This is a genomic window from Marinobacter sp. BSs20148 (genome assembly GCF_000283275.1).
GTDB lineage: Bacteria > Pseudomonadota > Gammaproteobacteria > Pseudomonadales > Oleiphilaceae > Marinobacter > Marinobacter psychrophilus.
Genome location: NC_018268.1, coordinates 3,967,145 through 4,024,815 on the forward strand (window position 1 = coordinate 3,967,145; position 57,671 = coordinate 4,024,815).

The following is a 57,671-nucleotide window of genomic DNA, read 5'->3' on the forward strand; positions in this document are numbered from 1 at the left end:
CCGTACTGGTGTTTCAGTCTCTTTTTCAGTCGATGGACGTTCAGAACCACAAGCGGTAAGCAAGAAAACAAAAATTAATAAAGAAAAATGTATCAGCTTAGATTGTGTGGTTCTCATTTCGTTTCACCTGCTAATTCCACTGATTTAAGCTCATGATCGTAAGGTTACCAATTGTTGTAGCGCTAACGCCTCAAACACTGACTTGGCGAAGTTGGCGGTTTTTTTTGGTACAAAAAAGGTGACAGCTTTACCGAGTCTGCGTACTTTGACTTTTTAGATGCGACCTGCTCACAACCACCTGTTAATTGGATTATTTTGCGAATCATATACATTGCCATACCAAAAAGTCCGTTCTTCTAGTCGCCCACAGGCTTTTGTTACAGATGCCTCGATAGCCTTGAAGCATGATCCTACAGGGATAGTCCAAACAGCGACATGCTCAAGGTGTCCGTCACTGCGTGCATTTATCTGCGTTAATATGCCATCAATTTCTGGAAGTTTCTCACTTATTCGGGAAGTATAAGAAATTTTTACTGAAACATCACCACCATATTCAATTACTTAAAATTCACCCGTTACTTCATCGGTTACTCGGATTACATCGCCAGCGGCTACATCCTCTAAGAATCCTGGGGAAAACAAGATGCGATACACGTTGGGCGAAAGGAACTCGACTTTTGCGGGTTGAGTTCCACCTTCCGATCCTTCGACTATAAGATTAATGTGATTATTCATATGCATCTAACGCTGATGGTAACCGGCGTCGGAGCGCAGCTGAGGGAACCAAGAGCGACACGCTTTTGGTGTCCGGTTGACCGCTTGGTTATGCATTGTTCGGACCCTGCTCATGATATTGAGTTACCGCATCTGGCAAAACTTCCCACGCAGCCTTGGAGCCCACAAAAATGTGCATGCCAATCTCGATTTCCGGGTCACCATTCACGCACCCTAAAGTCACACCATGAATGACTCCATTAAAAATGCCACAAAGCGTAGACCCGCATTTGCTGCAAAACCGAAGCCCAAAGCCATGGCTGCCTACATAGGATGTAAGCAATTCCTCGCCAGATAACCAACTGAACTCAGATGGTTCAACCAATGCATATGCGGACGCCTGGGCACTGAATGCTTTACGACAGCGGGAGCAGTGGCAAGACCTCGCATCACGAAGCCAGCCATCGACTTGGTAGCTCACCTCACCACAGAAACACTCGCCGGTTATCGGCACGTCACTCTCCTTGGTGCATAACGCCTGCATAACTTGCCGGTTTTACACAGAGCAGAGCAATAGCGGCGTGGCGTGTAAAACCGGTCAATGTTGATGCACTTGTTATACGCAATTCGACTACACTCACGAAAACACATTATCTGAGCTCACCAGTGGCAAACCAATGTGCGCAGTCGGGGCCGAGCTCCGACTGCGCACGCTGTTCATAATTCATGGCCTGCTCAGCAGAAAGCACATCACGCCACCGGCCATTCGTGCCTTTGTGAATAAAGGTTTCTGCACCTCCTTCCCAAAACGCCCCACCAAGAGGAACACTCTTGGTGGCATTGGCCTTCATATAGTCAAAACTGCAATGCTTTAATATCTTCTCCCACTTCGACTCTTCGATGGGCGTGCCAATGAATTCTGCAATGCGGCGAATTTCTCTAGGCATGTCTGACTTCAAATTTGCAAAATGCACCATATGTACATTCGGTAAATTACGAATCGCCCACCAAGTGCGAGCATTGTCCCAGAGCGACCAAAATGGAAAGCCGTCTTGATCCAGCCAGTCATCAAAATACTGGGAGATCGGCGAGCATGGTGGTTCGATTTCCGGGCCAACTCTGCCTTGAGTATTGTTAAGGGCGTCGTACCAAGCCGCGTTCGCATTTAGATGGTGGTTGTAAAGACTCCAGACCACATCGCGTCCATCTCGACCGATGTAGATGTACTTTGCCCTTTCCGAAAAGGCCAAGGCATCCACAGGCAAATGAGTTTTTACGAATCGTCGATGCGTCTGTTCCTCGACTGCCGGCAACTTGACTTCTTTCGGAGGAACTCGCAAGTCCATCCACGGCGACATTTCGGCTACTTCCAAGCCCTCCTCGCCAGAAAACAGGAGCTGGGCCACAATTTGCTGCATCCAAGTCGTCCCGGATTTGGCATAGGTGGAAATAACAATATCGTCATCACGGAATACAAATTCATTCCAGATTGTCGAATCAAAATGGTGGCTGTGAAGCTCTCGTTTCTTCACGGGAAAAGTGATTTCATTCATTAGTGGTCATCTCCTTAGCCTACAAGTTGCGCATAACGTCGCGTTAACGGACTGGCGCTGCGCAGCAGCGACAGTCCAAGACCAGCGCAGCTGGGCTGAAAGTTGAACGCCTTGTTATACAACATTAAAAAAATATGTTCCGCTGGTGCTGTTTAATTTCTTTGCCAAACGGCTTGGTATTTCCAGTTTTTTTTCTGGATGGTTTGTGAAAGAAACAACGACTTTTTTAAATAGTATTCCTTTGATCGTTTTGTGCTGGATTTCTTCAAGAGGTATGAGCAAATCTTTGCTTCCAAAGTTGAAAGGAAAGCAAACACCGAGGAACAAACCATCACGCTCCAAGCCAATTATTAAGGTACTAAAAAAGTTACTCTTACCAAGTCTCCCTGACTTCATGTTTAGTTTTTTACCAAAGAAAACATGCTTGGCTTGGTAATCTTCTGCAAGCGCTCACCACCCTGATTATTTTGATATCACAAAGCTCATTGTTAGCCATAGAGCAAAAAATCCAAGGATGCTTATTGTTGGTATTAGATAGTCCACACTCCCTCGCTACCGAATGGTGTATAGCAGTAACTTGGTAGGCCCCTCCGCGAATGCAAAAATCTGGCCGCTTCATGACTACACTTTCGGGCTTCCACAAGCGTCCGCCCATAGATCTATAAAACAACAGCCTAGTCGAACACTTTCCGTCCTTCCACGTAATCATTTGACTTCTGTGATTTGTTCTCACACTAATACTGTATAAATATACAGCTATTACAGGAGTCAGCCCATGGACGGGAAGCCACTTCGATTGCGTGATCAGGTTCATGCCGTCATTCGTGTGAATCCCTACAGCATCCGCACAGAGAAAACCTACTGGTATTGGATTCGCTATTTCATCCGTTTCCACCAGATAAAGCATCCCCGGGATATGGGCCCACGAGACGTTAATGAGTTTCTGACCTGGCTGGCTGTTCATCGGAACGTGGCAGCAGCGACTCAGTCGCAGGCACTAAATGCCCTGGTGTTTTTATACGCCAATGTGCATTATCGGAAAGCTGCGCCACCCCGATCACATAATTGCTTCGCTGATGTACGGTTCGGGCCTTCGTGTCACTGAAGCCTGCAGGCTTCGCATTAAGGATCTGTATTTTAATCAGCAGGTTATAACAGTGCTCGATGGTAAAGGTGCTAAAGATCGTACAACGCTGTTGCCGGGGACATTTATTGCTGAACTGAAAAGTCACGCTGATAACATCTGTAAGGCCTTGAAACAGAAAGACCCCGAGTTTCAACACCCTGTTAGCTTGCCTCATGCACTCTCACGCAAATACCCTAACGCTGGGCTTTCGCTGGAATGGCAATGGCTGTTTTCTTCGCCTTCTCTGAGTTCTGACAACTTGGGTAATATCACGCGCCATCACCGCCATATTACGTCTGTGCAAAGATCTGTGCGTAATGCCGTAAAACAAGCTTGTATTGGCAAACCCGCAGGCTGTCACACCTTCCGGCACTCCTTTGCCACCGAGCTGCTAAAGCGCGGTAACGACATTCGCAAGGTTCAGAATTTGCTTGGCCATGCTGATTTACGTACCACCCAGATCTACACACATGTTCTTGGGCAGGGTTTTGCAGGCGTTCGTAGCCCGTTGGGTTGAGTGGTCAGTCGCCCTTTGGGTCTTCGCGGTTTTTGGCTATTCAATTGATAGGGGACAGATTTGAAATCTGTCCCCTTGTTCCTTGTTCTATTCTCTTAGTGCGCCTTCTTGGTACGCCTTACCACTCCAACTGGGCACCGGTCTGGTATTCAATCACTCGCGTTTCAAAGAAGTTCTTTTCTTTGCGCATGGTGGCTTGTTCTTCCAACCAGGGTGATACGTTTTTGGCACCCGGGAAGGGCTCGGGCAGGTTTACGGTGCGGGCACGGCGGTTGGCTACGAAGCGGAACTGTTCGATGTGGTATTCCGCGGAATAGCCCAGGATGGGGTCGCGCAGAATGTAGTTGGCGTAGGCCCTTTCGGCGGCTTCGGATTCGTCCCACATCTCGCGCACGGCTTTGGGGTCGAAGTTGATGTTTTCTTCTTCCAGGATCTGGTTAACCACTTTCAGGCCAAAGGAGAAGTGCATGGCTTCGTCGCGCAGGATGTACTGGAACTGTTCGCCGGTGCCACGCATCAGGCCGCGGCGTTGCAGGGCGAAGATGGGGCTGAAGCCGTTGTAGAACCAGCAGCCTTCAAACACGGCGGCAAAGAACAAATACGACATGATGAATTCTTGCAGGTCGTCTTTGTTGCGCAGGTTGATGTCGGAGCGCATGGCGGCGTTCAGGCGGCGGTTGGCCATCTGGATTTTGCCATTGATTTGCGGCACGACACGGTAGCGGTTGTAGATTTCGCCCTGGTCCAAGTTCAAGGTTTCAATGCAGTGCTGGTATGTCCAAGTGTGCACGGCTTCTTCGTAAACCTGCCGCGCTTGGTAAATCTGCAGCTCGGGCGCGGTCATTTTTTCCATCACCGCCAGGCCGATGTTGCGCATGGCCAGTATGTCGGAGGTGGTCAGGTAGGCCAGTACGTTTTCAAACACGTGCTTTTCTGCCGGGTTCAGGCGGTGGTGGTAGTCGTGAACGTCTTGCGACATGTTCACGTCTAACGGCGTCCAGTGGTTTTTGTTGGCGTTCATGAAGTATTCCCAGGCCCAGGGGTACTTAAATGGGGCTAGCTGGTTTACGTCGGTGTTGCCGTTGATCACGCGTTTATCGTCAACGTTTACCGGAGCCACGCTGCTGTTGAGAACAATCTTACTCTCGGGTTTTTTGTCTTCGTCCCAGTTCAACATGGTTTGTTCCTTTGAATACGGGAACAGACTTGAAGTCTGTTCCCTGGGTTTGGGAGTTGGTAGTAAATGGGCAGACTTGAAGTCTGCCCCCGGAGTTCGGGCGCTAGGCTTACTGGCACGCTTCGCAATCTGGTTCGTCAATGCTGCAAACCTGGGGCTGCGGCGCCGCGACTGTTGCGGCTTGTTCGTTGGCGCCGGTGGCGCCCAAGGACCGCAGGTAATAGGTGGTTTTCAGGCCTCGCTCCCAGGCCAGTTGGTAGAGTTCGTCGAGTTTTTTACCGCTGGGTTGGGCCATGTACAGGTTCAGGCTTTGGCCCTGGTCTAGCCACTTTTGACGGCGTGATGCGGCTTCTACCAGCCAGCGAGTGTCTATTTCAAACGCAGTGGCGTAGCGGGATTTCAGTTCGGTGGGTATGCGTTCGATTTGCTGCACGCTGCCGTCGTAGTATTTCAGGTCGTTCACCATCACGTTGTCCCACAGGCCTTCGGCCTTCAGGTCACGCACAAGCGAGGGGTTCACCACGGTGAATTCGCCCGACAGGTTCGATTTTACGAACAGGTTCTGGTACGCCGGCTCGATGGATTGCGACACGCCCACGATGTTGGAAATGGTGGCGGTAGGCGCAATAGCCATCACGTTGCTGTTGCGCATGCCGTGCTTGGCAATCAGGTCACGCACTGGCGCCCAGTCCAGGCGGCTGTCGGTGTTTACGCTCAGGTCGCCTTCAAGGCGGGCGGCTTTTAGCAGTTCGATGGAATCGATGGGCAGTATGTTCTGGCTCCACAAGGAGCCTTCGTAGCTTTCATAAGCACCGCGTTCGGCCGCCAGCCGGGCAGAGGCACGAATGGCGAAGTAGCTCAGCTGCTCCATGGCCACATCGGCAAATTCGACCGCTTGCGGGCTGGTGTATGACAAGCGCAAAGCGTAGAGCGCGTCTTGGAAGCCCATCAAACCCAGGCCTACCGGCCGATGTTTCAGGTTGGAATTACGCGCTTGGGGTACGGCGTAAAAGTTGATGTCTATAACGTTATCAAGCATCCGCACGGCGGTGTCGACGGTGCGTTCCAGGCGTTTTACATCCAGTTCGCCGTTGCTGATGTGGGCAACCAGGTTTACCGAGCCCAGGTTGCACACGGCGATTTCGTCGGCGCTGGTGTTCAAGGTGATTTCTGTGCACAGGTTAGAACTGTGTACCACGCCTTTGTGCTGCTGCGGCGAGCGCAGGTTGCAGGGGTCTTTGAAGGTTATCCACGGGTGGCCGGTTTCAAACAACACGGTCAGCATTTTGCGCCACAGCTGCTTGGCGGGGATGGTTTTGAACAGTTCGATTTTGCCTTCTGCGGCCAAGGTTTCGTAGTGCTGATAGCGTTCGCGGAAGGCGTTGCCGTATAAATCGTGCAAATCGGGCACGTCGTTGGGGCTGAACAGGGTCCAGTCGCGATCTTGACGCATGCGCTCGACCAGCAAATCTGGCACCCAGTTGGCGGTGTTCATGTCGTGGGTGCGGCGGCGTTCGTCACCGGTGTTTTTACGCAGTTCCAGAAACTCTTCGATGTCCAGGTGCCAGCTTTCCAGATAAGCACACACCGCGCCTTTGCGTTTGCCGCCCTGGTTCACGGCAACAGCGGTGTCGTTCACCACTTTCAGGAAAGGCACTATGCCCTGGCTTTGGCCGTTGGTGCCTTTGATGCGTGCACCCATGGCTCGCACCGGCGTCCAGTCGTTACCCAAACCGCCGGCCCATTTTGACAACATGGCATTATCACGAATCGACCCGTAGATGGCTTCCAGGTCATCGTCTACGGTGGTTAGGTAGCAGGACGACAGCTGGGAATGGCGGGTGCCACTGTTGAACAATGTGGGGGTAGACGACATATAGTCGAAGGACGACAGCAGGTCATAGAACTCGATGGCGCGGCTGTTGGGATCGTCTTCACGCAGGGACAGGCCCATGGCCACGCGCATGAAGAAGACCTGCGGCAATTCCAGGCGGTCTTCTTTCCAGTGCAGGAAGTACCGGTCATACAGGGTCTGCAGACCCAGAAAGCCAAATTGTAGGTCACGCTCGGGTTTCAATGCAGCGCCCAGGCGTTCCATGTCGAAAGCGGCCATGGCTTCGTCCAGCAATTCGTAACGAATACCGGCGTTGATGAAGGTGCCCAGGGCTTGCGGGTAGACGTCGACAAGGCTCAAAGAGGTGTCGAGTTTCAGCGCGGTTACGCTTTCCAGCCGCAGCTGTTCCAACAGCAAACGGGCGGTTACGGCGCTGTAGTCCGGTTCGCGCTCTATGCGGCCGCGGGCGGTCATAATCAGCGCCGACAGCACCTCGGCTTCGTCGATGCCGTTGTACAGGTTGCGTATGGATTCTTCCACCAGGGATTCGGCGTTAATGCCGTCCAGCCCGAAGGCTGCGTTATCGACCTGCTGTTTCATCAAGCCCAAGTCTAGCGGTACGGTGCGGCCGCCAGCTTGTTTTACGGTCAGGGTTGGGTGAGCTTCTACCGGCTCGTTCAGGGCGCGTTCGCGGGCGTGCTCTTCACGGTAGAGAACGTAAGCCCGCGCCACTTTCTGTTCCTCGGCGCGCATCAGAGCCAGTTCTACCTGGTCTTGAATGTCTTCAATGTGCACTTTACCGCCCGCTTTCAGGCGGCGGCTGATGGCCTGCACCACCTGGTCGGTTACCCTGTGAACGGCGTCATTTATGCGGGCAGAGCCCGCCGCCTGGTCACCTTCCACCGCCAGAAATGCCTTGGTGACGGCAACGCCGATTTTTGAAGGGGTAAAATTGACCAGGTTGCCGTTGCGCTTGATCACTTGCAGCGACGCCGCGGTGGCCGCGCTCGCAGCGGGGGTTTCGGCCTGTAGCTTGTTCGACAGATCGTTAGAGAGGGCAGACATAGCAGGTTATCCTGAATACGCGTTTATTCGTTGTCTTCGCGTACGCAGGCAGTCACAACCGAGGCAACTTTTGAAGGTGCCATCAGGCAGTAATACGCACCAAGCCATGCAGACTGGAGTGCTGTTACTGAAACTGTTGCTGCTCACCTGTGTCGCGAAGGTGCAGTGATGCGTTCTTGGCAGGTCTTCGGACTTAGGGGCGTGAACGGTGTGTCTGTTCGTTCGGCCTTGTGTGGCGACTTCCCGGCAACTGCCAGTGTCTTTGTGCCACACTTGTTCCCCAATACCGCTGCGCGTCAGTTCCGGAGTCTCACCGGATTCCCGTTACCAGCTATAGTGATTTAAGCCGTTAAAAATGATCGTAGCTCACTACATCTGGTATTTGACCAAGAACCTAAACACTATATACGGGAATAACCCAATGAACAAGATAGTCTCCATACTCTCGGCATTCTCAACAACACTCGCGATACTGGCGTTGTTCATGTTCAGTTCCGTTGCATTTTCTCAATCAGAAGAGACAGCGCCCCACCTGCCCCGTTTCTCTGAGATGACAAGCATCTCCGACGGCTGGGAGCCTCTGGAATTCCCCAACATAGATCAGCACTCCAACTATCAACTGTTGGTTGAAGACGGTGTTCAGGTGGTCAAAGCCGACACGGCTGGAAGCGCATCCGGGCTGATTGCGCGGGTAAACGTGCAGCCTCAGGATTCGCTGATTCTGCGCTGGCGCTGGAAGGTGTCGAATGTGTTTGCCAAGGGCGATGCCCGCAGTAAAAACGGTGATGACTATCCGGCGCGCATTTACGTGGCTTTTGAGTTTCAGCCCGACAACGCCGGTTTTTTTGAGCGCGCAAAGCGCAAAGCAGTGGAGGTGATGTTCGGAGAAGCGCTGCCGGGTAATGCTATTAACTACATTTGGGCAAACCAGCTGCCTATTGGCGAATGGGTGAATAACCCTTACACCGATAAAACCCGAATGTTAGCGGTGAGCAGCGGCGCGGAAAAAACCGGTGACTGGGTGAGCGTTGAGCGGGATATTACGGCGGACTACCGCAAGGCCTTTGGGGAAGAACCGCCAGCCATTATCGGCATTGCCATCATGTCGGATTCCGACAACACCGGCGAGCAAGCAAGCGCCTGGTATGGCGATATACAACTTGTTAAGGCGCCATAGCGCTTATAAATTCGGAAAGCCAATAATTTTATAGCCTAGCCCCAAACGCCTTTCCGTGATAACAGCTTGGTGGAATGGAGATTTTCGTCGCCAGGCGCCGACAGCAATGCCTGCACAGGCTTGTGATAATCCACCAAATAGTCACCACGATTGCGCTTAAGCATATCAATTGCGGCGCGACGGTTTGGCGCTTCGGTCAGGGCTATATCGCTCTGTTTCTCCATCCACGACATCAGCCCGCCATAGTTATAGCCGCTGATGACAATCACACGTTTGTGCTTGATCTGGTCAAAAGTTTTCAGTGTTTCTGTTGTGTTCAGGTGCGAGGCGTGCAATTCCAGATTCACCGGGCTTTCCCAGCTTTCCAGGGTTTCGTAAACCACCAACGGCGTGCCACTGAGACCCGGAGCCAAGTCTATTATACCGTCACGCAGGTGCTGCAGCAGGCGGCTGAGGGGTAAAAAGACGAATTTGGTGGTGTAGCCCACCTGCAAAGTCTGACGAGTTGGCGTTGGGTCTGCTAACGCCGGTGGCGACGCCAATGCAAAACCGAACAGGCAGGCCGTACATACAGCCATGAACGCCAAACTGTATGTGCGGTAGCCAGGTTTGAGAAGCAACACAAAAAGGCAATCCATCGCGCTCACCTTAATCCACTGAAACGTTTTTTAAGACTATCAGAGCGCCAAAAATCTGCACATAAAAGCCCGTTAATTTTCAGGTAAGGGCTTGAACTGGCCGAGTTACCCGGTCTACCAGATACACCAGGCTGTGGTAATCCACGCCACTGTGGCTGCTTAATCCAATTTCACAGGTACGGCTAGTTGATACACCCTCGGTGCAATGCTGTACCACCGGTTGCAAGGTTCGCAAAGCGTGGCCGTTCAGTTCAGGCGTGGTGAAGCCTTTGTCGCCAGCAAAGCCGCAGCAATGAATGTCTTCTGGCACCACAACATGGGTGCTGCACTTACGGGCGATATCGATCAGTGCCTGCCCTTCCCCCAGATGCTGGGTGCTGCAGGTAACGTGTACCGCCACGGATTCGCTCTGTGGCATAAACTCGAGCCGATCCAACAGATGGCTGCGAATAAACCGTACTGGATCGTAAATATCCAGACCGTGATCCTGCTGTTGCAGCAACCGCAGGGTGCAGGGGCTGGTGTCGCAGTAGATCGGGTCGCGGCCGTCGCGGCTGGCCCGTTTTACCGCTGCCAGCATTTCGCTGCGTTTGCGATCCGCCTGCTGGGGGTAGCCTTTGGACGCAAACGGCTGGCCGCAGCATAGCGAATCCATGGCCTCTGGGAACACAACCTCGTAGCCGGCTTTTTCCAACAGCTGTCGGGTTTTTTCCAGCAGCGGCGCCTGCTCGCTGTCAGAACGCGCCGGGCCCATGGCGTGGGATACGCACGCTGGCAAGTACACCACCCGCGGCTTTTCAGCGGCTACCGCTGGTTTCGCATGTTCAACCCAGCGCACCGGTTGCGGCGTAGCGGGATTCCAGGACGGAACACGACCACCACTGAGTTTTTTACTGGCTTCGGTCCAACGCTGCAGGCGGGGTGCGCCTAACAAACGGTTGGCGGTGTCGGCCGCTGCCAGCATCAGCCGGGTGCCCTTCAGGGCCGTCGCAAAGTGTGCGGCCAGCCAATCAGCACGGCTATTGTGATGCGCCTTGCCGGCGCGCAGTTCGCGCACCAGGTCCCCGGTGTTGATCCCCACGGGGCAACGCTGGGCGCAAAGACCCGTGGCGGCGCAGGTGTCTATTCCCTGATATTGATAGGCTTCTTCCAGCTCACGGGTATCTACACCCGCGCGTTTTTTGGCCTGAATGTCACGCCAGATCACAATGCGCTGGCGCGGGCTCAGGCTCAGACCGTTAGACGGACACACCGGCTCGCAGAAACCGCACTCAATGCACTTATCGATAATCTCGTTGGCCGCTGGCATGGGCTTGAGATTCTTCAGATGGATGCCGGGGTCTTCAGACAGAACCACGTCTGGATTCAATATTCCCTGTGGGTCCAGCAGGCGCTTTATTTTCCACATCAGCTGGTAGGCGTCGGCCCCCCACTCCAGCTCCACAAACGGCGCCATGTTACGGCCTGTGCCGTGTTCGGCTTTCAAGGAACCGCCAAACTCCACGGCCACCAGCTGAGCCACCTCACCCATAAACGCTGCATAACGCTCTACCTGGGCCGGGTCGTCAAAACTCTGGGTAAACACAAAGTGCAGGTTACCTTCCAAAGCGTGGCCGAACAGGATGGCTTCGTGGTAACTGTGTTTTTCAAACAGCTTGATCAGTCGGTTAACGCCTTCCGCCAACTGTGGGATGGGAAAGGTCACGTCTTCAATAATCACCGTGGTGCCCGTGGGGCGCACGGCGCCGACAGCTGGGAATGTGCCTTTGCGGATGGCCCACAGCTGGCCAGACAAGGTGGCGTCTTCGGTGAAATCGACCTGTTGTTCCACGTGGAACGGCGCCAGCACCGCGCGAATCTGCTCTATCTGTTCGTCCAGCAGCCACTGGCTAGCGGCACGGGTTTCAATCAGTAAGGCACAGGCATCGTCTGACAGAGCTTTTACCCAGGCTGGCAAGCCGGGTTGGTCTTCCACCGATCGTATGCTGCGTCGGTCGAGTAATTCGACCGCATCCACCGGCTGCGGCTTCAACAGCGGCACGGCGCGGCAGCAGTCTTCAACATTGCCGAACACCACCAGAGTGGTGGCTTTGTGCGGGTATTCGGGCACGGTGTTGTAAGTGACGGAACTGATGAAGCCCAGGGTGCCTTCAGAGCCCACCATCAGGTGGGTCAGAATATCCAGCGGATCGTCAAAATCCACCAGTGCGTTCAGCGACAGGCCGGTGGTGTTTTTCATTCGATATTTGTGACGGATTCGGTCCGCCAGCGGGCTGTTGGCGCGGGTGTCCCGGCCTAATTGCGCCAGCTTTTCCAGCAGTTCGCTGTGGCGACGGCTGAAGGCGGCTACACTGGCGGGGTCTTCGCTGTCTAACACCTCGCCATCTGCCAGCACCAGGCGCATGGCATTCAGGGTTTTATAGCTGTTTTGTGCGGTTCCGCAGCACATGCCGCTGGCGTTGTTGGCAACAATACCGCCGATTTTGCAGGCGTTAATAGACGCTGGATCTGGCCCGATTTTGCGCCCCAGAGGCGCCAGAACGGCGTTAGCTTGGGCGCCAATCACACCCGGTTGCAGGCGAATACGGGCACCGTTATCCAGAATATCCCGACGGCTCCAGCCATCGCCCAGCACAATCAGCAACGAATCACTGATGGCCTGGCCCGACAAGCTGGTACCGGCGGCCCGAAAGGTAACCGGTACTCGGTGCTTGCCCGCCAATTGCAGCAGCGCGACGACCTCGTGTTCGGCGTTTACCCGCACCACCAGCTTGGGAATCAAGCGGTAGAAGCTGGCGTCGGTGCCGAACGCCAGCGTTGACAGAGGATCGTCAAAACGACGCTGTTCGGGAATCAGCTGATTCACGGCACTCACAAAATCGGCGGGCAAACTCATAACAACTCTCTTATTACCAATAAGGGCCTACCGGGCCGCCTGTTTTAGTTCGCGGACCAGCAATTCAGGGCTGATGTCAGCAATGGTTCGCGCGCCGGTGAGCACCATCGCTACGCGCATTTCGCTTTCAATCAATTTCAGCAGGTTAGTAACGCCCGCTTCACCATCCGCCGCCAGTGCGTAAATGTAGGCGCGCCCGATCATTGTGCAGTCGGCGCCCAGGGCCAGCATGCGCAATACATCCAGACCGGTACGAATGCCTGAATCCACCAGAATTTTCATATCGCCTTTCACTGCGTCCGCAATGGCAGGCAAGGCGCGGCAAGTAGAAGGCACACCGTCGAGTTGGCGGCCACCGTGGTTCGATACAATAATGCCATCGGCGCCAAAGCTGCGGGCATCACGGGCGTCGTCGGGGTCTAATATGCCTTTGATGACCATCGGGCCATCCCAGAATTCGCGAATCCATTCCAGGTCTTTCCAGCAGATGGACGGGTCAAAATTATTGCCGAGCCAGCCAATGTAGTCGCCCAGGCCGGTGGCGCTGCCGCGGTAAGCAGAAATGTTGCCCAGGTCATGGGGCTTGCCCAGCACGCCTACATCCAGCGCCCAGCGCGGATGGGTTATTGCTTGTAATATGCGACGTGGCGCCGCGTAGGGCCCACTCATACCGGAGTGGGCATCGCGGTAGCGGGCGCCAGGCACTGGCATGTCTACAGTAAACACTAGGGTGGTTACGCCCGCCGCTTTGGCTCGCTCCAGCGCGTTGCGCATAAAACCACGGTCTTTCAACACGTACAGCTGAAACCACATAGGCCGGCTGATGACGGGGGCCACTTCTTCAATCGGGCACACCGACACAGTCGACATGGTAAACGGCACGCCCTGGTTAGCTGCGGCGCGGGCGGCCTGCACTTCACCGCGACGGGCGAACATGCCGGTCAAACCTACCGGCGACAGAGCTACCGGCATTGACAGGGTTTCGTCAAACAGCTCGGTGGTCAGGTCCAGCTGGGTCATGTCATTCAGTACCCGTTGGCGAAGGGCAACGTCTGACAGGTCTTCCACGTTGCGTTTAAGCGTGTGCTCGTTGTATGAGCCGCCGTCGATGTAATGAAACAAAAAAGGTGGAAGCCGACGTTTGGCCGCAGCGCGGTAATCGGTAGACGCAGAAATAATCATCAGGCATGTCCTGTTCCAGTTGCAGGATGTGCGCCCCGCAAGCACGGGGCGCCTTCAATACAATGTTCTAGAGCCTTCAGCTAACTTAAAGAGCCCTCAGCTGGTTAAAGAGCCATTAACGGGTCTGTAAAGTCCAACACATAGGCCGCAATCAAGGCAATTATGCCTGTCATCAGCACGTAATACAGCGTTGGCCATACCGTGCGGCGCAACGTTGCACCCTCGCGGCCATGGCGTGGCGAGCCGGCCGCCGCAGGCCGATCAGCAGAAGAGGAACAAAGGCAAATAAACCCGTCGACATCAAAGAGCTCCTGTACTTGTTATTAGCTAGATCTCTTATAATTGGTAATACCAATTTACAATCTAGTGCCGACAGGTTAAAAAAACATCAGGCCCAGTGTCAAACGAAATTTAATAGACATTAGTGTACGTAGTCGTACGAGGGTATTGATGGAGACGGCAAAACCTTGTTAGATTTAGGAATTGGTCTTACCAAAGGTGTCAAAGATGGAATTGCCACAGATTCGCCAACGCCGGCTATCTGACACGATTATGGATCGGCTGGAAAGCATGATTCTGGAAGGCGCCCTGAAGCCCGGCGAACGGCTGCCCGCAGAGCGGGCTCTGGCCGAACAGTTTGGGGTTTCACGGCCGTCACTGCGAGAAGCGGTGCAGAAGCTGGTGGCCAAAGGGCTGCTGGTCAGCCGTCAAGGCGGTGGAAATTACGTCACCGACAAGCTGGGGTCTAGTTTTAGCGACCCATTACTGGCGCTGCTGGAAAGCCACCCAGAGGCCCACCAGGATTTGCTGGAGTTCCGCCACACCCTGGAAGCAGATTGTGCCTACTACGCCGCCTTGCGCGCCACCGAAGTAGATCGCAAACACTTGCAGGCCGCTTTTGATGAACTTCAGGCCTGTTACAGCGATAGTACCCACACCCAAGAGGCTCGCTCCAAAGAAGGCGTTACCGACGCGCGCTTTCACATGGCTATTGCCGAGGCCAGCCACAACATGGTGTTACTGCACACCATGCGCGGCCTGTTTGACCTACTCAAACGCAACGTGGTGACGAACATTGGCGGCATGTACGAGCTGCGCGGCGAAACCCGTGAGCGCCTGGTGAACCAGCATAGCGAGCTGTTTCGGGCCATTATGGAAGCACGGCCAAACGACGCCCGGCGCAAAGCAAGCGAACACATCAGCTACGTGCAAGAAGTGTTGACGAACAATCGCGAAGCAGAGGTGCGCACAGCGCGCGCAGAGCGTTATCGGTTTCTAGAAAACTTCGACAAACACTAGTTGCAGCTCAAGGCTCGGCAACCCAGTGTTATGATCAGCGAGAAAAGGCGGGCACTAAACGCAAAGTTGGCTGTTGCGCTTGTTCTTATCCAGCCATACTGAAACAATCGCGGGCACTAATTTCTATCACCCCTTATCATTATGGCCAACCATGCAACTATTAGTTCGTAATCTCGCCCGCACCACAACCGAACAGGAAATCCGCGAGCTGTTTGAGGCACATGGCACCGTGACCGAATGCACTCTGGTTCTGGACAAAGAAACCGGCAAATCAAAAGGGTTTGGTTTCGTTGAGATGCCCGACGCAAAACAAGCAAAACTGGCCAGGGCAAAGTTGCACGAAACGCGTCTGGGCAGCAACAAAATACGGGTAAAAACGGCTCAAGAAAAATAACAAACCAAGGTTTTCTGGCCCGAGTTTTAAAGCCCGGCTAACTCTTGAGAGCAGCCAGAATCTCAAACGAACGCAAGCGGTCTTGCTGGTTGTAAAGATCGCAGGTGAACAGAAGCTCGTCCGCCTGGGTATGCTGCAAAAGCGTTTGCAGTTTCTGTTTGACGGTGTCGCCACTGCCAATCATCGCCAGGCCCAGAAAATCTCGCACAGTTTGCTCTTCCTGGGAATGCCACAGGTCATCCATACTCGCGACTGGTGGGCGCATCTTCAGGCTCTGACCACGGATTAACGACAATATGCGTTGATAGGTGGTGGTGGCCAACAACTCGGCTTGCTCATCGGTGTCTGCTGCAACCAAAGGCACACCCAGCATCACATAGGGCTTGTCCAGAAATTCCGACGGCTGAAACTGGCTGCGGTATAGTTCTATAGCCTGCATCATCATGCGCGGCGCAAAGTGCGACGCAAAGGCGTAAGGCAAACCCTTTTTTGCCGCCAGTTGTGCGCTGAACAAGCTGGAGCCTAACAACCAGATTGGCACATTGCTGTTCACACCCGGCATAGCCACAACTTTTTGGCCTGGCTGGCGCGGCCCCAGAAATGCCTGCAGCTCTTCCACGTCCGCAGGAAAATTATCCACACTTCCGCTCAGGTGTTTGCGCAAAGCGCGGGATGTAAGTGGGTCCGTGCCTGGCGCACGGCCCAAGCCCAGGTCAATACGGCCCGGGTAAAGCGCTTCCAGAGTGCCGAACTGTTCGGCGATCACGATGGGCGCGTGGTTTGGCAGCATAACGCCCCCAGCCCCCACGCGAATTTTCTGCGTACCCGCCGCCAGATAACCAACCACAACCGCGGTGGCGGAGCTGACAATGGCGTCCATATTGTGGTGTTCGGCCACCCAGTAACGGTTAAAGCCTAACTGTTCCACATGTTTAGCCAGCGTCAGTGAGCGCTGCAAAGCCGGCGCGGCGCCTTCATCGTTGTCTTTTGTGGAGGCTAAATCCAATACTGAAAACGCCACGTCGTTTATGTTCATTGCCAATCACCCCTTCACTTCATGCTGTCACGATTTGAATAGCTCGCGTACTAGTAGCTTTTCATCACGATAACACATTGATACCGACGCAGACGTTGGGGATTGCCTACGGGGCACTCACAACCCGGCGACGCAACCATCACTTCGGGGATCGGCTGCGCCTTCTATAACGCCGTCCGGCCTCAACACTAATGCGCCGGCATGGCCCATGGTATCGCTGAAGGCTTCATTCAGTGGCTCAACGACATGCCCTGCTGCTTTAAGTTCGTCGACCAGCCCCGGTGCGATCCTGCTTTCCAGTTTCAGTGTGGTGCTGGTGTCGCCCCAGGTGCGGCCAAGTAACCATCGCGGAGCGGTCACGGCTTGCTGCAAACCCTGATTGAACAGAGCATAGCGGCTGAACACCATGGCCTGGGTCTGAGGCTGGCCTTCACCGCCCATGGTGCCGTAACTCATCACCCGTCCATCATCAAAATGCGCAAGGGCCGGGTTCAGGGTGTGGAAAGGTTTACGGCCGGGCTCCAACGCCTGCAACGCGCCGGGTTTCAGGGAGAAACTGATGCCCCTGTTCTGCCAGTTTATGCCGGTGTCTTTCAGCACCACGCCAGAGCCAAACTCCCAATAGATGCTTTGTATAAAGCTGACGGCACGGCCCGCGTTATCGATACACCCCATCCAGATGGTGTCGCCCGGGCTGGCAGGATCGGGCCATGGCATCGCCTTGGCGGGATCAATGTCTGCAGCCATGGCTGCCAGTTTCTCCGGGGACAGATAATCTGACGGCACTCCCGGCAATCTGTCCGGGTCTGTTACCAAACGGTCGCGCACGCGGAACGCCTGTTTGGTGGCTTCAACCAGGCCGTGAATATAGTCAAAACCTTCCGCTTCTTTTACTCCCAAACGATCGAAGATACCCAGAATCATTAATGATGCCAGCCCTTGAGTCGGTGGCGGCAGGTTGAAAATTCGGGCGCCCCGCACCTTTACCTGCAGCGGCGACACCAGCATGGCCCGACAAGATGCCAGGTCTGCGGCGGTTAACGGGCTGCCCAGGCGCGACAGCTCATCACCCATGGCTTTACCAAGTTCACCTCGATAAAAATCGTCCAGTCCAGCCCGGGCCAGTTGCTCAAGAGTGTTCGCCAGAGCCGCCTGTTTCATCAGTGACCCCGGCTGTGGCACCTTGCCACCGGGCATAAAGGTTTCAAAAAACCCAGGCGCGTCGCTCATCTGATGACTTTTTGCAGCTGTCAGTGCAGCCTGGCTTTCGGTGACAACAATGCCTCGGGTTGCCTGGTCGATGGCCGGTGCTAACAACCGTGCCAGCGGCATTGGCTTACCCCAACCACCTGCAATAGCCAGTGCCTCCTGCCAGCCGGCGACCGTGCCAGCGCTGGTCAGTGCCGCAAGCGGGCCACGGGAAGGTATTGCCTCGTAACCTTGGTAAAACCCGCGGGTTGCTGCACCCGCTGCACGACCGCAGGCGTCAATAGCCACCGGCGCCTTACCGGGCTCGTGGATCAGCCAGAAGCCATCACCGCCGATAGAGTTCATATGAGGGTAGACCGTTGCAATAGAAGCCGCCGCGGCAACCATCGCCTCTACCGCATTACCACCCTCGCGAAGCACATCACGGCCTGCATGCGCCGCCTGGTGGTGGGGTGCTACAAACATACCGTTCGCTGAATAGACGGTTTTAAGCATGATGACTTTCTCCGGAATGCGCCACAACGTCAGTCTTATATTGAGGGTATTGGCGGCTCATCAGATTACCAATCCGTAGAACATCCGCAACGACGTGATAAACAGAAACAGCGCAAACAGCTGCTTGAGTACAGTGGCGTTGATCGAGTGTGCTAACCGCGCGCCCACCGGTGCCATGAGCATCGTGGCCGGCACAATCAGCGCCAGGCCGACAAGGTTGATATACCCCAGCGTGAACGGTGGCCGCGACTCAACGCCAATGCCGTTGATCAGAAAACCGATGGCGCCCGGCACGCTGATCACAAACCCCAGCGCAGCACCCGTCCCGACCGCCGTGATCATGGGTATTCGCATGGCGCTTAGAACCGGCACGCTTAGAGTGCCACCACCTATTCCCATCAGGGTCGAAATGCCGCCGATAAACATCCCCAACACACCGGAACCGGCAGGTCCTGGCAGACCGTCACGAACACTGAAACTGTCTTTTTTGAAAGCCATGTTCAAGGCCACCAACAATGCGATAGTGGCGAACACGGCCGTCAATACTTGGCCATCCACAAAACCAGAGACAACAGCGCCAATAACCACGCCCACAATGACACCCGGTATAAGCTTCCGAAGAATATCCGCATCCAGGCTTCCACGTTTTAAATGGGCGCGAGAAGACATAATGGAGGTCGGGATAATCGTCGCCAATGACGTGCCTACCGCCACATGCATGCGGACAGCTTCATCGATGCCCAGAAATGTGAACAGGTGATAAAGCACCGGCACGATCACAATGCCGCCACCAACGCCCAGTAGCCCGGCCATAAGGCCAGCTATAATGCCAGTGACCATCAGCGACAGCGCCAGACCCGCCAGCCAGCCAATGGAATAATCAGCAAAAAAATCCATACTAAATTCCAGTTTGAGAATTACCAGCCAATTGCTTCTGGTAGCCAGGTTACCAGAGACGGGAACTGAAAGAGCAACACCAAAGCCAGCAATTGTAGTGCAACGAACGGCAAGACACCGACATAAATGTCACGGGTGGTGATGCCTTTTGGCGCAACGCCCTTGAGAAAGAATAACGCCCAACCAAAGGGGGGTGTGAGAAATGACATCTGCAGATTCATGGCCACCATGATCGCCAGCCACACCATGTCTGTGCCGTAATTCATAAACACCGGTAAGAACATCGGCAGGGCAATGTAAGAGATTTCGATCCATTCCAGGAAAAAACCGAGCACAAACAGCACCACCATCAGAAACAGGAGCGCTCCGAACTCGCCGCCCGGCAGCAGATCGAACATGGCATGCACCATTTGATCCCCACCCAGCCCCCGAAACGCCAGAGAAAATGGCTGGGCACAGAGCAGGATGAAGAACACCATGGCCGAAATAACCAACGTGCCATGGAGGGTCTCCTTAAGCATTGCGGGGTTGAAACCCTTAGCGACTACTGCAATCAGCAGTGCACCCAACGCTCCCATAGAGGCTGCTTCAGTCGGCGCGGCAACACCTCCAATGATTGACCCCAGCACCGCAAACACCAACAGCAACGGCGGCATGACATGGGCAAAGAGATCTTTGATGAGCTTCTTGCGGCTGGTCAAAGCCCTTTCCTCTGCTGGGATTGCCGGAACCAGCTCCTTCTTGAACACCCCGAGCAGCAGCAAATACACTATGTAAATACTGGCGAGGATCAGCCCTGGTATGAACGCCGCCGCAAACAGTGTCCCCACCGATTCCCCGACAATATCCGACAGCAAAATCAGTACCAGACTGGGGGGGATAATCTGACCCAACGTACCCGACGCACAGATGGTCCCGCAGGACACGCTCGGCGAATAACCCCGCCGCATTAATGCCGGCAGCGTCAACAAACCAACGGTCACCACGGTGGCACCAACGATGCCTGTGGAGGCCCCCATCAATACCCCAACCAGAATAATTGCCAGACCCATGCCGCCATTCAGACCACCCATCGCCTTGCCGATCGTTTCCAGCATGTTCTCGGCAACTTTCGATTTCTCCAGCATGACCCCCATGAACACAAACAGAGGAATCGCCAGAAGTGTGTAATTGGTTACCACACCAAAAAGACGCGCAGGCATCAGGTAAAACAAATTGGTACCGAAGCCGAGATAGCCCGCTACGAAGCCGGATACCGCCAACGAGATAGCCACTGGTACTCCAAGAATCATCAGCCCCAGAAAGCCTGCAATCATGCCAATCACGAGCCATTCGTTACCACTCATACTGGCTCCTCGGCCGTTAACTGCGCCGCAACCGGCATGGCTTTGTCAGGATTACGAAACTGGATAAGGGCACGGAAGCAATCCGCCACACCCTGTAACAGCAGCAATCCAAAACCCAAAGGTATAAATGCTTTAAGAAGATAACGAAAAGCCAGACCACCCGGGTCCGGGGAGCCCTCGTTCAGGTTGTAGGACTGAATTACGTAGAATATAGACAGCCAGGCAATGATGCCCCCTATAGCAACGGTCAACAGCGACGACAGCATGTCCACCAAGGCACGAAGACGCACAGAGAAGCGCTCGTAGAGAAAGTCTATTCGCACATCCGCTCGGTGTTTCATGGAATAGGACAAACCCAGCAGCGCGATTGGCGATACCAGATGCCACTCCAGCTCCTGCAACGATACCGGCCCGATGGAGAACAGGTACCGCAAAATCACATTGGTCGCTACCATCAGAACGAGGGCAAGCACGCAGAAGCGTGCCAGCCCACCCATTTGCTCCACCAGCCACTCAAGACCATTAACGATCGTTCGCAAGGCGAAGCTCCGGTTACAGATTTAGCAGGGGTTTCTCGCTCAGGGAGGCCCAAGAGCTGTGTTTGTCTTTGAACGCCATGAAGGAGTCGTAGACTTTTTTCATCTGCTCGTCAGAGTTCGCCATGGTTGAGAGCGTGTCGCTGGTCACTTCCTTAAGACGGCTGACAATGGGCGCAGGCAGTGGCTTGGCAATAACACCCTCGTTTTCAACCAGATCTCTCAGAGCATCAGCATTATTAGCCTCAGACCAGGCTAGGCTTTCCAGCACCGAAGCCTGAGCAGCCATTTGAATAATCATCTGCAAATCTTTGGGCAAACTGTCCCAAACCTTCTTATTGATCAGAAGCTCGGTGACGTTGGTGGGCTCATGCCAGCCGGTGGTGTAATAGTTTTTAGCTGCTTTATGTAGACCCAAGCGACGGTCTTGGTAGGGGCCAACAAACTCTGCGGCATCAATGACACCGCGTTCCAGGGCGGGGAAAATCTCGCCACCAGGCAACAGGCGAACAGACACACCAAGCTCGCTGTAGACTTTGCCGGCGAGGCCCGGAATACGCATTTTGAGGCCGTTCAGGTCGCTGACCGTTTCAATCGGATCACGGAACCAGCCGGTCATCTGCACACCTGTATTACCCATTGGAAATGCGATCAGGCCATACGGCTCATAAAGCTCATGCCATAATTTGAGACCGCCGCCATGGTAGAGCCAAGACATCATGCCCTGGGTGTTCAACCCGAATGGCACCGTGGTAAAAAACTGCGCGGCTGGAATTTTTCCAGCCCAGAAATAGGCATTCGCCGCGTTCATCTCGACGGTGCCTTGGGCAACCGCGTTAAAACCTTCCAGTGCGGGAATCAGTTCGCCTGCGGCGAAATGGGAAATATTCAAACGACCGCCGGACATCTCACCCACTTTCTGACAAAAGTCTGTCGGGCTACCCGGCCCCTGAACATAAAAAGGTGAGCCTGGCGGGTAGGCGTTCGTCATCTTCAGGTTGAAAGTTTCCTTCGAGGCGGCCGCGCTCACAATGCCGGGCGTGCCAAAAGCAATACCTGCGGTAGTGGAGGCAAGGGCAGCGCCCAGGAATTTGCGTCGGTTGATAGTCATATTGAAAGCACCTGTGAAATCGTTTGAGAACGGACAGCGCTATTCTCGATCACCGTCTTCACAGGTTTATGCAGGCCTTATGCCACATCTTAAAAAGCAAATAACTCACTCTTTTTATTAGCTTATTTTCTATCTACAGAAGAGTTTCTGTGGAAGAATTATGTATCGTTAGAGCGCACAAATTAATTATAACAAGGTCACACTCGGCATCACCTTGATGGGTGAAAAGCAAAAAACTGAACATTCAGCATTCAATTCGAAGGGCAAGATCAACAAACGGAAGTAAAATGCCACCATCGCATCCGTTTGTCATATCTGCACCAGATCCGTCCAAATGCCCGAACCTGGAGCAGAGTCTGCCGATGACAGTAGCGTTTAGAGTCGAGCACCGCCCCGGCGATGTTTCACCCGTTTGAGCAGCGCACTTGATTCAATGGCGAGAATTTCCGGGCGGGCAAACAGGTTCTCATTAACAAACGAATTGAAGGTTTCGTAGCTGTCCGTGAGGGTGTGGATGTGCAGGCTTTTGAGATCGGTCATGATATAAAGGCTGACCACTTCCGGCTTGGATGCCAAGTCGTCCGCAACGGCTTCAATTGCAATGGGTGCTACCTTTAGATCAATAAAAGTAGAGATTACTTTACCCAGCTTTTCCGGATTGATCACCGCAGTGAACTGCTCAATCACGCCGCTCTCGACCATCGCCTGAACACGGGCTCGGGCATGGGTACGGGAGACATTCAGTTGGCGCGCAATGTCCGCAAAGGAAGTGCGTCCGTCTTTGATCAGAAGGTTCAAAAGTGCCGTATCGAGCTTGTTCATAAGACCTGTCCTACTTCGGGGTCGGTGTCATCGTAGATACACGTTCAACGAGAAGTAACTATCAGCCGCTTGAAGTCAAGTGCCTGAAATGACCCTAAACCCTTCGTTTAGCGAAAAACGGCGAGCCGGATCATTGGGTCGATTGCTCGGTTATCTAGCCGGTTAAATAACAAGACGAACTTTTGTTAAGGAACACTAAGGAACGGCACGCTCGACTATGCACTCGTAACCACCCATTTCGAATTCACGGCAGATGAACGGGCGCTTCTGATAAATTGAGCAAGACATGGTGTTGCGGTCCAGCGCGGCGCACCAGCCGTCGTCCAGTCGGGCCATGGTGCGGCTACCCCACTGGTCGGTTGCAATGAAGCGCTCTGGCACGCCGGTCTCTGTAATCAACATAACTTCGAGGCGACAGCAGCTGGCCTGGCAGCTTGAGCAGCTGATGGTGCTGTCTGGCAGGTTCTCTGCTTCAATCCTCATTGGAATGAGCCATTGTATTCTCCGCGGGCGTTGTAATCAGAGCAGCTCTTTGCGCAGCTGTGACGGACTTTTGGGTGACAGCAAACCCGGTGCGACATCAAACACGGTTTTGGCTCCAATTTCACCTGAGCGCGCCAGCCTGTAAACAGCCCGAGTGTAGGCTACCAGAACACTGGCGGTGAACTCGAGGTTATTGCCCAGAGCCAAAGAGCACTCAATGGTCTGTTTGCTGTGGGTTCCGGTATCGGTTTTACGTTCCGGCAAAATGGTTTCACCAAACAGGCGGTTCAGTGACATTAGACCGGGGTCCCAGCCCGTAGCCAAAAGCGCAATATTGCCAGACTTTTGTGCTGCACCATTGAGTGCTGCAAAGTATTCATTCACTTTTTCATGGGTGTCAAAACTGTCCACCGTGTTAAAAAACTGCGTCAGGTGTGGCCCCTGTTCCGGTAGATCGGTTTTAGAACCACCACACAGAATCATCACATCCACTTCATCCTGATACTGCTCGACATCCGCCATAGCGTATACCGGCACCTTTTGATCTAAAAGTGTCACGCTGGCAGAATCACGGCGACTAAACACGCAAATCAGCTCCATGTCTGAATTTTGTGCCAAACACGTTTCCACGCCCCGGCCCAAACTGCCATAACCGGCAATGGCTACTCTGATCTGATCTGTCATGGTGATTGAATCCATTTTCTTAAAACAATTTTGTGTACGAGAACGCAGCTTCGAGGGCTTTGCAGAAGCCTAGTTCGTCGGTAAGCGCATAAAATAGACCCTCAAAATTAGCACGATAATACGCCAACTTTTAGTCTGCATCAGAAAGTACCGTTTGGCACACTCAAAAACGGATGACTACGCCACCACAAAAGCCTTAAAAGTGCGCTTGGGTGCCATAACAGCATTGCTGCTATCATCTTAAATTAGATTTTTTACCAAGAGGAATTTATGGAAATTCAAAGATTTGAAACAGGCACTCGGATGAGCCGCGTTGTTGTTCACAATCAGACCGTGTATCTGGCTGGCCAAGTCGGCAATGCCTCTGATGACGTAGCTGACCAAACCCGTGAAGCACTTGCCCGCGTTGATGCACTATTAACGAGCGTTGGTTCTAGCCGTGAAGATTTATTGCAGGTGATCATCTGGCTTTCTGATATGGCTGACTTTAAGGCTATGAATTCGGTGTGGGACGCGTGGGTACCGGCTGGCCATGCCCCTGCCCGAGCTTGTGGTGAAGCACGCCTGGCAAGGCCTGAATTAAAGGTTGAATTGATCGTTACGGCCGCAGCAAGAAGCTGATTTGATAGTAGCCGCAGCATCATGCTGCGGCTCTGGAACTTGAACAGAAACAACCTGAATCTCGACCAAGATAGCCGTTAAGGCCCGGCCCCCGGTCACTTTTCTGCGCCATCAGGACACCAGCAGATACACCACCATCAGCACAGCCTCGATGAAGAGGCTATGAGACGTCTACGGCTTAACTCTTAAACCCTGAAGCGGGAAACATTCTTGCTTAAAGTTTGGCCAATGGTTTCAATATGACCACTGTAAACATCGTTCTCACTCGCGGCAGCGGAAGCCTCTTGGCCTTGGTCTGCGATGCGCGTGATGGATGCGTTGAGCTCTTCGGTCACTGAGGTTTGCTCTTCAGAAGCCGTCGCAATTTGCATTGTCATCTGGCTAATGGACGTTATTGCATCGGCTACCCGGTTCAATGCATCCATAGCGTCCTGAGCTTTCTCCATGCTGACATTGGAAACAGCCTTAGACGCGTTCATCCCAGCAACAGCATCATTAGCCCCCTTTTGCAGGCGCTCGATCATGCTGTTTATCTCTTTGGTGCTGGTTTGGGTTCTTTGGGCCAAGTTTCGCACCTCGTCCGCTACCACGGCAAACCCGCGGCCGGCGTCGCCCGCACGAGCCGCCTCTATTGCAGCGTTCAGGGCCAGCAAATTGGTTTGTTCTGCAATTCCCTGAATTACTTCAAGCACCGAGGTTATCGAAGTTACATCTTTGCCCAAATTGTTGATGACTTCGGCTGCAGCATTCACTTCTTGCGACAGTTTTCGCACCGCATCTCTGGATTGGTCGACGGTTTCCAATGAAGCTCGGCTTTCCTTATCGGCCGTACTGGCCGCATCGGCTGTTTGCTGAGCATTCTGGGCGATTTCACCTGCGGCTGCGGACATTTCGTTAATAGCAGCTGCCACCATATCCACTTCGGCTTGCTGGCCTTCAACGCTCAACCGGCTTGCGCTGGCGGTTTTTTTCAATGCGACCACATTCGTTGCGAGGTCATCACTGCCACTTAGAACATCGTGCACGACCACTTGAATATTTTCGATAAAGCTATTGAAGCTGCCCGCGAGTTCTCCGAATTCATCCTTGGCACTGGCATCCAGGCGCTGGGTTAAGTCGGCATCACCAGAACTGATGTCTGCCATTGCAGAGTTCAAACGCCGCACTGGGGCCATCAGTATTTTGATACCCGCGTGTAAAATGAACAGCGATACCAGCAAACCCACGAGCGCAATGATCATCCCGGTCGTGCGGGCGCTTTGCATGGGAGCGTTGATTTTGTCGACGTTCACAAAAGTGCCCAGATACCAGTCGACGCCTCGCGCATTCTTAATCGGGTGAAAAGCGACTCGCCACGCCACATCGCCTGATTCATAGAATTGACGAAGCCCGTCAAACTTGGGCGGCACGCCAATCAAATCTTTAATGTTTTCTCCGATCAACTTGCTGTCGGGATGGAACAGGACAACACCTTCATCATTAACCAGGCCCGCGTAGCCAGTGTCTGCAAGCGTTATGGTGCCGAGCATTTTTTTGATAGCGCTCAAGCTTATATCCGCACCTGCCACACCAACGTTACTTCCACCGCTAACAGGCGCCAAAGCGGTAATGATCATTTCGCCGCTCGACGCGTCGCGATATGGCTCGGTAAACGAAGCCTTGCCTTCCGCCATGCCTTTTTTGTACCACGGGCGACCGCGGGGGTCGAAGCCAGCTGGGAGCGTTGCTTCCGCAGCCGTTGACTCCATAAGCATGCGACCCTCTTTATTACCGAGATACACATTAATGAAGCCACCGCCGGTAGAAACGGTTTGTAAAATATTACGCCTCTGTTCATCACTCTGTGCGTTTCCTAGACTTTCCGCCACAGCCTCTGTCATCACCAACCGGGTATTAAGCCATTCGGCGATACTGGACGTGTTCTGCGCCACAGCGTCTTTGATCAGTGCGTCGACGTAGGTGCTCGTTGTGCTTTTCAGCCGCATGTCGCCAACAATGGTAATAGTGCCCATCAAAAGCACTAATATTATGCCAAATGTGACCAAGAGCTTTTGCCCGAAAGTTAGTTGCACAGTATGTCCTCGTCTTTTTGCAGGCGGGTTATAAAGAATACTCATATAGGTAGGCTTATCGGCAGGAACTGCGATGTCTTTAATCAATTTTGCGACTGATTAAAGGCGAACGACAGTAACACGAAGGTCGCTTACTACAGGCAGGTTTTCGCCGCTACTGTTGTTCCTGCTGTCCCGACGCGGACGTCGCTCGGCTCCTGTTCCATGAGTTGGCCGATGGTCTGACCGACCTTCAGCACCGCCATCTCCACTTTGCGAGTGGGCAGGTTGGCGAAGTTCATCCGAATGCAGTTACGGTATTTCCCCGCCGCCGAGAAAATATTGCCGCTCGCCACTTGCACGTTCTGCGCTTCCAACAGGCGATTGAGGGCATAGGTGTCGAACTCTTCCGACAGTTCGATCCACAGCGTAAACCCCCCTTGGGGTTGGCTGACTCGGGTGCCCGCCGGGAAATAGCGGTTGACCCATTCGCTCATCAGGTCGCCGTTGCGCTTGTATTGTTTGCGCATACGACGCAAGTGCTGGTGGTAATTGCCCTTGGCGATGAATTCGGCAACCGCCAACTGGGGTTGTGTCGCCGTGGCGCCCGAGCCAATGTATTTCATGTGCAGCACCTGTGGCAGGTAGCGTCCCGGGGCGATCCAGCCGATCCGAAGGCCGGGTGCCACTGTCTTGGAGAATGAACTGCACAGAAGAACCCGATTGTCCTCATCAAAGGACTTCAGTGAGCGCGGCCGCGGATAGCGATATGATAGATCACCATAGATATCGTCTTCAATGATCGGCACGTCAAAACGCTGGGCCAGGCGGACAAGCTTGAGCTTGCGATCGTCGGGCATGATGTAGCCCAGGGGGTTGTTACAGTTGGCAGTCAATTGGATAACTTTGATCGGCCATTGCTCCATGGCCATTTCCAAGGCTTCCAGGTTGATGCCAGTGACAGGGTCAGTGGGAATCTCCAGTGCCTTGAGGTCGGCGGCCTTGAGAATTTGCGTGATGCCGTGGTAGCTCGGCGAGGCAATGGCAACGATGTCGCCGGGCACGCAAACCGCGCGTATGGCGGTAGACAGGGCTTCCTGGCAACCGCTGGTGACGATTATGTCGGCCGGGGTCAGGCTGCAGCCCGAATCAATGGACAGCCGAGCGATTTGTTCACGCAATGCCAATACGCCCTGGATGTGGTTGTACTGCAGGCTTGCGCTGTCACTGCGCCGGCTGATACGGGCCATTGTGGTCAGCAGCGGCTTGAGGGTCGGCGCGGTTACATCCGGCATGCCGCAACCCAACTGAACGGTACTGGTACTCTGATCGTAGCGCATCAGCTCCCGAACCATGTCCCATTGGGAAATGTTCACTGGCCGCAAGATCGGACGGTCCATTTGCGGTAATGGCGCCACTCGCCTGTCGGCGGGAACGAAATAGCCCGACCTGGCGCGCGGTATCGCCAGCCCGGAACATTCCAATACATGGTAGGCCTGTTGCACGGTTGTCAGGCTGACACCGTGCTCATGGCTGAGGGCGCGTAAAGAGGGTAGGCGCTCGCCAGGCCCGTACAGGCCCTGCTCGATGCGGCTGCTGATGAATTCGGCGAGGTTCAGATAAAGAGTCATAACTCTGACTGTAGCTTTTCGTTTGTTGCTTGAAAAGCGACAGATAGGGGGTTTTTTGAAATTTTTATACGAAAAAAGGCAGTCTGTATTTAAAAAATTCATCACTTCTGTATCTGTAATACACCTCGGTGCCTTGGGATGATATGCCCTATAAAGATCCGCAAGTTCCTGGCGCCGCTGACGCTGATCAATGGAGCGTGACAATGCAGAGTCTCGACTATTACTCGATCATTTTGTTCGTGATCGCCACATGCGTCACGCCAGGACCTAACAACGTAATGTTGATGTCATCGGGGGCGAATTTCGGGATGGGCCGCACGATGCGACATCTGGCAGGGATCAACATCGGTTTTCCGCTAATGTTGATGGCCGTCGGGCTGGGCGCAGGGGACATCTTTCGCCAATACCCAAGGCTGCAGGACGGACTGAAAGTGATAGGCGCCGTGTACCTGCTGTATCTGGCCTACCGGATAGCCAGCACCCCCGTGGTGAACATGGATGATCCGTCGGGCAAGCCCTTGGGGTTCACCGCTGCGGCATTGTTTCAGTGGGTTAACCCGAAAGCCTGGGTGATGGCCGTAGGCGCAGTACTGGCATTCACCTCAACCTTGGGGCCCTTCAGTGTGCAGGTCGTACTGATTGCTCTGCTGTTCTTTTTGTTCGGTTCACCCTGTTCGTTGATTTGGGTATTTTTTGGACAGTATTTGCGACGTTTCCTGAATCGGCCGTCGTGTTTAAAGGCGTTTAATATCACCATGAGCCTGGTGCTATTGATATCGTTAATTCCGGTTTTTAAAAGACTGTCATTTCCGCAATGGGGGTTTTGAACCCACAGAAAAGTTGTTAAGACGCAACCAGTGCGATCAATTTGCACTCGGCGCCTTTGGTCGACAGCGTGCAGATTATCGATGTCGCGCGCTTCCACACAACACGGGGCGAGCGACTGTACAAACAATCTGAGCTGACGCCCTGAATGGGGGAAACCCGCGCCAAGGAGCCAGATCATCGTTGCTTCAGGTAGGTTTTTCGGCAAGCCACTTTAAGCCAGCAATAGCTTGCAGTGTTCACTGTGCGCGCTGACGCGATGGGTATGAGAGGGTTCTATGTTTGAGTTTTCGAGTTTCGCTGCAGCACTGGGAGTTTACGTGATCGGCACCGCAAGCCCGGGGCCAGGCAACCTGGCGATTGCGAATACCTCGCTCAATTACGGGCGCACACCGGGCCTGGCGTTGGCCGCCGGGGTCATTTCCGGGTCGTTGTGCTGGGGTGCAATGACGGCTGCCGGCGTCTCGGCGATGTTGATGTCCAACACGCAGGTGCTGGTGTGGTTGAAAATATTGGGCGCCTGCTATCTGTTCTTCCTGGCCTGGAAGTCGATCCGCGGTGCGCTGGCGCACAACGTCGTGATCGTGGAGCGCACGCAGGACAAACAGACGCGCAACCTAGGCTTCTATTTGCAAGGGCTTGGCATTCACTTGACCAACCCCAAGGCAACCTTGACCTGGTTCACCGTGACCACTGTCGGGCTGAGTGCCAGCGCGCCGATCTGGGCCAGTTTTGTCCTTGTGGCGAGCTGTGCGGTTTTGGGAGGCGTGATTTTCTGCACTTATGCACTGGCCTTCTCCGCGCATTCGGCGGAACGGTTTTTCACCCGTACCCGTAAATCGTTCGGGCTGATTTGCGCGGTCTTTTATTCGATGGTGGCCATCGGTTTTCTCAGCTCGCTATTCTGAAACACCGGAAAAAATTTCATCCATAAAACGCAAAACTATCATGCACTTCCGGGCACTAACTTGGCAATTGCCTGACTGTAGTGAAAACAGTTAGTGCAGCACATCCCGGTTATCGGGGGCAGTAGAGCCAAGCGTATCAAACTCACCTTTGCCTTCGGGCTTTATATCTTCTGCATTTCTGGATACCGTCTTATTAATCGGCATGCTTAACATGAGTTTTGCTGAGCTTTCGACGTCAAAATCAACCAGTTCAATGCGCTCAATCAGAATGCTTCGAGCGTCGAATTCTTGCTGGGTTATATCCGTAATTGGAAATGAAAAATTCGCGCGTTCTCCTGCACGCATCTCCTTATTTCGCAATGTAGCTATTGTTTCTCCGTTGCGCAAATACGTTACTCTGACAACCAGAAACGTCGCCGTTTGCGCTAAAACGGAAACGCTTATATCCACGTTCGTCATTCCCATCGAGCTATCAACAGGTGTCATTGAAAGCCCGGTGATACTTAATTTCGAATCAACAACTGAAATAACGTGCTCTATCTTTTTTGTAGACGGCTTTCCGTTTATTTCACCGGTGAACTCTGCCTTGAAGGTATGAATTCCAGATTTTTTTGGTATGTACTGCGCCAAGTAGCTTTGATCTGTAACATTAATTCTTACACCGTCCGAGCGAACCATATTATTTGACACGGTCAAACTATCAATTTTTTCGTTAATTTTATTGAAAACCTCGATGGTGTGACCTTCTATGCTGTTCTCTACGCCATGTGTTGATAGCGACATTTGTATTATCGTAGGCTGCCCAACCTGTATTCGGGTTTCGTAAGCGTTTATCCACGCTGAGTACTTCGGTACCAGACCGATGCTAAGTTGGAGATCAACGTTTTTTTTGCTATCTCTATCGGTCTTTAAAAATTTAACCGTCCACTCACCAGGCTTTGGATCCACTATTCTTGGAAACCCCCATTGGTTTACACGTGCTTCAGGGGGGAACGTTCTAGAAGGAATAAAATAGCCTTTGCCAGAGGAGCTTGACGCTACCCGTTTATTATCAGGATCGAATAGCTCAATGTAAAAATCCGAGTGTGTCGACTTAACAGAAAACGTCATACCGCTTTCGTCTGTATTTACTGGCACAAAGATTGGGAAGATCAGGGATTCGGTATCTGCGGGTATTCTTATGGCGGCGACTTTATGGGTATTTATCTGCAAGTTTAATGAGGCGTTTGGCGCTGATGGCGCTTTATTACACCCTAAAACCATAAGGCAAAAAATAAAAACGAGTAAACCTTGAACGCCATCTCTCATGATATTCCCTTCATATTTGGTCTACACCCAAACTATAAAACATCATGATTTATAAAAATATCACTATATACACGAATTATCGACGTTTTTTAAAGGGAAAGTTTGATGATTTTAAAGACCCACAATTGCGGCACACTCTTGAGTATTTTTTGCACTAGACGTTATCAAAATAGCGTAGCGAGACCTGTTCTTGGATGAAACAAAGAAATCGCTGGATTCACTAGAAACAGGAGGGTGATAAGAATCACCACTCCAATCTACAAATTCAACCAATAATAGGCAAATTTCTCCAGGCTCGCTTGTGTAACAACTCGCAACCATTTTCAGTTATCAGAATATTATCCTCATGCACCATCATTTTTCCTGGGGCATAGGTCATACCCGGTTCCAATGTGAGAATCATGCCGGCTTGCAATTCCACATCACCGTTTGGCACATTTGAGGGCCATTCTGTCAACTGCATACCCAAACCATGACCCATACGGCCAACATCGTTACCCAAGGCGCCCGCTTTCTCTAGCACCGACCACATCGCCTGCCATACTTCGCCAGTCGTTCTTCCCGGTGCTGCGATGCGTAAGCCCGCTTCCGTGGAGTTATATACTGCATCATAAGCATCCACAGTTAGCGCATCGACCTGACCAAAGGCGTAATTGCGATCGAAATCACTAAAGTACCCGTCAAAATTAGCGCCCGTATCAATTATCAACACATCGCCGCTGCCGAGTTTACGGTCTGTTGGGCCCATGATGATGTTGTCATACCCGCCCTGTCCCGAAGCCGAAATCAAATATGGGCACGCATCCGCGCCCAGCCGCAGCATTTCCAGGTGCATTGCCTTGCACGCTTCGCGCTCTGTCATGCCCAGTTGCAGATGCTCCAGCAGAAAATCAAACCCTGCCGCCGTTACTTCGCAGGCAAAGCGAATTTTGGCCGTTTCCGCTTCAGATTTAACACTGCGTAACGCCCGGATAATCAGCGAAACGTCCACCCAAAAATGCTGACTCAGTTCCTCTTGCAGCAACGCGAAGTTTGCTGCGGGCATGCGTAAATGGGTTTCAGGCCCCATCATTGCACCAATGCGCCCGCTGCCCTTGGCACACGAAGACAGCGTATCGGCCAACAACGAAATCCCGTCATCCTCCGGCCGCGGTGATGGCCAGCTGCGCACGTCCTCGATCCAGGTTTGGCGCAGGCCGGCCGCACCTATCTCCGGCACCACCGCGATCGGCTTGCCACTCACGGGGATCACCAAAAACCATGGTCGGGTGGGGCTCTCCCAGAACTGTGACCTAAAACCGCTAAAATAACGGAATTCAGGTTCCGTGGTAAAAAACACGACGTCGATATTCTGCTCAGCCATATGCGCCTGCAATGCATCTGTGCGTGTTTTAAACTCCACAGTCTCAAATCCGCGTGATGGTGCAATCAAAGTATCAGTCATTTTGGCTACTCTCGTTATTCTGGCCTATGGCCTACAGTAAAAATTACAGATGCCATTAAAGCGGGTCCACATAACCGTGGTATTAGTTGAACGCCAAATCTCTCAGAGATAAGGCAACACCCGGGAAGAAAATTAGAATTGCCGTCATAGCAAACAGAATGAGAATGAATGGTAACGTGCCGCGAATTACATCCATATAAGGCCGATTGAAAATTGCTATAGCAGTAAAGATATCGCAACCAAAAGGAGGAGTAGCGGATCCAATTGCCATCTGCAAAGTAACCATAACACCCACAAGCACGGGGTCTAGGCCCACGCTTTCAGCTATTGGCACAAAAATGGGCGTCAAGATCAGCAACACTACTAATGAGTCAACAAACATACAGCCAACGAAGAAAGCGAGTGCTATGACAAACAACACAAACTCTGGAGACGCATTCTCTAGACTTAAAGGCGCCAGCAATTCCTGCGGAATCTGCTCAAAAGAAATGTACCAGGAAAAAGATTGGCCGATGCCCACCAGAATAAACACCACTGCCGTGATCAGGCCCGTGCTCAAAGCGGAGTCCATCAAGTCTTTGATCTTGAGCTGACGATAGATAACACACTCAACTAACACCGCATACAGTACGGCAAAGGCAGCGGCTTCAGTAGGCGTCATAATACCGGAGTAGATACCACCAACGATCAGTACAGGAAAACCCAGCGGCAAAATCGATTTCTTAAGCGCTCGTAGCCTCTCTGCCCAATCCGTTTTCTCCACCAAAGCAATGTCGTCAGAATGCTTAATACTGTATAAATAGCAATAGACCGAAAACATCAATGCCAACAGCAAACCGGGACCGATACCTGCAACGAAAAGCTCACCCACGCTGGTGTTAGCCAAGGTACCGTACAAGATTAGACCAATGCTGGGCGGGATCAGGAAGGCAATATCACTGGCGTTAATAATCAACGCCATAACAAAACTGTCTTTGTACCCCGCCTGCAGCAATTTGGGCCGCATAATTTTGCCGACTGACACCACAGTGGCCTGAGTAGAGCCAGACACCGAACCGAACAGGGTACAACTGATACAGGTAGTAATCGGCAGACCGCCGCGCATGTGGCCGACAAAAGACTGAACTAGGCCAAGTAGATTATGTGCCGTATGGCCACGAGTCATGATATCCGCCGCCAATATGAACATGGGAACAGCAATCAGCGCGTTGGGTGATATCCCAGTCACCATCTGTTGAATGATCACTTGAGGATCAGTGGCAGAGAAATGAACCAAGCCGATCAAAGCCGCGACAGCCAGCGGCACTACCATTGGAAAACTCATGAACAGCAAAATGACCATCACAGTCACAAGCGTGAATGTAATGACGTATATGTCCAGAGTACCCGCAACGATATCCGCAAAAAACTGGGCAGCCGAATTCATATCCCACCCTCGTCTGGGTCTACATTACTTTCAATAATTTCATACGACAGGTAAATATCGCTGTGTGTGAGGTTCATAATCAGACTAATAAAATACTGGATACCTGCCATTGCAAGGCCCAGAGGAATGATTGAGTAAATCAGATAAACCGGAATCTGCAACGCTGGGCTTAGGCGATTAATCTCCTTAAGCTCCAGAACATAATTAAAAGCGAGGTAGGCCAGAAAAAACATAAGCATAGCCGTTACGGCCGCGATCAATATCGAAATGACTTTTTTGGCTGTATGATTGAGAACGTCGTAGACGGCCGTCATTCGTATATTTCGCCCCTTACGCACGGCATAAGCGAATCCAATAAACGTAACAGACACGATTAAAAACTGATTGAGTTCTTCAGCAAAGAAAATGCTTTGGTTAAAAAAATAGCGACCGATTGCGTTGGCAGTAGAGTTCAGCATCATGAAAACAATAGAAAAACAAACGACATATTTTTCAATCTTTTCGGTAATAAAGCTGATTTTGCTAAGCAGGTATTTCATTACTTAACCCCCAAACCACCAGTCCTTTGGTGGCTATCTTCGTTGAATAAATGGTTAATGATGTCCCACTAATCAATTAGGATTTTTTGGCTTCCTCAACTTCTTTAAGCAACCCCTGCAGAATATTACGAGCACCTTCACGAGCCGCGTCTTTCTCACTATCTTCGTAAGCATTTTCGACAACGTCGTAATAAGTTTCATGCAACTCTTTTGCAAGCGTCTCGAATCGACTGCGCTCTTCTTCGTTCAACATCACAACTGTCATCGAAGGGCGTTCTTCGAGAATGAGATCCATGCTTTCTTGGTTGATGCGAATCTGATAATCAAACGCGGCTTGCTCAGCTTCTGCGACAGCTTTTTTGATCATCAACTGCTTTTCAGGGCTAATGCTTTTAAACCAGTCATTGTTGGTGGATACAGTAGCAACATAAGGCTGCTGGCCCGGGAACATAAGGTGAGTCTGCACTTCATGCCATTTAGCGTTATAGATGAAGTACATAGGATTGACCATGCCGTCAATAGTGCCTAATTGTAGGGATCCGTAAACCTCGCCCCACGAAAGTGGCGTTGGCGTAGCGCCAAATACTTTATAGGTTTCTACCGGGATAGTTGAGGTAAAAGTACGGATCTTTTGGCTAGCAAAGTCTTCCGGGCTTCGTATAGGCTTGTTCGCGCCCCAAACCATCTCACCTTCTGAAAGCATGGACAACAGCTTCAAGTTTACATCTTCAAACTTTTCGGACAGATCTCCGTAAATAGTTTTACTACTCGTCAGTACTTCGCGAATAACCTCTTCATCGGTTCCTAACAAATACGGAAGGCTAAGTGCCTGCACCTCAGGCACGTAAGAGCCAAGATGGCCCGTGCCAACAGAGACGAATTGAATTGTGCCGTTAGCAGCCAGTTCAACAATGTCGTTTTCAGTGCCCAGTTGGCCGTAGTAATAAATTCTGACTTTGATGTCACCGTCTGATTCCTGTTTGATAACATCAGCAAACTTTTTAGCGTATATTGCCTGAACGTCGCCTTTATCTTCTTCACTAGCGAACTTCCAGGTTTCTGCCTGAACGGCGCTAACGTTTCCTAGGCTAATGCCTAAAGTGACAAGGAGTACGAATAACTTTTTCATATAACCGCCTTTGTATATTTTATGTTACAGGTTTGAAAAATTTCCACGTTCAACTGAGTCTATCTATTCGAGAACATTACCAACCAGCGTGACCCAATAGCCCGCCCCATATTTCAAAATATCGTCATTAAAATCGTACTTTGGATTATGCAGTGCACAACCGCCTTTTGATTCAACTCCATTGCCCAACAGCCCGTAAGCACCAGGTTTAACCCTTAGCATGCTTGAAAAATCTTCTGAAATCGTGAAAGGTTCACAATTAGCATTCACCTGTTCAGCCCCCAGAGCCTGCGTTGCCGCAGCGACAGCAAGACCCGTCTCGTATTCACTATTAATAGTGGGATAAAAGGTGTTGATGAACTCAAACTCGTAGCTTGCTCCTGCCGCCTGACAAATACCGGCGACAATTTGCTCCATTCTTTTTTCAATTCGTGCCAGCGTGTCTTCAGTAAAACAGCGACAGTCTCCTTTAATCACAACCTCAGAAGGGATGACATTAACCGTTCCATTGGTTATGAACTCTGTAGCAGATACAACCGCTGTATCGCGGATGGCATTTAAACTGCGAGAAACAATAGTTTGTAATCCTAGTATCACCTGTGAACCGACCACAATTGGGTCTACGCCAGTGTGAGGCATAGCTGCGTGACCTCCGATTCCTTGGATCCGGATCTGAAAACTGCTTTCACTTGCCATCAGCGAGCCGGGACGAATCAGGAAGTGACCAGCCGGTAGACCTGGGAGATTGTGCAGACCATAAACGGCATCAATGTCGAAACGCTCAAACAAACCATCGTTGATCATCGCCTGAGCGCCGCAACCGTGCTCTTCATCTGGCTGAAAAATAAAGTAGACCGTGCCATTAAAGTTGCGGTGCTGGGCCAGATAGCAGGCGGCACCTAATAGCATTGCGGAATGTCCGTCGTGCCCGCAGGCATGCATCTTGCCATGATGGCGCGAACAGTGGTCGAAGGTGTTCTGTTCCTTAATTTGAAGCGCGTCCATGTCAGCACGCAGGCCGACACTCGCCTTGCCATCCCCGTTTTTTAGGATCCCGACGAGACCAACCTGTCCAATGCCGCGCACTACTTCAATTCCCCAAGCGGTCAGTTTTTCTGCAATAAACTCTGCTGTCTGGTCTACCTCGAAACCACATTCGGGAAAAGTGTGAATATGACGTCGCCATTCGGTCATGGCTGTTATCAAATTGGTGTCAAATTTGATCATGAAGAGATCTCCAACGGCGGCGTATGCGCCGCAAAATGATTGCAATCGGGTTTAGGGGAAAGATGACAGGACAGTAAATGACCGTAGCCGGACACTGCACCCGAGTACTGCAGTAAACGCAGGCTGTGCCATGCCAGTAACTGATTACTGGTGATCACAGGTTTTCCCAGCTGTCGTTCAATACGCTCAACAAGTTGGGCGCTACGCAACGCGGTACATGAGATAAACAACAGATCGGAATCAGGATCGCAGGCTTGTATCGCCGCTTCTTCAATGTCTCGCAGACTAATGAAGGTCATCGCTGTGTCGTCTTCAAATCCAAAGCCAGCGATATTGAGTACCTCGCAGCCAGAATTCGAAAACGCTCGTACCACGTCCTCGTTAACGGCTTGGGTATAGGGCGTAAGGATCGAAATTCGCTTAGAATTTAGTTCAGTGAACGCAGCTAAGGCCGCCGTCACAGGATTAGTAACGATGACTCCCGGCCGGACTGCATGAACTAATTCTGTTACCCGCTCACTGCCTATCGCTACCGTGCCAGAAGTGCACGCGTAGATAACGACATCCAGCAAAGTACCCGGCAAAATAGCATCAGCAGCAGCGCTGATACCCGGCGCCATGATACGCAGATTTTCGATTGTTAACGGGTTATAGTTGCGTACCCGACTGGTAAACATTTCTACTCCACTAGGGTAGATGCGCCGCAAGTCCTGCTCAAGATTGAAGTCCGTTGCAAGAGTGATGACGCCAACCCGACCTAATGGGGCTAGGTGATCCAAGGCATAACGCGGTGATAATGTCTCTGTTCTCATTATTTTATTCTCACGCGCCCTTGGGCCTATGAATTGGAGGCTAGTGCCCGATCAATTACGTCAATGCTACGCAACTGATTTGCAGAAATTCATACAATTTGCACCCGAGGATGAGGAAAATATGCAAATCTACGTATATATGTGTTTTTATCACACCTTGCACTTATCAGAATTCATAGAGCACGTGCCGCACTAGCACTTATTATGCAGACCCAAGCAATGCAGGCATCCAATATGAGCTCAATCGACAATTTTGATCGCAACATCCTCAGGATCATGCAAGCTTCAAACCGCACTACCTCTGACCAGATAGCCGAACAAGTTGGTTTATCACCCGCTGCTGTTCAGCGCCGAGTCAAACGAATGCGTGAACAGCAAATTATCAGCGCCGATGTATCATGTGTGAGCGCTAAGGCGCTCGGCCGAAACGTAACGTTGATCGTACAGGTCAGCTTGGAGCGCGAACGTTCTGATCTAATGGATTTGTTCAAAAAAGAAATGAAAAAACGGGAGGAGGTACAGCAGTGTTACTACGTGACGGGTAGTGCTGATTTCATACTCGTAGTGACCGCCTTCGATATGGAAGATTATGAGCGATTCACCAGTGACGCATTTTTCGAAAATAATAACGTGCGCAGTTTCCAGACGCACGTCGTTATGGACCCGGTAAAAGTCGGCTTAACAGTACCGGTAGGAGAAAAAAAGGATTAAAACGCATGCTTGAGAAAGGTAAAAGTAGGCGGTCACTAGACCACCTACTGAAGACTAATTGGGCTCATCCAACTAACTGTTGATATAGCTCGGGATCGGTAGCACCCTCAGTACCCAGCACCAAGACTGTACTATCACGATCCAACCCAAGTGCCGCCGAAAATTCGCCGCTTTGACGCGCGCGAATCGCCGCTGCTAGTCCCGGTACCCCCGATTCGCCAGCCTCTACGGCTTGGTCGTGACGATAGCCTTTCGCCAGCATGCGCATTGTCAACGGTATCGCGTCTTCGCTCAGGGTCATAAAATCATCGGCACCGGTTTCAAGAATTTTCCATGCGAGTAGCGAGACTTCGCCACAAGCCAGCCCAGCCATCAACGTTTCCAGATCGCCTTCCACAACCACAGGCTTTCCTGCGCGGGCACTTTGCTGCAGGCAATTCGCTTTCTCAGGCTCAACCACGACAAAGCGCGGGCGCTTTTCGCCCCACAAATCCCAAAAATAGCCGAATACGGCCGCAGCTAAACCACCGACACCGCCCTGGATAAAGACGTGGGTTGGGATTTCTCCATCCAATTGCTCGACGATCTCAGCCAGCATCACGGTATAGCCCAGAGCCACATCCTTGGGAATTTCCATGTAGCCTTCATAACTCGTATCAGAGACGATAATGCGACCATGTGCCTTAGCATCTGCATCCGCTTGGCGGACAGATTCGTCATAATTCCCGCTAATACGAATGACTTCTGCATCATAGGCTTCCATTGCCTGCTTTCGGCCTTCAGTTACATCACGATGAACATAGATCACACACCCACAGCCAAACATCTGCGCGCCCCAAGCGACAGACCGGCCATGATTGCCATCTGTCGCGCAACTCACCACTATTTCCGCCACTTCGGTTTTCCAACTACCATTTAACAGGTCAGCAATATCTGGACGGATGCCCATTTTTTGCTCCAGTGCCAACTGCAACTGACGCGCCACTGCGTAGGCTCCACCCAGTGCCTTGAAGCTCTTCAAATCAAAGCGGCTGGATTCATCCTTGTACCAGATACGCGCCAAATCGACATCAGCCGCTAAAGACTCGAATGAATACAAAGGCGTTACCGCGTAACCCGGCCAAGTTTTGATATCGCGAATCGCATCAACACTTGCCGCCACGCAAAGCACATCCTTTTGGCTCTGACTATAGGCAAGCTTGGTGTCCGCCTTCGGATTAGCGAAATGAGTCAGTCTTCCTGTGAGGTCTAGCATAGCTGTTGATGCCTTCTTTACTATTGGCAAGATTGACAAGCTGCGCTTAAGCGCTATCGCTGCGCCTCTGAAAGAGCCGCAAAGCCAATCCTGTTCCGAAATGAGGTTGCTCAGCAGTGTTCGAGCACGTGACTGACTCTTCAGCGCAGCCATAATCACGTTTGTCGTGATAAGGGGCTATGTTGACTCAGCTCTAACTAGTTTAAGCAACGGATGAGCGGCTGTTCCGCGTATTGTCGCAAGCTGCTGAGGAAAAGCAGCACAATGGAAATGATCATCGCGGGAACCCTGCATCGCTGGCGCAAGGTCATAGCCTTCAATAACATGCTGGGTGTTATAGACAACAACCACGTAAGACCGGAACTGGCTCTGAGCTGTGTTGAAGAACTGTAGTGGTCAACTAATTCCGGACAGTATATTAAGTTTTTCTTCAGTCACAGCGTAAGCGCCCTTAAATCGACTCACTTGTCCTCAGTCGAGCTGCGGCACTTTTTTGAGGTTCGTTCCAGCTCCACATTTCACGACAACAGTGTCTCCAGCTTTTCCAGCGTCAGCAATGCTCTCCAGAACATGCTGAATATAAACCGAGGATTCCAGGCTGTCGGCTCTCGCAGCTTCCATCAGGGAGTAACACGTTGCACTGGTACGGGCGCCCTGCGAGGTATCTGCAAATAGCCATGCTTTTCAACCAAAAGAACGGATGAATAGCCCTTTCGGACAGCACGTTACTAATCTTTAGGTCGCCTCGTGCGCAGTATCCCACCGAGGTGGGCAATTGGTTAAACGTATAATCCATGGCGGTAAATATCAGGGTGCCCTTTGCAACCCTGCCTGCGTTCGATTCCAGCCAGGTCTTCAGCGTGTTCAGTCCGGGCACGATCCGTTCCTGACAAATGCGCTTGCGCAGCAATAGTTGTCCGGCGACTGGCACTGTTTCTGTGCGTGCGAGGTATCCATAGGTTCAGCAATGACACGCTTAATCGAAAGAAGTCGGTATGGACCGATGGGCCACCGCATGCCGGAGGGTGCTCAGATGAAACCCGGGGTCTTATCTGGGTCATGGAGCTTTACGCACAAGCTCGTCACGTTGGTGAGGAGATAAAGCTTCGGCCAGTACTTTCCTCTTTGTGAAAACTCTTCATTCGACCCCGCGCGCTTCCCAGAACGTTTTTTCAATTTGCAGTTTTCTACAACTCTTTGCTTTGCTCATTGTGATGAGGGTTTGACGGCAAAAAGCCCACGGACCTAAGGATGACGAATACCCAAGCGAACAGAGGTATTGTGGGATCGGAATAAAGCTTCATCCTTAGCAAGGATATAACTGGCGACCACCCTGCACCATAAATATCGATAAAAACATTAAAAATCAGATATCTAAAAACCAAAATGCGCAAAAAACAAAACCGTGTGACGTTTTCACAAAAAAGACCAAAAAATAATAAAGTATCATCCTAACGTCAGATAGCCACCGAAAAACACAGCGAATCGTTAGAATAAAGTATCATCCTTTCAGGGCTCTCCGGATTCGAAGCGCACGAACTGACTTGATCCCAAAAGAAGCCCCACAGATTAGATGTCGCCCAAAGCGCACTTTGACTAAGAACCTCGGATTGGAATGATGTCGCGCGGAATCAGTTCGTCTGGGCGACACTCTAGGCATTCAGCGAGCATATAAATTTTTTCGAGGGTGATATTGACCTCTCCCCTCTCAATTTTTCCCACGTAACTCCTGTCTATCCCTGCTTCATGAGCAAGACGCTCTTGAGAAAATCCTTTTGACGTTCTGATCGATCTTAGATTCCGCCCAAACGCCTCACAAATCGTTGAGCCCATTTCTTGCCCTCACAAAGAGCAAGACTATGGTTTCTTGAGGCATTTAGAGCCACGGCATATACTACCCATTATTAAAACTAACCAGATCGATTTAACGACCCAAGGATCCTTGGCCCGCATGACAAAGACCCCAAAACGACTTCGCACCGACCAGATTCTGATCAAGCTTTTGCACGACCACTCCAAGGTCCCTTTTTCAAATACAAGTATTCGGGACCGGTATCTTCTTGCGCTAAGCGAAGCTGAACGGCCTGACCCCAGTCAGCTCCGCAAACACATCTATAAAGAACTGTTGCGGCTTGAATCCGCGAACGTAATAGAGCGGTACGCCGGCACTACCGGCCGGGGGTGCAAGTTCATTTTTCGCTCTGAACACGATGACGTTTCCCTCGAAGGCAAACCGTCACCCTTCGAAATGGAAAGCGAACGTAGTGAGTCGTCAATGGACGTTGAAACTCAACGGGCACTGAAGGATGAGCTGTCCAACAGAAAAGTCGAGTTGGTCGCCAGCATCGGCGAGGCCGAAGAATACCAACGCCTAAATAACAAGTATCCTGCTCTTCGAAGTGTTGTTAAAACACAGTATTTTGAGTCTCGTGAAAGAAGCACGAAGTTATTAGGTCAGCTTCGTGCTGTAGAGTCTATTTTGATTAGCATTGGTAGTCCTACATGATAAAGCTACGGGTATGGCAGCGGGAGTGCATTGGTCAAGCCCTACAAACTTTTGAGCAGCAGACCCATTTTCTATGCCAGGCAACACCAGGCGCAGGCAAAACCGCCATGGTTGCGTCGTTAGCGAAATTACTTTTGGCGAATAATCGCATAGATTTCGTTCTATGCTTTTCCCCGTCACGTGCCGTGGCAAAAAACGTAGCTGCAACATTCCGCCAGATCATTGGACGAAGCTTCAATGGCCAGATAGGTGCAGCAGGCGGCTCCTACACCTATTAGTCAATGAAGACATTTCCCGCAGAGCTTTGGCAAATACTGAGTGAGCACAGAGTACTCGTAGTATTAGACGAGGTGCACCATTGCTCTGGCGCTGACTGGGACAATTTCGCAACTGGCAATAGCTGGGGGCGGACAATTATAGATAGGGTGCAGGGCAGAGCCCGGTTCACGATTGCATTATCAGGGACACCCTGGAGAACGGACGACAATCCAATCGTACTGTCTCGTTACACGCAGCCCGACGGTCAACTGCATTGTGATTACGAGTATGGCCTGAAACGAGCTGTGATAGACGGGGTTTGTCGGGCTCCGAAAATTGTCCTCACCGACAACCGCAAAATAAGCCTGAAATCATCAGTCGTTGGTTTCAAAACATACTCCAGTATTCGGGAAACCATCGAGCATGGTCATATCACCTATCCTGATTTTCTATTTCGAGATGAGATAATAGACCATACGCTCTCGGAAGCATCAAAAAAGCTATCAGAGATCCGCAAATATCGTCCGTCGGCTGCCGGGCTGGTCGTGGCCGCCACAGTGGCACATGCAGAACAAATTGCGACTCGACTTTTAGCACTCGGTGAACTGGCTGTTATGGTCACTCACAAAACACCCGAATCGCAAAAAATCATATCGGACTTCAAGACGTCCGATGATTTGTGGATCATTTCAGTGGGAATGATCAGTGAAGGAACCGACATTCCAAGATTACAGGTGTGCTGTCACCTCAGCAGAATTCGAACCGAGCTTCACTTTCGACAGGTTCTTGGCAGAATACTCCGGCGCCAGAAAGAAGAGCACTCTGATCTCGGCGGCTGGCTCTACGTGCTTGCAGAGCCCAGTTTGACGGAGTTTGCGCAGAGAATCGGTGACGATTTACCTGAACATCAAGTTGTGTCGTTTACCCCAAAAACATCTGGGCATAGTCATAGTGAGAAGAAGCCAGAGATGCTCCTGAAAGAAAAACCCGATACCCCGTGGGATCTCGATATCGAACTCCCTGAAGCATACAACGTAGCAGCCGCAGACGATCATGAAAGACGTTCAATGGAGCTATCCGTAAGCGAGCATTACTGGAGCGAGGTTTTATCCCTCTTCGACGAAAGGGTTGCTCTGCACAGCTAACAAGTTACTTAAAAACTTGATACCCCATACCAATCAGCTCGCTGGGCCGGCCGCGCGCAATCTCTCTCGGGTACTTTGAAACATTCTCCTTACTCATAATGTCAGTTGAACTTGCAAAATGCCGCGCAAGTCTAAAGTTAGTGGTATGGTTTGTCGCTAATACTAACCCTCACCTGAAGAGGCGCAGACATGATCCGCTGTCATCTTGCCCGTATGATGGGCGAACACAAGATGCGTGTCGCCGACGTCGCCAGAGAAACTGGGCTCAGCCGTGCCACAGTAACCTTGCTCTACCGAGAAACCGCGCAGAAAGTGGACCTGAAAGCGATCGAGAAGCTCTGCCTGCTATTTAAGTGCCAGGTTAGTGAGCTGTTTGAGCTGAAGCAACAATAAACAGGGAATGTTATGAAGTTTAACGAAGACACTCGCGTAAAAATCCCGACCATCCTCCACCTGGTGAGGCTAGGTTATCAATACCTGTCGCTCAAGGGCCAAAAATGGGATCTCGACACCAACATATTCCCTGAGTTGTTCACGGCGGCGATCCAAAGAATCAATCCCAGCATAGCGCCGGAAGACGCCAGCCGCCTGCTGAAAGACATCAAGCTGGAGCTCGATAACGAAGATTTAGGGCGGGCATTCTTCGAACGCCTAACAGACCGCTCCAACACCAAGCTCATAGACTTTGAGAACTTCAATAACAACAGCTTCCATGTTGTTACAGAGCTTACCTGCCAGAATGGCGACGAAGAATTCCGCCCAGACATCACGCTGCTCATCAACGGTATGCCGTTGGTCTTTATCGAAGTCAAAAAGCCGAACAACCGTGAGGGCATACTGGCCGAGCGTGATCGCATCAACAAGCGATTTCAGAACGCAAAGTTCAAACGCTTCGCTAACATCACCCAGTTCATGATCTTCTCCAACAATATGGACTACGACGACGGCGATCCTGAGCCTGTACAAGGTGCCTTTTACGCCAGCAGCTCTTACCATGAGCCAGTATTCAACTACTTCCGAGAGGAAGAGGTGCTGAACCTCACCGCGCTGCTAAAACCAGTGCCCAACGAGGAAGAGCTTCGGGTTCTGAAAGACAACAATCTGGAAGTTATCCGCAGTAGCCCTGAGTTCCAGACCAACAAGCAGCCAGAGCGGCCGACCAACCGTATCTGCACATCCTTGGTCAGCAGAGAGCGCTTAGCGTTCGTGCTGCGTTACGCCCTGGCTTATGTATCTGAAACCGATGGGCTGCAAAAGCACATCATGCGTTACCCGCAACTGTTCGCCACCAAAGCCATTGAGCGGAAACTCAATGACGGAGCCACGAAAGGTATAATCTGGCACACACAAGGCAGCGGCAAAACAGCGCTCGCCTATTATAATGTGCGCTTTCTGACGGACTACTTCCAAAAGCGAAAGGTTATTCCTAAGTTCTACTTCATTGTAGATAGACTGGACCTGCTGCAACAAGCGCAGAGAGAGTTCACTGCTCGCGGCTTAACGGTACACGCTATTAGCTCCCGCGACGCCTTCGCCAAGGACATCAAAGCCACCCAGGTAATTCATAACCATTCCGGCAAGCCGGAGATTACCATGGTCAATATCCAGAAGTTTCAGGATGATCCGGATGTGCTGTCTACCAAAGACTACAACATCAACATCCAGCGCATCTTCATATTGGACGAGGCTCACCGCAGCTACAACCCGAGAGGCAGTTTTCTGGCCAACCTTTACCAGTCGGATCCATATGCCATTAAGATCGCGCTAACGGGCACTCCGCTAATTGTTGATGGAGAAAAAGCTAAAAAAAACCCCGATTCCAAGGCGATAAGCTCCAGGGAGATCTTCGGCGATTACATACACAAATACTATTACAACGCCTCTATTGCCGATGGGTACACACTGCGTCTGATTCGTGAAGAAATTGCCACCAACTACAAATTGGTTCTGCAACAGGCATTGGAAGATGTCGAAGTGAAAATGGGGGATCTAGACCGAAAGTTTATCTATGCTCACCCAAGCTTTGTCGAACCTATGCTTGACTACATCGTTACCGATTTTGAGAAAAGTCGTGGCGCTCTCAACGATGCCACTATTGGCGGCATGGTAATCTGTGATAGTTCAGACCAAGCCAAAGAAATGTTCAAAATCTTCAATGGCATTTACGCACAGCCCATAAGTTCACAGTATGAGCTAGAAGATTCCACTCAAGCCTTTTTTGACACTGCTAAACCTGGCAGTTATGCAGCCCGAATAAAACAAGATAACAAGGTCAAAAACGCTGCATTGATCCTGCACGATGTTGGCACTAAAGAACAACGTAAAGACTGGGTTGAAGACTTTAAAGCCGGAAAAATCGACTTTCTTTTCGTCTACAATATGTTACTAACGGGCTTTGATGCCAAGCGCCTGAAAAAGCTCTACTTAGGGCGACTCATCCGCAGGCATAACCTGCTGCAGGCTCTGACACGGGTAAACCGCACCTACAAAGACTTCCGCTACGGCTATGTGGTGGACTTTGCCGATATTCGCAAAGAATTTGATGCAACCAACAAAGCCTATTTTGACGAGCTTCAGTCAGAATTAGGCGATGAAATGGAGCATTATTCCAATCTGTTCAAATCACAGGAAGAGATCGAACAAGAAATTGATCATATCAAAGACGTGCTTTTCCGTTTTGATACCGTTAACGCTGAATCTTTTAGCGATCAAATCAGCCAGATACAAGATCGTGAAACTGTTCTGGCACTGAAAAAAGCTCTAGAGAATGCCAAGAGTCTCTATAACCTTATCCGTTTGCAAGGCGATTATGAGCTGCTCGAAGCTTTAGACTTCGCCAAACTCAACATCCTATACCGGGAGACCTCTAACCATCTCGATATGCTCAATCTCAAAGAGAGCATTGAACAGGGCGCGGATAATTCTAACCTGTTGAATGTGGCACTTGAAGACGTCATATTCCACTTTGTCAAACTGGGTGAAGAAGAGCTGGTTATAGCCGACAAGCTTAAAAATACACTGCGCCAGACCAGAGAAGCACTGGCCAGCAACTTTGACCAACACGATCCAAAATTCGTCAGCTTGAGAGAAAAGCTGGAAAGGCTCTTCAAGAAAAAGAACCTCAGCGAAGTCACCCAAGATGAAATGATAGACAACATCCACACGCTCAACAAAATTCACGAGCGTGTTAAAGAGTTGAACCGGCAGAACAACCAGCTACGCCAAAAATACCTTGGCGATACCAAGTACACACGTATCCACAAGCGTCTGCAAGAACGCCAGCACCGCAGCAACGACATCAGTGAATCCGAGCGCAAGATTTTTGAAGCCCTGACGGGCGTTAAAGAGGATGCTGACGAGCAGGTTTTGAACAGTAGCGATATCCTGAATAACGAAAGCTACTTCGAACGCCAGATGATGCCGTTAGTTATCAATCGATTTATGAAGCAGCAAAAAATCAAGCTCAACGCTGACGCCTCCAGATACATAAACCATTTGGTCGTCGCTGAGTACGTGAATGAATTTAATACCGGCAACAGAGCCTGGTAACTCTTCAAAAGAGCCACAGAAATTTAAAGGCAAAACACTCACATGGTAGAACTCGAATTTCAACAGAAAACCAAAGTGCTAATCGACAGCCTGAAGAACATTTGCGCCAACTATGGACTGGGCAATGATGGCAACGAATTCAAAATAATTACACAGACCTTTCTGTACAAATTTCTCAACGACAAGTTCGCCTATGAAGCGAAAAAGATCGACGAGAAAGTCGCTAACTCAGAAAAGTGGGAAGAAGCGCTTATCGCCATGAGCGAAGAGGAGCTGGAAATGCTCCAGTTGCAGATGGGTGGCGATACCGCGCGCTTAAAGCCCCACCACTTTATCAGCTACCTATTCAGCCAACAGAACGCGCCGGACTTTGCCAAACTATTTGATGACACTCTTCGTGATATCGCCCAAACCAATAACGATGTGTTCGCAGTAAAAACTGACGGCGGGGCCAAGGTAGTGCTGTTTGATCGGATCAGCGAGTACATTGCCGATGAATCCAAACGTGATGCCTTTTGCCGAGCCATTATCAACAAGTTGGTGGAATTCAGCTTCGAACGTATCTTCACACAAAAATTCGACTTCTACGCCAGCATCTTTGAATACCTCATCAAAGACTACAACAGCAACGCCGGTGGCAAATATGCCGAGTATTACACGCCTCATGCTGTGGCGCGCATTATGGCCGCTATTCTGGTTCCCAAAGAGCAACAGGGCAAAATAAAAAACGTCAGCTGCTACGACCCATCTGCCGGTTCTGGAACTCTGTTGATGAACGTGGCCCATTCCATTGGCGAGAACCGATGCAGTATCTACACCCAGGACATCTCGCAAAAGTCCTCAAACCTGCTACGTCTTAACTTGATTCTGAATAACCTAGTGCACTCCATCCCTAATGTGATTCAGGGCAATACTGTGCTGCACCCCTATCACCGGGATGGCAAAGACCTGAAGAAGTTCGACTATATTGTGTCCAACCCGCCGTTCAAGATGGATTTCAGCGATTTTCGGGACGAGCTGGCCAGCAAAGAAAACAAAGACCGTTTCTTTGCTGGTGTTCCCAAGATCAAAGCCAAAGCCAAGGACAAAATGGAAATATACCAATTGTTCTTACAGCATATAATCCACTCACTCAAGCCAGGCGGCAAAGCGGCCGTAGTGGTGCCGACTGGTTTTATTACCGCGCAATCTGGTATCGACAAAAGCATCCGAAAATATCTAGTCGAATACAAAATGCTGGCAGGTGTGGTTTCTATGCCCTCCAATATCTTTGCGACAACGGGTACCAACGTCTCAATTCTGTTTATGGATGACAGTAATAAAGAAAAAGTAGTGCTCATGGATGCTTCAAATCTAGGCGAGAAAATAAAAGACGGCAAGAATCAGAGAACTGTGCTAAGCCAAAATGAAGAACAACGCATTATTGATACATTTAATGCCAAAGAAGCCGTGGTCGACTTATCTGTAATAGTCGGTTATGGAGAAATAGAAGCCAAAAACTATAGCTTGAGTGCAGGTCAGTATTTCGATGTGAAAATTGAATATGTTGATATTAGCCCTGAGCAGTTTTCTGAAAAAATGCAGCGTTTTACAAGCAACCTAGATGGCTTTTTTGATCACTCTCGTGAATTGGAAAAAGAGATCAAAAAACAGTTGGCGGGATTGAAATATGAATAGGGTTAGCCCTAAAAGACTAGGCGATCTTATCAACTTGAAGCGGGGCTATGACCTTCCGGAGAGGATCAGAGTTGCAGGACCCTATCCAGTCATCAGCTCTGCTGGTGTATCTGGGTCTCATAACGAATATAAAGTTGATGGCCAAGGCGTCGTGACTGGACGGTACGGCACGCTAGGCGGAATGTATTTCGTAGAAGGCAAATATTGGCCACACAATACTGCCTTATATGTTCAGAATTTCAAAGGCAACGATCCAAAGTACGTCTACTACCTGTTGAGCTGCTTAGGCAGAATTCGAACTTCTACCAAAAGCGCCGTGCCTGGAGTTAACAGAAACGAACTCCATGAGATGGCGGTTCCAGCGATTGAAAACAAAAAACTTCAAGTTGCGATAAGGAAGGTACTTGAAGCTATCGATAAAAAAATTGAACTCAACAACCGCATCAACGCCGAACTAGAAGCCATCGCCGAAACCCTGTACGACTACTGGTTTGTTCAGTTCGACTTCCCCGACGCCAACGGCAAGCCCTACAAAATATCCAGTGGCGAAATGGTCTACAACCCAACTCTGAAGCGAAAAATACCAGAGGGTTGGGCTGCGGGCACACTGGAAGATCTTGGAGAAATAGTTGGCGGCAGCACACCGTCAACCCAAAATAGTGAAAATTTCACTTCAAACGGTACACCATGGATCACTCCATACGATCTATCAAATAACCAAGGAAATAAATTTATCTCGCGCGGGGCCAAAGATGTGTCTTTAAAAGGCATCCGTGATGCATCATTGAAAAGGTATCCGGCAGGGACGGTGTTACTGAGTTCACGAGCACCAATTGGATACATGGCAATAACGAGAAATGAATCTACGACGAATCAAGGTTTTAAGTCTTTTATACCTTCAAAAGGTTATTCAAAAGAATTCATCTATTACACTGTAAAAGATTCGATTAAGGCAATCACACAATACGCCTCAGGCTCAACTTTTAAGGAGATTTCTGGTGCCACGTTAAAGACAGTGGAAATTGTTTTACCAAAAGCTAAGATCACCAAAGCATATACAAATCGTGTTCAGCCAATATTTTTGAGACAAGACCTAATCGAGAAAGAAACGGAACAGTTAACACAGCTCCGTGACTGGCTCCTCCCCATGCTAATAAACGGTCAAATTACTGTATCTATACCAGCCATTCCCCTAGTTGAGGACGCATAGTGGCCAAGGATCTTACCGAATCGTCCCATGATCGCCAGAACATTCTCAATAACCGCTACGTCCTGCAGCAGGCCGAGCAGCATTTAGACTTGGGGGGGGCTCATTTCCAGAATGAAACGGTGTTCACCAAACAACAGTTAATGGCCTTATATGAAATCAGTGATGCGACGATCGAACGCTATTTGAATAGCCACAGTGACGAGCTAAAAAGCAATGGTTATCAGATTTTAAGAGGGGCTAAGCTCAAGGAATTCAAGGCTTCAAGCCATGGTACCCTCACCAATGAGGGTACCAAAACCAGCGTACTAGGAGTGTTTAGTTTTCGAGCAGTATTGAACCTCGGTATGCTACTTACCGAAAGTGAACCAGCCCGTCTGCTTCGCTCGCGTCTGCTCGACATTGTGCTAGACGTGATGGCCGAGCGCGCAGGTGGACACACCAAGTTCATCAATCAGCGTGATGAGAACTACCTGTTGGCGGCGTTTCAGGAAGAAAATTACCGCCGCAACTTTACTGACGCACTCGATAATCATGTTGAAGGCAACCATTGGAAATATGCCCGCTTTACCAACCTAATCTATCAAAGCATTTTTCATGAAAACGCAGCAGAATACAAAAAGGTGCTGAAGCTGACAGCCAAAGCTAATATTCGAGAAACCCTTTATTCCGAAGTACTTAATCTGATTGCTAGTTTTGAATCTGGCATTGCCCACGAATTAGAAAAGGCCAGCCAAGCACAAGGCCGTAAGCTTACGCAGAAAGAAGCTGAGAGGTTACTTCGTAGTTTTGAGCAACACCCCCTATTCAAGCCGTTAATTCTAGATGCCCGAACCAAAATGGCTAGCCGGGATTTGTGCTTTCGAGATGCACTTCATAAAAAGTTGGAGGCTTACATTCGGTCTGTACCCGAAGCCGACTTTGATCGCTTTTTGGGCGAAAAGAGCAGGTCGTTGGAAGAGCAATTGAGCGACCCTGAAACGCTTGCGGTACTAAAGAGACTGAAGGATCGCTGAGATGGCGCATGTAGGTATGGATAATAGTGATATTGGAGTCCGCTTCTTCTATTTTGATGTAGCGCATGCTATCGAGGTTCATGATTGGATCATTGAACACTCCGGCGGGCTGGCTGGCACTAAAAACATAGATCAGCTGGAAAGCCCTTTGGGGCATATTCAGAACGACAGCTACTACCCCGAAATTGAAGATAAACTCACACACTTGGTGTTTTCAATTAACAAGTATCACGCGTTTAATGATGGCAATAAACGCTCATCTCTAGTCTTAGGCGCATATTTTCTTGAGCTGAATGGACTCGATTTTGTGGTGAAACGCTTCGTGAATGAGATGGAGAACATCACCGTCTGGGTGGCCGACAATGTGATAAACAAAGACCTGCTCCATCAGATCATCAGCTCCGTTCTCTACGAAGATGATTATTCAGAAGCTATAAAGCTAGCCATTGTGGAAGCAGTTCACGCCGCCGAGCAATCGAAACAGGAATAAAGGACATGGGATACAAAGCACTGTTCAATGGATGGGACTCGCTTACAATTGAAGATCTCCTCGTAGCCTACCGCAAGGCTAAAGCAGACTGCTTCTTTGAAAATACCTTCCCGACAGCCATCAAGTTTGCTGAATACGAACAAAACCTGCTGGTTAACCTGAAACTGCTTCTAAAAAGCCTCAAAAAAGACTCTGGTTTTGAATCCAATGAGGATCTCTTAGGTAGTTTTCGCTTGTTACCCAAAAAGCTATCGACAAAGAAAAAAGCAGGTAGCAATATAAATGGCCATGTTCATTTTTCCAAGCCCGAAAGAGCGGTTGAAAGCCTATTCAAGAATTTCGACATCATACCGGAATTCCGTATTGTTGGTGACTTCCCCGTAAACACCCATATTATTTCTGCTCTATGGATCAATATGGTGGGCCACAAGTTTGATGAGAAACTTGATAAGTGTTGCTACGGCGCAAGGTTAAAGCGGATTAGAAATGATGCATTTTTCAGTGCTGATGATGATGAGCCGTTCCACATCAGCTCTATTGGCTCATTCGTTCCCTATTTTCAACCGTACCAAAAGTGGCGAAACGATGGCCTGAATGCCATACGTGATGAACTAGAGCGAGATCGCAATATAATCGCGGTGTCGCTCGATCTGGCAAGTTACTACCACTTTATAGATCCAATGGCTTTGTGTAGTGCAGGCCTTCTGGAAGCTCTAAAGCTGGAACTCAATGGGGAAGAAAAGGTGTTCACCGATCAACTCGCTCGTTTCCTGTGCAGTTGGTCTGAAGGAGCATCGATTTTTGGCGAGTCGGTTGGTGGAAAGAAAGCTACTATTAATGGTGGGTTAGTTATCGGCCTGACCTGTAGCCGAATAATCTCTAATGCCTTGCTGCACAAGTGGGACAGGCTGGTTTTTGAAAAACTCTCCCCAATCCATTACGGCCGCTACGTTGACGATATGTTCCTCGTATTACGCGACACGGGGACCATCACCAATAGCCTTGATCTAATGCAGACTATCCAAGCGCGAATGGGTGAAACCTGTGTTTCGCAAAATTCGAAAAACGATAAGGTTTGGGAGATCAACCTGGGAGCCGACATCCAGGGCGACACCAAAATATCGTTACAGTCTGACAAGCAGAAATTGTTTGTGTTGCAAGGGCGAGCTGGCCTCGATCTTCTGGATAGCATTGAGAAAGAAATATACGAGCTTTCCAGCGAACATCGTCTCATGCCATCGCCAGACCAATTGGAGCACTCAACCGCAGCCAAGGTACTTTCCGCCGCTGGCAGTATTGGAGAAGGTGCTGACACTCTTCGTAGAGCAGATGGCCTGACCATTCGCCGTCTGGGCTGGTCGCTTCAGCTTCGGCATGTAGAAACCCTCGCACGGGATTTGCCGCCCAATCAGTGGAAGGAGCAGCGTGAAGAGTTCTATCAGTTTGGCCACAATCATATCTTGCGGGCAGATAACCTGTTTGCACATTTTAGCTACCTGCCACGGTTGCTAGGTTTCGCAATCGGCATGAATGAATGGGAGCAAGCTGAGCGAATCGCAGTTAAATCCTACCAAGCTATTGAGGCCTTAGCCTTAGTGGTTGCAAAGGGTAAAAAGGTCAGAATTAATGGATGTGATGCCAAAGTTTCGAGTGATTTTTGGGGCTATATAAAGGGAACGCTAACCTGGTTATTTATTGATGCCGCGACCAGATACCATGACCCTGACAAGCTGTTCTTAGGAGAGCGTTCAACGAAGAAGAGGCGCCTAGCTGAGCTATTTCTGAGTCAAATAGCCGCCAATTTGTCTGATTATGAAGTGTTACTTGACCTTCACTTTGACGCGGCAGATTTTGAGACAAAGGCACCGCTTGTTGCACTGGCTGATTTAGCGAAGGAAGCATACAAACACATTGTTAACAGCCGCTCTGCAGAGAAGTTGGTTGGCAATCGTGACTCCAAGAAGGAGAAAAAAATACTCAAACTGCTGGGCAGCTCCGGGTTACTCGATGTAGATACATTTGACCAGTTTATCAGCTCTACACGCAATACGCGCTTGGGCAAGGTGATCAATGGACCAAGAAAGAATGACAGCTACCTACCGTATCTCTTTCCGACTAGACCTCTATCCCCAGCTGAAATATCAGAGTTAGCACCTGAGTGCGTCGGTTTACCATCGGCATCTGGAAAGCCACAAAATTGTGGACCTGCTGTTACTTGGGCCAAGTACACTCAAGTTCTGCGTGGTGTCTGGATAAAGCCAACATTGCTTGCTGCCGAGCAAGATGCCAATGGCAAGCCATCAGGTAAAAGAAAGAAATACCTAAGAATCGGAACCGACAGCAAAGATAAAGTGATTATTGCATTGACCAATATTCGCACCGAAGACAACGATTGGGCAGCCTCAGCATGCAACAAGCCAAATTTGAGTCGCAAACGCTATCAAAAAATATCCAAACTGGTTAACGATGCTCTGAAACTGAAACCTAGACCGGATTATGTCCTATTCCCGGAGTTGTCTATTCCACTGCGTTGGCTCAACAGTATCGCAGCCAGGCTAAGCGCAGCAGGAATTAGCTTAATCGCAGGAACAGAGTATCGTCACAGCGACGGAAACAAGATTTTGAGTGAAGTAGCTCTGGTGCTTGCAGATAATCGTCTTGGCTACCCGACGTTTGTGAAAATCTGGCAACCAAAGCTCGAACCGGCAGTTGGTGAGGACAAAGACCTCACGGCAAAATTCGGTAAAGAATGGGCTATATCAGAAAAAGACGCTAGATCCAGAAAGTTTGCCAAGCCTATTTACATGCACAATAGCGTCAATTTCGGTGTCATGGTCTGTTCCGAACTACAAAACAGTAAAGCGAGAATCCGCTTTCAAGGAGCCGTTGATGCCCTTATGGTTTTAAGCTGGAACAGAGACCTGGATACGTTTGCCTCGCTGATTGAATCAGCCGCTCTGGATGTTCACGCCTATACGATCCTCGTTAATAACCGAAAGTATGGCGATAGCCGAGTCCGCTCGCCAGCCAAAGAATCTTTCCTGCGAGATATCGCTCGTCTACGGGGTGGCGATAATGACTTCGTAGTAGCTGCCACGCTGGACATTGAAGCGCTCAGAGCTTTCCAAAGCCGCGCAAAACGCTGGCCCTCAGATGGTGATAAGTTCAAGCCTGTGCCTGAAGGCTTCAGCGTGCTAGGCGACAGAAGAAAATTGCCGCCGAGGTAGCTCAATAAATTGAATCACTCAAAAAGCACCAACCTAGACTCGGTTTTATGAGAGTGTTTGACTTGTTTGGCGTCAACTATCTTGTCCGATCGTAATCCTTAATCAGGGTCAATTTCGGTATAGTCTGAAACCATTTGATCTCCCCACTCTAGACAACTGACTACGAGTCCTTGATCGATAGAGTCAAAATCGCTATAAGGCATGTTGCTTCGCGATAGATCTTTACCCAATATGATCTCTCTTTGTTTAAGCTCCGCAATAATCCTCTTATATCTTTCAGGATTTTCATTGAAAACCTTCTTAGCCCAGAATAATGCTCGGTCAATATTTGAATGATGACCGTAGCGATAAATATTGATCAGAGAATCGATTGCCTCAAGACAGCCTTGCTTTGCAGCTAACTCCCAAAAGTCTATTGCTTTAGACTGATTCCCTTTAGATATTTGTGAAACACCAGCCAAGTATAGTTCATGCATTATACTTTCCTTTGATAGAGTTTAATATAAACTGGATCAGATCAGGATTACCGCTTGTGCAGAGTTTTGACTGCTTATTTTTAAATAATCTTAAACATTCTGGTCGTATTGTCTGTGCACCTATTAAAGCAAAGCATAGTAAAGGCTTCATAAATTTTACATTCAACTCAGAGCATTTCGAATCCGAACCTTCCAGTCAAATATCTGAGCGGAAGTGATCCCGGAAGGGCTATCTTTTGGGTGATTCACAGAGCGCATTGGGTCACAGTCCGTCGACATACTCGTTGGCCAACGGAGAGAGCCCTTCACAGCTTCTTTTAGAATTTGGTCTAAGCTTCCCTTTGCTACAGAGCGTGCCTTAAAGCCCATGATCCTCGTTGACATGGTCGTGCGCTTGTCTGATGTATCTATTTCCAGAAGATAACGGTGACTGCCGTCTGGTTGCTTGAATTTTGCGAGTAAATAGCAGCGTGGTTTTTCATTATCAATCATACTGTAACTACAGCGTGCCACGAGTGGAAGCGGCCCTACTTCCAGAGTTAATAAAACAATCTCGGACTCTTGACTGATCTGCTCAATAATTTCGCGAAGCAGCGAGAACCGATTTGCATACTGCTCATGATTTTCGCTCTCACCCAACTTCTGGAACTCTCCCGGCGCTATGCTACCTCCGATTACGGGGTCAGCGACTCCATAGCTCGTTTTCTCTTTATTAGGCCATTGCGCATCATCGATCTTCTTGCCGTGACCGCTGGCACGCTCTCCCTCGTAGGCAATCGTTGTATTAATCGGACCATTATAACCGAGCCCCTCTATGGGTAAATGAATTAGCCTAGGCTCTTTGGCATCGGTTGGTTCTTCCTCAGCATCAACTTCTATCTCATCAGCCTGCGCTGGGGCTGAGCCAATACATGCCTTGTTACCTTTAACCGGTCGCTTAAGAGCCGGGTGATGGAAAAATATATCTCCAGAGTGATTGAGCCGCAGCCCCTGAAGCGTTTCGATTTCCCAAACAAGTAACTCGTTACTTGTCGAGTCAAAGGGGCCTCGCGCACCCACTGTAATCCCTTCAAGTGAGGCAGGCGGCTTGAAGTCGAACTTCCATCTGGCATACGCCGAATTTCCCGTGACGTGCTTTTGTTCGTCATTTAGCCTTTGCCAAATTGATTCAAACGACCGCTTTACGTCTTGATTTAGTAGCATCCAACTAAAGTGATTTCTATATTCTTCAATTTCTATAAGCCGCCTTGGAACGCCAGTCTTTGCAGGTGTATGAAAATGCGTACCATCCTCTTCAATATAGCGAGTAAAAACCATATCCAATCCATTTGGCTCGAAAGCAGCACGCGTGATAACCGAAGCATGAAAAAAAAGTTTGCGCGCCAACTCGAATTTCGGGAGCCAGACGGTCATTCCATTGGCCTCAAACACAAAACATCTTTGGCTGGATAATTCCAAACTGGCTGCCAGCTTTTTTGCCAAACGCGGGCATTCACCCAGCGGCCTATCTCTCCAAGTATCTAATGCCGGCAGCTGCACCATTTTCTTGAAGCCGCCGGACTGATAAGGGGTACCAACTTTGCCAGTAAATTCTCGGCCAACCGCAAAGACGCATGACATCTCCAGCGGAAACTGCAGTAGCTCTGCCTGGCCATTATTCAAAAACTGAGCAGCGATACGCCACTGGGCCAGAGGAGCATTTGGTTTAAAAAAGTTTCCAAGGGCTTGTAGCTTGGATCCGATCGGGATCTGACGGAATAAAGTTTTATTCAATCCATTTCTCCTAGTAATCGGATAAATTCAGTTGTCAGCGATGCCTGCCTACTGATTTCCAACCCACACCGTCTTTCCAGCTCCCAATGTCGAGATGATATGCCGGCCCGGACGTCCTCAATCATCACAGCCGTTAACCGACGTATCTGATACTCACCGACCGACTCTGCATAGCGTTCGAGGAATGCTCGGCAAAGGGGCATCTGATCAAGATGGTGTGAAACCGATACCCAATGAGGTAGCTGATGCAGAAACCAGCTGCAGCTTCG

53 protein-coding genes and 1 riboswitch (2 of these 54 running past the window's edge) are annotated in these 57,671 nt (G+C 50.6%); of the genes, 20 read left to right on the top strand and 33 right to left on the bottom strand.

The window, feature by feature from the left end; all coding sequences use genetic code 11:
* The 4 genes from MRBBS_RS18150 to MRBBS_RS18165 all read right to left on the bottom strand — a co-directional run.
* Nucleotides 1-117, bottom strand: the beginning of a protein-coding gene (locus MRBBS_RS18150; protein ID WP_014873075.1) for an efflux RND transporter periplasmic adaptor subunit. It extends 966 nt beyond the left edge of the window; 117 of the gene's 1,083 nt are visible here — the first part of the coding sequence; it begins with the start codon at nucleotides 115-117; its stop codon lies beyond the left edge, outside the window.
* A 706-nt stretch (nucleotides 118-823) separates the two neighbouring features.
* A complete protein-coding gene (locus tag MRBBS_RS18155; RefSeq protein WP_041635719.1) occupies nucleotides 824-1,228 on the bottom strand; it encodes a GFA family protein in 405 nt (134 codons plus the stop codon).
* A gap of 136 nt (nucleotides 1,229-1,364) precedes the next feature.
* On the bottom strand, nucleotides 1,365-2,267 hold the full coding sequence (locus MRBBS_RS18160; protein WP_014873077.1) for a sulfotransferase domain-containing protein: 903 nt from the start codon (nucleotides 2,265-2,267) through the stop codon (nucleotides 1,365-1,367).
* Between the two features lie 114 nt (nucleotides 2,268-2,381).
* On the bottom strand, nucleotides 2,382-2,663 hold the full coding sequence (locus tag MRBBS_RS18165) for a hypothetical protein (RefSeq protein WP_144012730.1): 282 nt from the start codon (nucleotides 2,661-2,663) through the stop codon (nucleotides 2,382-2,384).
* A gap of 379 nt (nucleotides 2,664-3,042) precedes the next feature.
* On the opposite strand from MRBBS_RS18165, the gene MRBBS_RS20160 reads away from it, so the two are divergent.
* Both MRBBS_RS20160 and MRBBS_RS18170 read left to right on the top strand, forming a co-directional pair.
* On the top strand, nucleotides 3,043-3,372 hold the full coding sequence (locus MRBBS_RS20160; RefSeq protein ID WP_227497544.1) for a site-specific integrase: 330 nt from the start codon (nucleotides 3,043-3,045) through the stop codon (nucleotides 3,370-3,372).
* A complete protein-coding gene (locus MRBBS_RS18170) occupies nucleotides 3,269-3,910 on the top strand; it encodes a tyrosine-type recombinase/integrase (RefSeq protein ID WP_014873079.1) in 642 nt (213 codons plus the stop codon). The genes MRBBS_RS20160 and MRBBS_RS18170 overlap by 104 nt, the downstream gene beginning before the upstream one ends.
* Nucleotides 3,911-4,028: 118 nt before the next feature.
* On the opposite strand, the gene MRBBS_RS18175 is transcribed toward MRBBS_RS18170, so the two are convergent.
* Complete coding sequence (locus MRBBS_RS18175; protein ID WP_014873080.1) at nucleotides 4,029-5,087, bottom strand: ribonucleotide-diphosphate reductase subunit beta; 1,059 nt, start codon at nucleotides 5,085-5,087, stop codon at nucleotides 4,029-4,031.
* Nucleotides 5,088-5,196: 109 nt separating this feature from the next.
* On the bottom strand, nucleotides 5,197-7,986 hold the full coding sequence (locus tag MRBBS_RS18180) for a ribonucleoside-diphosphate reductase subunit alpha (RefSeq protein ID WP_014873081.1): 2,790 nt from the start codon (nucleotides 7,984-7,986) through the stop codon (nucleotides 5,197-5,199).
* A gap of 160 nt (nucleotides 7,987-8,146) precedes the next feature.
* Nucleotides 8,147-8,355: riboswitch (cobalamin riboswitch) on the bottom strand.
* A 115-nt stretch (nucleotides 8,356-8,470) separates the two neighbouring features.
* Here MRBBS_RS18180 and MRBBS_RS18185 point away from each other — a divergent pair.
* Nucleotides 8,471-9,163 (top strand): DUF3047 domain-containing protein, encoded by a 693-nt coding sequence (locus MRBBS_RS18185; RefSeq protein WP_041635385.1) that lies wholly within the window; start codon nucleotides 8,471-8,473, stop codon nucleotides 9,161-9,163.
* Nucleotides 9,164-9,198: 35 nt separating this feature from the next.
* On the opposite strand, the gene MRBBS_RS18190 is transcribed toward MRBBS_RS18185, so the two are convergent.
* From MRBBS_RS18190 to lldD, 3 genes are all read right to left on the bottom strand, one after another.
* Complete coding sequence (locus MRBBS_RS18190) at nucleotides 9,199-9,801, bottom strand: amino acid ABC transporter substrate-binding protein (RefSeq protein ID WP_014873083.1); 603 nt, start codon at nucleotides 9,799-9,801, stop codon at nucleotides 9,199-9,201.
* Nucleotides 9,802-9,880: 79 nt separating this feature from the next.
* Nucleotides 9,881-12,697, bottom strand: coding sequence for an FAD-binding and (Fe-S)-binding domain-containing protein (locus MRBBS_RS18195; RefSeq protein WP_014873084.1), 2,817 nt, complete (start codon nucleotides 12,695-12,697; stop codon nucleotides 9,881-9,883).
* Nucleotides 12,698-12,724: 27 nt separating this feature from the next.
* Nucleotides 12,725-13,879 carry an FMN-dependent L-lactate dehydrogenase LldD gene (gene lldD, locus MRBBS_RS18200; protein ID WP_014873085.1) on the bottom strand — a complete coding sequence of 385 codons (1,155 nt, stop codon included), beginning with the start codon at nucleotides 13,877-13,879 and terminating at the stop codon, nucleotides 12,725-12,727.
* A 507-nt stretch (nucleotides 13,880-14,386) separates the two neighbouring features.
* Here lldD and MRBBS_RS18205 point away from each other — a divergent pair.
* Both MRBBS_RS18205 and MRBBS_RS18210 read left to right on the top strand, forming a co-directional pair.
* Entirely contained in the window at nucleotides 14,387-15,178 is a 792-nt protein-coding gene (locus tag MRBBS_RS18205) for a GntR family transcriptional regulator (RefSeq protein WP_014873086.1), read from the top strand.
* Between the two features lie 73 nt (nucleotides 15,179-15,251).
* On the top strand, nucleotides 15,252-15,572 hold the full coding sequence (locus tag MRBBS_RS18210; protein WP_264641174.1) for an RNA recognition motif domain-containing protein: 321 nt from the start codon (nucleotides 15,252-15,254) through the stop codon (nucleotides 15,570-15,572).
* A gap of 37 nt (nucleotides 15,573-15,609) precedes the next feature.
* Here MRBBS_RS18210 and MRBBS_RS18215 read toward each other — a convergent pair whose 3' ends face one another.
* The 9 genes from MRBBS_RS18215 to MRBBS_RS18255 all read right to left on the bottom strand — a co-directional run bounded on the left by MRBBS_RS18215 (nucleotide 15,610) and on the right by MRBBS_RS18255 (nucleotide 24,191).
* Nucleotides 15,610-16,608, bottom strand: a complete 999-nt coding sequence (locus MRBBS_RS18215; protein ID WP_014873088.1) for an LLM class flavin-dependent oxidoreductase — start codon at nucleotides 16,606-16,608, stop codon at nucleotides 15,610-15,612.
* A 117-nt stretch (nucleotides 16,609-16,725) separates the two neighbouring features.
* Nucleotides 16,726-18,312: a gamma-glutamyltransferase family protein gene (locus MRBBS_RS18220; RefSeq protein WP_014873089.1), complete on the bottom strand. Its 1,587-nt coding sequence runs from the start codon at nucleotides 18,310-18,312 to the stop codon at nucleotides 16,726-16,728.
* Between the two features lie 60 nt (nucleotides 18,313-18,372).
* Nucleotides 18,373-19,209, bottom strand: a complete 837-nt coding sequence (locus MRBBS_RS18225) for a sulfite exporter TauE/SafE family protein (RefSeq protein ID WP_014873090.1) — start codon at nucleotides 19,207-19,209, stop codon at nucleotides 18,373-18,375.
* A gap of 20 nt (nucleotides 19,210-19,229) precedes the next feature.
* Nucleotides 19,230-20,555 (bottom strand): TRAP transporter large permease, encoded by a 1,326-nt coding sequence (locus tag MRBBS_RS18230; RefSeq protein ID WP_014873091.1) that lies wholly within the window; start codon nucleotides 20,553-20,555, stop codon nucleotides 19,230-19,232.
* Entirely contained in the window at nucleotides 20,552-21,094 is a 543-nt protein-coding gene (locus MRBBS_RS18235; protein ID WP_014873092.1) for a TRAP transporter small permease subunit, read from the bottom strand. The genes MRBBS_RS18230 and MRBBS_RS18235 overlap by 4 nt, the downstream gene beginning before the upstream one ends.
* A 13-nt stretch (nucleotides 21,095-21,107) precedes the next feature.
* Nucleotides 21,108-22,202 carry a TRAP transporter substrate-binding protein gene (locus tag MRBBS_RS18240; RefSeq protein WP_014873093.1) on the bottom strand — a complete coding sequence of 365 codons (1,095 nt, stop codon included), beginning with the start codon at nucleotides 22,200-22,202 and terminating at the stop codon, nucleotides 21,108-21,110.
* A 375-nt stretch (nucleotides 22,203-22,577) separates the two neighbouring features.
* Nucleotides 22,578-23,024 (bottom strand): Lrp/AsnC family transcriptional regulator, encoded by a 447-nt coding sequence (locus tag MRBBS_RS18245; RefSeq protein ID WP_014873094.1) that lies wholly within the window; start codon nucleotides 23,022-23,024, stop codon nucleotides 22,578-22,580.
* Between the two features lie 195 nt (nucleotides 23,025-23,219).
* On the bottom strand, nucleotides 23,220-23,507 hold the full coding sequence (locus MRBBS_RS18250) for a YkgJ family cysteine cluster protein (protein ID WP_014873095.1): 288 nt from the start codon (nucleotides 23,505-23,507) through the stop codon (nucleotides 23,220-23,222).
* A 36-nt stretch (nucleotides 23,508-23,543) separates the two neighbouring features.
* Nucleotides 23,544-24,191 carry a diaminopimelate dehydrogenase gene (locus MRBBS_RS18255; RefSeq protein WP_014873096.1) on the bottom strand — a complete coding sequence of 216 codons (648 nt, stop codon included), beginning with the start codon at nucleotides 24,189-24,191 and terminating at the stop codon, nucleotides 23,544-23,546.
* Nucleotides 24,192-24,461: 270 nt separating this feature from the next.
* Between MRBBS_RS18255 and MRBBS_RS18260 the strand changes: the two genes are divergently transcribed.
* Nucleotides 24,462-24,812, top strand: coding sequence for a RidA family protein (locus MRBBS_RS18260; protein WP_014873097.1), 351 nt, complete (start codon nucleotides 24,462-24,464; stop codon nucleotides 24,810-24,812).
* Between the two features lie 185 nt (nucleotides 24,813-24,997).
* Here MRBBS_RS18260 and MRBBS_RS18265 read toward each other — a convergent pair whose 3' ends face one another.
* Both MRBBS_RS18265 and MRBBS_RS18270 read right to left on the bottom strand, forming a co-directional pair.
* Nucleotides 24,998-26,884: a methyl-accepting chemotaxis protein gene (locus MRBBS_RS18265; RefSeq protein ID WP_041635386.1), complete on the bottom strand. Its 1,887-nt coding sequence runs from the start codon at nucleotides 26,882-26,884 to the stop codon at nucleotides 24,998-25,000.
* 134 nt (nucleotides 26,885-27,018) lie between these two features.
* Nucleotides 27,019-28,494 carry a PLP-dependent aminotransferase family protein gene (locus MRBBS_RS18270; protein WP_014873099.1) on the bottom strand — a complete coding sequence of 492 codons (1,476 nt, stop codon included), beginning with the start codon at nucleotides 28,492-28,494 and terminating at the stop codon, nucleotides 27,019-27,021.
* A gap of 203 nt (nucleotides 28,495-28,697) precedes the next feature.
* Between MRBBS_RS18270 and MRBBS_RS18275 the strand changes: the two genes are divergently transcribed.
* Complete coding sequence (locus MRBBS_RS18275) at nucleotides 28,698-29,321, top strand: LysE family translocator (RefSeq protein WP_041635387.1); 624 nt, start codon at nucleotides 28,698-28,700, stop codon at nucleotides 29,319-29,321.
* Between the two features lie 276 nt (nucleotides 29,322-29,597).
* A complete protein-coding gene (locus MRBBS_RS18280; RefSeq protein ID WP_014873101.1) occupies nucleotides 29,598-30,227 on the top strand; it encodes a LysE family translocator in 630 nt (209 codons plus the stop codon).
* A 90-nt stretch (nucleotides 30,228-30,317) separates the two neighbouring features.
* On the opposite strand, the gene MRBBS_RS18285 is transcribed toward MRBBS_RS18280, so the two are convergent.
* From MRBBS_RS18285 to MRBBS_RS18315, 7 genes are all read right to left on the bottom strand, one after another.
* Nucleotides 30,318-31,535 carry a hypothetical protein gene (locus MRBBS_RS18285; protein WP_014873102.1) on the bottom strand — a complete coding sequence of 406 codons (1,218 nt, stop codon included), beginning with the start codon at nucleotides 31,533-31,535 and terminating at the stop codon, nucleotides 30,318-30,320.
* A 265-nt stretch (nucleotides 31,536-31,800) separates the two neighbouring features.
* A complete protein-coding gene (locus MRBBS_RS18290; protein ID WP_041635388.1) occupies nucleotides 31,801-32,979 on the bottom strand; it encodes a M24 family metallopeptidase in 1,179 nt (392 codons plus the stop codon).
* 82 nt (nucleotides 32,980-33,061) lie between these two features.
* Nucleotides 33,062-34,405, bottom strand: a complete 1,344-nt coding sequence (locus MRBBS_RS18295; RefSeq protein WP_014873105.1) for a TRAP transporter large permease — start codon at nucleotides 34,403-34,405, stop codon at nucleotides 33,062-33,064.
* Complete coding sequence (locus tag MRBBS_RS18300; RefSeq protein WP_014873106.1) at nucleotides 34,402-34,944, bottom strand: TRAP transporter small permease; 543 nt, start codon at nucleotides 34,942-34,944, stop codon at nucleotides 34,402-34,404. Before MRBBS_RS18300 ends, MRBBS_RS18295 begins: the two co-directional genes overlap by 4 nt.
* A 76-nt stretch (nucleotides 34,945-35,020) precedes the next feature.
* The gene (dctP, locus tag MRBBS_RS18305; protein ID WP_014873107.1) at nucleotides 35,021-36,073 is read right to left on the bottom strand and encodes a TRAP transporter substrate-binding protein DctP; all 1,053 of its coding nucleotides are present in this window, start codon (nucleotides 36,071-36,073) and stop codon (nucleotides 35,021-35,023) included.
* A 63-nt stretch (nucleotides 36,074-36,136) separates the two neighbouring features.
* Nucleotides 36,137-37,300, bottom strand: coding sequence for a M20 aminoacylase family protein (locus tag MRBBS_RS18310; protein WP_014873108.1), 1,164 nt, complete (start codon nucleotides 37,298-37,300; stop codon nucleotides 36,137-36,139).
* Entirely contained in the window at nucleotides 37,297-38,112 is an 816-nt protein-coding gene (locus MRBBS_RS18315) for an Asp/Glu racemase (RefSeq protein WP_050996673.1), read from the bottom strand. Before MRBBS_RS18315 ends, MRBBS_RS18310 begins: the two co-directional genes overlap by 4 nt.
* A 234-nt stretch (nucleotides 38,113-38,346) precedes the next feature.
* Here MRBBS_RS18315 and MRBBS_RS18320 point away from each other — a divergent pair, with 234 nt between their 5' ends.
* Complete coding sequence (locus MRBBS_RS18320) at nucleotides 38,347-38,823, top strand: Lrp/AsnC family transcriptional regulator (RefSeq protein ID WP_014873109.1); 477 nt, start codon at nucleotides 38,347-38,349, stop codon at nucleotides 38,821-38,823.
* A gap of 64 nt (nucleotides 38,824-38,887) precedes the next feature.
* Here the strand turns inward: MRBBS_RS18320 and MRBBS_RS18325 are convergent, their stop codons facing one another.
* Entirely contained in the window at nucleotides 38,888-40,231 is a 1,344-nt protein-coding gene (locus tag MRBBS_RS18325; protein WP_227497546.1) for a diaminopropionate ammonia-lyase, read from the bottom strand.
* Between the two features lie 111 nt (nucleotides 40,232-40,342).
* On the opposite strand from MRBBS_RS18325, the gene MRBBS_RS20310 reads away from it, so the two are divergent.
* A complete protein-coding gene (locus MRBBS_RS20310; protein WP_014873112.1) occupies nucleotides 40,343-40,471 on the top strand; it encodes a hypothetical protein in 129 nt (42 codons plus the stop codon).
* Nucleotides 40,472-40,628: 157 nt separating this feature from the next.
* Here the strand turns inward: MRBBS_RS20310 and MRBBS_RS19575 are convergent, their stop codons facing one another.
* Together MRBBS_RS19575 and MRBBS_RS19275 are read right to left on the bottom strand one after the other, a co-directional pair.
* Nucleotides 40,629-41,009 (bottom strand): IS66 family transposase, encoded by a 381-nt coding sequence (locus MRBBS_RS19575; RefSeq protein ID WP_144012732.1) that lies wholly within the window; start codon nucleotides 41,007-41,009, stop codon nucleotides 40,629-40,631.
* A gap of 665 nt (nucleotides 41,010-41,674) precedes the next feature.
* Nucleotides 41,675-41,911: a helix-turn-helix domain-containing protein gene (locus MRBBS_RS19275; protein ID WP_041635390.1), complete on the bottom strand. Its 237-nt coding sequence runs from the start codon at nucleotides 41,909-41,911 to the stop codon at nucleotides 41,675-41,677.
* 118 nt (nucleotides 41,912-42,029) lie between these two features.
* Here MRBBS_RS19275 and MRBBS_RS18335 point away from each other — a divergent pair, with 118 nt between their 5' ends.
* The 10 genes from MRBBS_RS18335 (at nucleotide 42,030) to MRBBS_RS18375 (ending at nucleotide 55,153) form a co-directional block, all read left to right on the top strand.
* The gene (locus MRBBS_RS18335) at nucleotides 42,030-42,584 is read left to right on the top strand and encodes a hypothetical protein (protein WP_014873114.1); all 555 of its coding nucleotides are present in this window, start codon (nucleotides 42,030-42,032) and stop codon (nucleotides 42,582-42,584) included.
* Nucleotides 42,581-42,862: a DEAD/DEAH box helicase family protein gene (locus tag MRBBS_RS20530; protein ID WP_014873115.1), complete on the top strand. Its 282-nt coding sequence runs from the start codon at nucleotides 42,581-42,583 to the stop codon at nucleotides 42,860-42,862. Before MRBBS_RS18335 ends, MRBBS_RS20530 begins: the two co-directional genes overlap by 4 nt.
* Nucleotides 42,863-43,147: 285 nt before the next feature.
* A complete protein-coding gene (locus MRBBS_RS19735; protein WP_187290764.1) occupies nucleotides 43,148-43,987 on the top strand; it encodes a DEAD/DEAH box helicase in 840 nt (279 codons plus the stop codon).
* A 189-nt stretch (nucleotides 43,988-44,176) separates the two neighbouring features.
* Nucleotides 44,177-44,380 (top strand): helix-turn-helix domain-containing protein, encoded by a 204-nt coding sequence (locus MRBBS_RS18345; RefSeq protein ID WP_014873117.1) that lies wholly within the window; start codon nucleotides 44,177-44,179, stop codon nucleotides 44,378-44,380.
* 12 nt (nucleotides 44,381-44,392) lie between these two features.
* On the top strand, nucleotides 44,393-47,536 hold the full coding sequence (locus tag MRBBS_RS18350) for a type I restriction endonuclease subunit R (RefSeq protein ID WP_014873118.1): 3,144 nt from the start codon (nucleotides 44,393-44,395) through the stop codon (nucleotides 47,534-47,536).
* 42 nt (nucleotides 47,537-47,578) lie between these two features.
* Entirely contained in the window at nucleotides 47,579-49,213 is a 1,635-nt protein-coding gene (locus MRBBS_RS18355) for a class I SAM-dependent DNA methyltransferase (RefSeq protein ID WP_014873119.1), read from the top strand.
* The gene (locus tag MRBBS_RS18360) at nucleotides 49,206-50,423 is read left to right on the top strand and encodes a restriction endonuclease subunit S (protein WP_014873120.1); all 1,218 of its coding nucleotides are present in this window, start codon (nucleotides 49,206-49,208) and stop codon (nucleotides 50,421-50,423) included. Before MRBBS_RS18355 ends, MRBBS_RS18360 begins: the two co-directional genes overlap by 8 nt.
* Nucleotides 50,423-51,436: a hypothetical protein gene (locus tag MRBBS_RS18365; RefSeq protein ID WP_014873121.1), complete on the top strand. Its 1,014-nt coding sequence runs from the start codon at nucleotides 50,423-50,425 to the stop codon at nucleotides 51,434-51,436. Before MRBBS_RS18360 ends, MRBBS_RS18365 begins: the two co-directional genes overlap by 1 nt.
* A gap of 1 nt (nucleotide 51,437) precedes the next feature.
* Nucleotides 51,438-51,926: a type II toxin-antitoxin system death-on-curing family toxin gene (locus MRBBS_RS18370; protein WP_014873122.1), complete on the top strand. Its 489-nt coding sequence runs from the start codon at nucleotides 51,438-51,440 to the stop codon at nucleotides 51,924-51,926.
* 5 nt (nucleotides 51,927-51,931) lie between these two features.
* Nucleotides 51,932-55,153 carry a hypothetical protein gene (locus MRBBS_RS18375; RefSeq protein WP_014873123.1) on the top strand — a complete coding sequence of 1,074 codons (3,222 nt, stop codon included), beginning with the start codon at nucleotides 51,932-51,934 and terminating at the stop codon, nucleotides 55,151-55,153.
* A gap of 98 nt (nucleotides 55,154-55,251) precedes the next feature.
* On the opposite strand, the gene MRBBS_RS18380 is transcribed toward MRBBS_RS18375, so the two are convergent.
* The 3 genes from MRBBS_RS18380 to MRBBS_RS18390 form a co-directional block, all read right to left on the bottom strand.
* Nucleotides 55,252-55,629, bottom strand: coding sequence for a hypothetical protein (locus MRBBS_RS18380; protein ID WP_041635391.1), 378 nt, complete (start codon nucleotides 55,627-55,629; stop codon nucleotides 55,252-55,254).
* Nucleotides 55,630-55,791: 162 nt separating this feature from the next.
* Nucleotides 55,792-57,402, bottom strand: coding sequence for a Tn7-like element transposition protein TnsE (locus tag MRBBS_RS18385; RefSeq protein ID WP_014873124.1), 1,611 nt, complete (start codon nucleotides 57,400-57,402; stop codon nucleotides 55,792-55,794).
* Nucleotides 57,399-57,671, bottom strand: the 3' portion of a protein-coding gene (locus tag MRBBS_RS18390; RefSeq protein WP_014873125.1) for a TnsD family Tn7-like transposition protein. 1,227 nt of this gene lie beyond the right edge of the window; 273 of the gene's 1,500 nt are visible here — the last part of the coding sequence; its start codon lies beyond the right edge, outside the window; it ends in the stop codon at nucleotides 57,399-57,401. Before MRBBS_RS18390 ends, MRBBS_RS18385 begins: the two co-directional genes overlap by 4 nt.

Bases quoted from the DNA above. Each gene is read 5' to 3' on its own strand.
- MRBBS_RS18370 (WP_014873122.1), top strand. From the start codon at position 51,438: ATGGCGCATGTAGGTATGGATAATAGTGATATTGGAGTCCGCTTCTTC.
- MRBBS_RS18175 (WP_014873080.1), bottom strand. From the start codon at position 5,087: ATGTTGAACTGGGACGAAGACAAAAAACCCGAGAGTAAGATTGTTCTC.
- MRBBS_RS18345 (WP_014873117.1), top strand. From the start codon at position 44,177: ATGATCCGCTGTCATCTTGCCCGTATGATGGGCGAACACAAGATGCGT.
- MRBBS_RS18310 (WP_014873108.1), bottom strand. From the start codon at position 37,300: ATGATCAAATTTGACACCAATTTGATAACAGCCATGACCGAATGGCGA.
- MRBBS_RS18160 (WP_014873077.1), bottom strand. From the start codon at position 2,267: ATGAATGAAATCACTTTTCCCGTGAAGAAACGAGAGCTTCACAGCCAC.
- MRBBS_RS18360 (WP_014873120.1), top strand. From the start codon at position 49,206: ATGAATAGGGTTAGCCCTAAAAGACTAGGCGATCTTATCAACTTGAAG.
- MRBBS_RS18180 (WP_014873081.1), bottom strand. From the start codon at position 7,986: ATGTCTGCCCTCTCTAACGATCTGTCGAACAAGCTACAGGCCGAAACC.
- MRBBS_RS18270 (WP_014873099.1), bottom strand. From the start codon at position 28,494: ATGACTCTTTATCTGAACCTCGCCGAATTCATCAGCAGCCGCATCGAG.
- MRBBS_RS18380 (WP_041635391.1), bottom strand. From the start codon at position 55,629: ATGCATGAACTATACTTGGCTGGTGTTTCACAAATATCTAAAGGGAAT.
- MRBBS_RS20160 (WP_227497544.1), top strand. From the start codon at position 3,043: ATGGACGGGAAGCCACTTCGATTGCGTGATCAGGTTCATGCCGTCATT.
- MRBBS_RS18215 (WP_014873088.1), bottom strand. From the start codon at position 16,608: ATGAACATAAACGACGTGGCGTTTTCAGTATTGGATTTAGCCTCCACA.
- MRBBS_RS18250 (WP_014873095.1), bottom strand. From the start codon at position 23,507: ATGAGGATTGAAGCAGAGAACCTGCCAGACAGCACCATCAGCTGCTCA.
- MRBBS_RS18280 (WP_014873101.1), top strand. From the start codon at position 29,598: ATGTTTGAGTTTTCGAGTTTCGCTGCAGCACTGGGAGTTTACGTGATC.
- MRBBS_RS18275 (WP_041635387.1), top strand. From the start codon at position 28,698: ATGCAGAGTCTCGACTATTACTCGATCATTTTGTTCGTGATCGCCACA.
- MRBBS_RS18205 (WP_014873086.1), top strand. From the start codon at position 14,387: ATGGAATTGCCACAGATTCGCCAACGCCGGCTATCTGACACGATTATG.
- MRBBS_RS18335 (WP_014873114.1), top strand. From the start codon at position 42,030: ATGACAAAGACCCCAAAACGACTTCGCACCGACCAGATTCTGATCAAG.
- MRBBS_RS18170 (WP_014873079.1), top strand. From the start codon at position 3,269: ATGCCCTGGTGTTTTTATACGCCAATGTGCATTATCGGAAAGCTGCGC.
- MRBBS_RS18320 (WP_014873109.1), top strand. From the start codon at position 38,347: ATGAGCTCAATCGACAATTTTGATCGCAACATCCTCAGGATCATGCAA.
- MRBBS_RS18260 (WP_014873097.1), top strand. From the start codon at position 24,462: ATGGAAATTCAAAGATTTGAAACAGGCACTCGGATGAGCCGCGTTGTT.
- dctP (WP_014873107.1), bottom strand. From the start codon at position 36,073: ATGAAAAAGTTATTCGTACTCCTTGTCACTTTAGGCATTAGCCTAGGA.
- MRBBS_RS19275 (WP_041635390.1), bottom strand. From the start codon at position 41,911: ATGGGCTCAACGATTTGTGAGGCGTTTGGGCGGAATCTAAGATCGATC.
- MRBBS_RS18190 (WP_014873083.1), bottom strand. From the start codon at position 9,801: ATGGATTGCCTTTTTGTGTTGCTTCTCAAACCTGGCTACCGCACATAC.
- MRBBS_RS18195 (WP_014873084.1), bottom strand. From the start codon at position 12,697: ATGAGTTTGCCCGCCGATTTTGTGAGTGCCGTGAATCAGCTGATTCCC.
- MRBBS_RS18185 (WP_041635385.1), top strand. From the start codon at position 8,471: ATGTTCAGTTCCGTTGCATTTTCTCAATCAGAAGAGACAGCGCCCCAC.
- MRBBS_RS18245 (WP_014873094.1), bottom strand. From the start codon at position 23,024: ATGAACAAGCTCGATACGGCACTTTTGAACCTTCTGATCAAAGACGGA.
- MRBBS_RS18220 (WP_014873089.1), bottom strand. From the start codon at position 18,312: ATGCTTAAAACCGTCTATTCAGCGAACGGTATGTTTGTAGCACCCCAC.
- MRBBS_RS18295 (WP_014873105.1), bottom strand. From the start codon at position 34,405: ATGAATTCGGCTGCCCAGTTTTTTGCGGATATCGTTGCGGGTACTCTG.
- MRBBS_RS18300 (WP_014873106.1), bottom strand. From the start codon at position 34,944: ATGAAATACCTGCTTAGCAAAATCAGCTTTATTACCGAAAAGATTGAA.
- MRBBS_RS18290 (WP_041635388.1), bottom strand. From the start codon at position 32,979: ATGACTGATACTTTGATTGCACCATCACGCGGATTTGAGACTGTGGAG.
- MRBBS_RS18230 (WP_014873091.1), bottom strand. From the start codon at position 20,555: ATGAGTGGTAACGAATGGCTCGTGATTGGCATGATTGCAGGCTTTCTG.
- MRBBS_RS18255 (WP_014873096.1), bottom strand. From the start codon at position 24,191: ATGACAGATCAGATCAGAGTAGCCATTGCCGGTTATGGCAGTTTGGGC.
- MRBBS_RS20530 (WP_014873115.1), top strand. From the start codon at position 42,581: ATGATAAAGCTACGGGTATGGCAGCGGGAGTGCATTGGTCAAGCCCTA.
- MRBBS_RS18375 (WP_014873123.1), top strand. From the start codon at position 51,932: ATGGGATACAAAGCACTGTTCAATGGATGGGACTCGCTTACAATTGAA.
- MRBBS_RS18350 (WP_014873118.1), top strand. From the start codon at position 44,393: ATGAAGTTTAACGAAGACACTCGCGTAAAAATCCCGACCATCCTCCAC.
- MRBBS_RS18240 (WP_014873093.1), bottom strand. From the start codon at position 22,202: ATGACTATCAACCGACGCAAATTCCTGGGCGCTGCCCTTGCCTCCACT.
- MRBBS_RS18285 (WP_014873102.1), bottom strand. From the start codon at position 31,535: ATGAGAGATGGCGTTCAAGGTTTACTCGTTTTTATTTTTTGCCTTATG.
- MRBBS_RS18225 (WP_014873090.1), bottom strand. From the start codon at position 19,209: ATGGATTTTTTTGCTGATTATTCCATTGGCTGGCTGGCGGGTCTGGCG.
- MRBBS_RS18315 (WP_050996673.1), bottom strand. From the start codon at position 38,112: ATGAGAACAGAGACATTATCACCGCGTTATGCCTTGGATCACCTAGCC.
- MRBBS_RS18355 (WP_014873119.1), top strand. From the start codon at position 47,579: ATGGTAGAACTCGAATTTCAACAGAAAACCAAAGTGCTAATCGACAGC.
- MRBBS_RS18165 (WP_144012730.1), bottom strand. From the start codon at position 2,663: ATGAAGTCAGGGAGACTTGGTAAGAGTAACTTTTTTAGTACCTTAATA.
- MRBBS_RS18325 (WP_227497546.1), bottom strand. From the start codon at position 40,231: ATGGCTGCGCTGAAGAGTCAGTCACGTGCTCGAACACTGCTGAGCAAC.
- lldD (WP_014873085.1), bottom strand. From the start codon at position 13,879: ATGATTATTTCTGCGTCTACCGATTACCGCGCTGCGGCCAAACGTCGG.
- MRBBS_RS20310 (WP_014873112.1), top strand. From the start codon at position 40,343: ATGGAAATGATCATCGCGGGAACCCTGCATCGCTGGCGCAAGGTCATA.